This window comes from Nocardioides pyridinolyticus, assembly GCF_054653575.1.
Map to the genome: position 1 here is coordinate 276,137 of NZ_BAAIFY010000001.1, position 56,398 is coordinate 332,534.

55 protein-coding genes and 2 pseudogenes (1 of these 57 only partly in view) are annotated in these 56,398 nt (G+C 71.1%); 42 read left to right on the forward strand and 15 right to left on the reverse strand.

What is annotated here, in order from left to right; all coding sequences use genetic code 11:
* Positions 1-16 precede the first annotated feature (16 nt).
* The 3 genes from ACYQ0U_RS01425 to ACYQ0U_RS01435 all read right to left on the reverse strand — a co-directional run bounded on the left by ACYQ0U_RS01425 (position 17) and on the right by ACYQ0U_RS01435 (position 1,383).
* Positions 17-223: a hypothetical protein gene (locus tag ACYQ0U_RS01425; protein WP_459968601.1), complete on the reverse strand. Its 207-nt coding sequence runs from the start codon at positions 221-223 to the stop codon at positions 17-19.
* 124 nt (positions 224-347) lie between these two features.
* The gene (locus ACYQ0U_RS01430; protein WP_459968603.1) at positions 348-482 is read right to left on the reverse strand and encodes a hypothetical protein; all 135 of its coding nucleotides are present in this window, start codon (positions 480-482) and stop codon (positions 348-350) included.
* A 28-nt stretch (positions 483-510) separates the two neighbouring features.
* Entirely contained in the window at positions 511-1,383 is an 873-nt protein-coding gene (locus tag ACYQ0U_RS01435) for an EamA family transporter (protein WP_459968605.1), read from the reverse strand.
* Positions 1,384-1,426: 43 nt separating this feature from the next.
* On the opposite strand from ACYQ0U_RS01435, the gene ACYQ0U_RS01440 reads away from it, so the two are divergent.
* Positions 1,427-2,530 (forward strand): WD40/YVTN/BNR-like repeat-containing protein, encoded by a 1,104-nt coding sequence (locus ACYQ0U_RS01440; protein WP_459968607.1) that lies wholly within the window; start codon positions 1,427-1,429, stop codon positions 2,528-2,530.
* Between the two features lie 103 nt (positions 2,531-2,633).
* Here the strand turns inward: ACYQ0U_RS01440 and ACYQ0U_RS01445 are convergent, their stop codons facing one another.
* Genes ACYQ0U_RS01445 through ilvD (ACYQ0U_RS01455) form a run of 3 tightly spaced genes read right to left on the reverse strand, consistent with a single transcriptional unit; the run spans position 2,634 to position 7,798 of the window.
* The gene (locus tag ACYQ0U_RS01445; protein ID WP_459968858.1) at positions 2,634-5,177 is read right to left on the reverse strand and encodes a glycoside hydrolase family 65 protein; all 2,544 of its coding nucleotides are present in this window, start codon (positions 5,175-5,177) and stop codon (positions 2,634-2,636) included.
* Positions 5,178-5,203: 26 nt separating this feature from the next.
* On the reverse strand, positions 5,204-5,911 hold the full coding sequence (locus ACYQ0U_RS01450; RefSeq protein WP_459968860.1) for an HAD family hydrolase: 708 nt from the start codon (positions 5,909-5,911) through the stop codon (positions 5,204-5,206).
* Between the two features lie 39 nt (positions 5,912-5,950).
* Positions 5,951-7,798 (reverse strand): dihydroxy-acid dehydratase, encoded by a 1,848-nt coding sequence (gene ilvD, locus ACYQ0U_RS01455; protein WP_459968610.1) that lies wholly within the window; start codon positions 7,796-7,798, stop codon positions 5,951-5,953.
* A gap of 44 nt (positions 7,799-7,842) precedes the next feature.
* On the opposite strand from ilvD (ACYQ0U_RS01455), the gene ilvD (ACYQ0U_RS01460) reads away from it, so the two are divergent.
* Positions 7,843-9,543, forward strand: coding sequence for a dihydroxy-acid dehydratase (ilvD, locus tag ACYQ0U_RS01460; protein WP_459968612.1), 1,701 nt, complete (start codon positions 7,843-7,845; stop codon positions 9,541-9,543).
* A gap of 2 nt (positions 9,544-9,545) precedes the next feature.
* A complete protein-coding gene (locus tag ACYQ0U_RS01465) occupies positions 9,546-10,553 on the forward strand; it encodes a hypothetical protein (RefSeq protein ID WP_459968614.1) in 1,008 nt (335 codons plus the stop codon).
* On the opposite strand, the gene ACYQ0U_RS01470 is transcribed toward ACYQ0U_RS01465, so the two are convergent.
* Positions 10,540-11,478 (reverse strand): aldose 1-epimerase family protein, encoded by a 939-nt coding sequence (locus ACYQ0U_RS01470; RefSeq protein ID WP_459968616.1) that lies wholly within the window; start codon positions 11,476-11,478, stop codon positions 10,540-10,542. The genes ACYQ0U_RS01465 and ACYQ0U_RS01470 overlap by 14 nt on opposite strands.
* Before the next feature lie 25 nt (positions 11,479-11,503).
* Here ACYQ0U_RS01470 and xylB point away from each other — a divergent pair, with 25 nt between their 5' ends.
* Genes xylB through ACYQ0U_RS01485 form a run of 3 tightly spaced genes read left to right on the forward strand, consistent with a single transcriptional unit; the run spans position 11,504 to position 15,127 of the window.
* Positions 11,504-12,925, forward strand: a complete 1,422-nt coding sequence (xylB, locus tag ACYQ0U_RS01475) for a xylulokinase (protein WP_459968618.1) — start codon at positions 11,504-11,506, stop codon at positions 12,923-12,925.
* Positions 12,922-14,109, forward strand: a complete 1,188-nt coding sequence (locus tag ACYQ0U_RS01480) for a kynureninase (protein ID WP_459968620.1) — start codon at positions 12,922-12,924, stop codon at positions 14,107-14,109. Before xylB ends, ACYQ0U_RS01480 begins: the two co-directional genes overlap by 4 nt.
* A gap of 4 nt (positions 14,110-14,113) precedes the next feature.
* Positions 14,114-15,127, forward strand: a complete 1,014-nt coding sequence (locus ACYQ0U_RS01485) for a S66 family peptidase (RefSeq protein ID WP_459968622.1) — start codon at positions 14,114-14,116, stop codon at positions 15,125-15,127.
* A gap of 91 nt (positions 15,128-15,218) precedes the next feature.
* Here ACYQ0U_RS01485 and ACYQ0U_RS01490 read toward each other — a convergent pair whose 3' ends face one another.
* Complete coding sequence (locus ACYQ0U_RS01490) at positions 15,219-15,443, reverse strand: hypothetical protein (protein ID WP_459968624.1); 225 nt, start codon at positions 15,441-15,443, stop codon at positions 15,219-15,221.
* 10 nt (positions 15,444-15,453) lie between these two features.
* Between ACYQ0U_RS01490 and ACYQ0U_RS01495 the strand changes: the two genes are divergently transcribed.
* From ACYQ0U_RS01495 to ACYQ0U_RS01610, 24 genes are all read left to right on the forward strand, one after another.
* A complete protein-coding gene (locus ACYQ0U_RS01495; protein ID WP_459968626.1) occupies positions 15,454-15,870 on the forward strand; it encodes a VOC family protein in 417 nt (138 codons plus the stop codon).
* The gene (locus tag ACYQ0U_RS01500) at positions 15,867-16,541 is read left to right on the forward strand and encodes a 4a-hydroxytetrahydrobiopterin dehydratase (RefSeq protein WP_459968628.1); all 675 of its coding nucleotides are present in this window, start codon (positions 15,867-15,869) and stop codon (positions 16,539-16,541) included. Before ACYQ0U_RS01495 ends, ACYQ0U_RS01500 begins: the two co-directional genes overlap by 4 nt.
* Before the next feature lie 227 nt (positions 16,542-16,768).
* A complete protein-coding gene (locus ACYQ0U_RS01505) occupies positions 16,769-18,523 on the forward strand; it encodes an acetolactate synthase large subunit (RefSeq protein ID WP_459968631.1) in 1,755 nt (584 codons plus the stop codon).
* The gene (ilvN, locus tag ACYQ0U_RS01510) at positions 18,520-19,074 is read left to right on the forward strand and encodes an acetolactate synthase small subunit (RefSeq protein ID WP_459968633.1); all 555 of its coding nucleotides are present in this window, start codon (positions 18,520-18,522) and stop codon (positions 19,072-19,074) included. Before ACYQ0U_RS01505 ends, ilvN begins: the two co-directional genes overlap by 4 nt.
* A gap of 31 nt (positions 19,075-19,105) precedes the next feature.
* Positions 19,106-20,134 (forward strand): ketol-acid reductoisomerase, encoded by a 1,029-nt coding sequence (gene ilvC / locus ACYQ0U_RS01515; RefSeq protein ID WP_459968635.1) that lies wholly within the window; start codon positions 19,106-19,108, stop codon positions 20,132-20,134.
* 152 nt (positions 20,135-20,286) lie between these two features.
* Positions 20,287-20,697 (forward strand): YciI family protein, encoded by a 411-nt coding sequence (locus tag ACYQ0U_RS01520; RefSeq protein WP_459968862.1) that lies wholly within the window; start codon positions 20,287-20,289, stop codon positions 20,695-20,697.
* Positions 20,694-21,926 (forward strand): RNA polymerase sigma factor, encoded by a 1,233-nt coding sequence (locus ACYQ0U_RS01525; protein ID WP_459968637.1) that lies wholly within the window; start codon positions 20,694-20,696, stop codon positions 21,924-21,926. The genes ACYQ0U_RS01520 and ACYQ0U_RS01525 overlap by 4 nt, the downstream gene beginning before the upstream one ends.
* Before the next feature lie 70 nt (positions 21,927-21,996).
* Positions 21,997-23,178 (forward strand): type 2 periplasmic-binding domain-containing protein, encoded by a 1,182-nt coding sequence (locus ACYQ0U_RS01530; RefSeq protein ID WP_459968639.1) that lies wholly within the window; start codon positions 21,997-21,999, stop codon positions 23,176-23,178.
* Between the two features lie 333 nt (positions 23,179-23,511).
* Entirely contained in the window at positions 23,512-24,474 is a 963-nt protein-coding gene (locus ACYQ0U_RS01535) for an ABC transporter substrate-binding protein (protein ID WP_459968641.1), read from the forward strand.
* A gap of 58 nt (positions 24,475-24,532) precedes the next feature.
* Positions 24,533-26,029, forward strand: a complete 1,497-nt coding sequence (locus tag ACYQ0U_RS01540; RefSeq protein WP_459968643.1) for a tripartite tricarboxylate transporter permease — start codon at positions 24,533-24,535, stop codon at positions 26,027-26,029.
* Entirely contained in the window at positions 26,022-26,540 is a 519-nt protein-coding gene (locus ACYQ0U_RS01545) for a tripartite tricarboxylate transporter TctB family protein (protein ID WP_459968645.1), read from the forward strand. Before ACYQ0U_RS01540 ends, ACYQ0U_RS01545 begins: the two co-directional genes overlap by 8 nt.
* Positions 26,541-26,661: 121 nt before the next feature.
* Positions 26,662-27,426, forward strand: coding sequence for an IclR family transcriptional regulator domain-containing protein (locus tag ACYQ0U_RS01550; RefSeq protein ID WP_459968647.1), 765 nt, complete (start codon positions 26,662-26,664; stop codon positions 27,424-27,426).
* Between the two features lie 247 nt (positions 27,427-27,673).
* Positions 27,674-28,864, forward strand: a complete 1,191-nt coding sequence (locus ACYQ0U_RS01555; RefSeq protein ID WP_459968649.1) for an FAD-dependent monooxygenase — start codon at positions 27,674-27,676, stop codon at positions 28,862-28,864.
* Between the two features lies 1 nt (position 28,865).
* On the forward strand, positions 28,866-29,885 hold the full coding sequence (locus ACYQ0U_RS01560) for a dihydrodipicolinate synthase family protein (RefSeq protein ID WP_459968652.1): 1,020 nt from the start codon (positions 28,866-28,868) through the stop codon (positions 29,883-29,885).
* Complete coding sequence (locus ACYQ0U_RS01565; RefSeq protein ID WP_459968655.1) at positions 29,882-31,336, forward strand: aldehyde dehydrogenase family protein; 1,455 nt, start codon at positions 29,882-29,884, stop codon at positions 31,334-31,336. Before ACYQ0U_RS01560 ends, ACYQ0U_RS01565 begins: the two co-directional genes overlap by 4 nt.
* 13 nt (positions 31,337-31,349) lie before the next feature.
* The gene (locus ACYQ0U_RS01570; RefSeq protein ID WP_459968657.1) at positions 31,350-31,880 is read left to right on the forward strand and encodes a cupin domain-containing protein; all 531 of its coding nucleotides are present in this window, start codon (positions 31,350-31,352) and stop codon (positions 31,878-31,880) included.
* 11 nt (positions 31,881-31,891) lie between these two features.
* Complete coding sequence (locus ACYQ0U_RS01575) at positions 31,892-33,091, forward strand: MFS transporter (protein WP_459968659.1); 1,200 nt, start codon at positions 31,892-31,894, stop codon at positions 33,089-33,091.
* Positions 33,092-33,206: 115 nt separating this feature from the next.
* The gene (locus tag ACYQ0U_RS01580) at positions 33,207-34,055 is read left to right on the forward strand and encodes a DODA-type extradiol aromatic ring-opening family dioxygenase (RefSeq protein WP_459968864.1); all 849 of its coding nucleotides are present in this window, start codon (positions 33,207-33,209) and stop codon (positions 34,053-34,055) included.
* Between the two features lie 37 nt (positions 34,056-34,092).
* Positions 34,093-34,635, forward strand: coding sequence for a 3-phenylpropionate/cinnamic acid dioxygenase subunit beta (locus ACYQ0U_RS01585; RefSeq protein WP_459968661.1), 543 nt, complete (start codon positions 34,093-34,095; stop codon positions 34,633-34,635).
* 49 nt (positions 34,636-34,684) lie between these two features.
* On the forward strand, positions 34,685-36,088 hold the full coding sequence (locus tag ACYQ0U_RS01590; RefSeq protein ID WP_459968663.1) for an aromatic ring-hydroxylating oxygenase subunit alpha: 1,404 nt from the start codon (positions 34,685-34,687) through the stop codon (positions 36,086-36,088).
* Positions 36,081-36,794, forward strand: coding sequence for an SDR family NAD(P)-dependent oxidoreductase (locus tag ACYQ0U_RS01595; protein ID WP_459968665.1), 714 nt, complete (start codon positions 36,081-36,083; stop codon positions 36,792-36,794). The genes ACYQ0U_RS01590 and ACYQ0U_RS01595 overlap by 8 nt, the downstream gene beginning before the upstream one ends.
* A gap of 2 nt (positions 36,795-36,796) precedes the next feature.
* Entirely contained in the window at positions 36,797-38,023 is a 1,227-nt protein-coding gene (locus tag ACYQ0U_RS01600; RefSeq protein WP_459968667.1) for an NAD(P)/FAD-dependent oxidoreductase, read from the forward strand.
* A gap of 41 nt (positions 38,024-38,064) precedes the next feature.
* Positions 38,065-38,262, forward strand: a complete 198-nt coding sequence (locus ACYQ0U_RS01605) for a ferredoxin (protein ID WP_459968669.1) — start codon at positions 38,065-38,067, stop codon at positions 38,260-38,262.
* A 47-nt stretch (positions 38,263-38,309) separates the two neighbouring features.
* On the forward strand, positions 38,310-38,825 hold the full coding sequence (locus tag ACYQ0U_RS01610) for a histidine phosphatase family protein (protein ID WP_459968671.1): 516 nt from the start codon (positions 38,310-38,312) through the stop codon (positions 38,823-38,825).
* On the opposite strand, the gene ACYQ0U_RS01615 is transcribed toward ACYQ0U_RS01610, so the two are convergent.
* From ACYQ0U_RS01615 to ACYQ0U_RS01625, 3 genes are read right to left on the reverse strand one after another with little or no spacing between them, the layout of a single operon-like run.
* The gene (locus ACYQ0U_RS01615) at positions 38,822-39,373 is read right to left on the reverse strand and encodes an LOG family protein (protein ID WP_459968673.1); all 552 of its coding nucleotides are present in this window, start codon (positions 39,371-39,373) and stop codon (positions 38,822-38,824) included. The genes ACYQ0U_RS01610 and ACYQ0U_RS01615 overlap by 4 nt on opposite strands.
* Before the next feature lie 16 nt (positions 39,374-39,389).
* Positions 39,390-39,995 carry a hypothetical protein gene (locus ACYQ0U_RS01620; RefSeq protein WP_459968675.1) on the reverse strand — a complete coding sequence of 202 codons (606 nt, stop codon included), beginning with the start codon at positions 39,993-39,995 and terminating at the stop codon, positions 39,390-39,392.
* Positions 39,992-41,332, reverse strand: coding sequence for an MFS transporter (locus ACYQ0U_RS01625; protein ID WP_459968677.1), 1,341 nt, complete (start codon positions 41,330-41,332; stop codon positions 39,992-39,994). The genes ACYQ0U_RS01620 and ACYQ0U_RS01625 overlap by 4 nt, the downstream gene beginning before the upstream one ends.
* Positions 41,333-41,424: 92 nt before the next feature.
* Here ACYQ0U_RS01625 and ACYQ0U_RS01630 point away from each other — a divergent pair, with 92 nt between their 5' ends.
* Both ACYQ0U_RS01630 and ACYQ0U_RS01635 read left to right on the forward strand, forming a co-directional pair.
* Positions 41,425-43,173 carry a GAF domain-containing sensor histidine kinase gene (locus tag ACYQ0U_RS01630; RefSeq protein WP_459968679.1) on the forward strand — a complete coding sequence of 583 codons (1,749 nt, stop codon included), beginning with the start codon at positions 41,425-41,427 and terminating at the stop codon, positions 43,171-43,173.
* A 28-nt stretch (positions 43,174-43,201) separates the two neighbouring features.
* Positions 43,202-43,909, forward strand: a complete 708-nt coding sequence (locus ACYQ0U_RS01635; protein WP_459968681.1) for a DsbA family oxidoreductase — start codon at positions 43,202-43,204, stop codon at positions 43,907-43,909.
* Positions 43,910-43,922: 13 nt separating this feature from the next.
* On the opposite strand, the gene ACYQ0U_RS01640 is transcribed toward ACYQ0U_RS01635, so the two are convergent.
* Positions 43,923-45,398 carry an ATP-binding cassette domain-containing protein gene (locus tag ACYQ0U_RS01640; RefSeq protein WP_459968866.1) on the reverse strand — a complete coding sequence of 492 codons (1,476 nt, stop codon included), beginning with the start codon at positions 45,396-45,398 and terminating at the stop codon, positions 43,923-43,925.
* A 62-nt stretch (positions 45,399-45,460) separates the two neighbouring features.
* Here ACYQ0U_RS01640 and serA point away from each other — a divergent pair, with 62 nt between their 5' ends.
* The gene (gene serA, locus ACYQ0U_RS01645; protein WP_459968683.1) at positions 45,461-47,047 is read left to right on the forward strand and encodes a phosphoglycerate dehydrogenase; all 1,587 of its coding nucleotides are present in this window, start codon (positions 45,461-45,463) and stop codon (positions 47,045-47,047) included.
* A 64-nt stretch (positions 47,048-47,111) separates the two neighbouring features.
* A complete protein-coding gene (locus ACYQ0U_RS01650; protein WP_459968685.1) occupies positions 47,112-47,495 on the forward strand; it encodes a hypothetical protein in 384 nt (127 codons plus the stop codon).
* Here ACYQ0U_RS01650 and ACYQ0U_RS01655 read toward each other — a convergent pair.
* Complete coding sequence (locus ACYQ0U_RS01655; RefSeq protein WP_459968687.1) at positions 47,467-47,880, reverse strand: ANTAR domain-containing protein; 414 nt, start codon at positions 47,878-47,880, stop codon at positions 47,467-47,469. The genes ACYQ0U_RS01650 and ACYQ0U_RS01655 overlap by 29 nt on opposite strands.
* A gap of 457 nt (positions 47,881-48,337) precedes the next feature.
* Here ACYQ0U_RS01655 and ACYQ0U_RS01660 point away from each other — a divergent pair.
* The 4 genes and pseudogenes from ACYQ0U_RS01660 to ACYQ0U_RS01675 all read left to right on the forward strand — a co-directional run.
* Positions 48,338-48,547 (forward strand): annotated as a pseudogene (locus ACYQ0U_RS01660) (chemotaxis protein CheB); the annotation flags it as partial.
* Positions 48,548-48,621: 74 nt separating this feature from the next.
* Positions 48,622-49,302, forward strand: a pseudogene (locus ACYQ0U_RS01665) (chemotaxis protein CheB); the annotation flags it as partial.
* 17 nt (positions 49,303-49,319) lie between these two features.
* Entirely contained in the window at positions 49,320-50,933 is a 1,614-nt protein-coding gene (locus ACYQ0U_RS01670; protein ID WP_459968689.1) for a CheR family methyltransferase, read from the forward strand.
* Positions 50,934-50,983: 50 nt separating this feature from the next.
* Positions 50,984-51,454: a tRNA (cytidine(34)-2'-O)-methyltransferase gene (locus ACYQ0U_RS01675; protein WP_459968691.1), complete on the forward strand. Its 471-nt coding sequence runs from the start codon at positions 50,984-50,986 to the stop codon at positions 51,452-51,454.
* A gap of 15 nt (positions 51,455-51,469) precedes the next feature.
* Here ACYQ0U_RS01675 and yczR read toward each other — a convergent pair whose 3' ends face one another.
* On the reverse strand, positions 51,470-52,906 hold the full coding sequence (yczR, locus tag ACYQ0U_RS01680) for a MocR-like transcription factor YczR (protein WP_459968693.1): 1,437 nt from the start codon (positions 52,904-52,906) through the stop codon (positions 51,470-51,472).
* Positions 52,907-52,967: 61 nt separating this feature from the next.
* On the opposite strand from yczR, the gene yczE reads away from it, so the two are divergent.
* Complete coding sequence (yczE, locus tag ACYQ0U_RS01685; RefSeq protein WP_459968696.1) at positions 52,968-53,645, forward strand: membrane protein YczE; 678 nt, start codon at positions 52,968-52,970, stop codon at positions 53,643-53,645.
* Here the strand turns inward: yczE and ACYQ0U_RS01690 are convergent, their stop codons facing one another.
* Positions 53,646-54,212 (reverse strand): O-methyltransferase, encoded by a 567-nt coding sequence (locus tag ACYQ0U_RS01690; protein WP_459968698.1) that lies wholly within the window; start codon positions 54,210-54,212, stop codon positions 53,646-53,648.
* A 404-nt stretch (positions 54,213-54,616) separates the two neighbouring features.
* Here ACYQ0U_RS01690 and ACYQ0U_RS01695 point away from each other — a divergent pair, with 404 nt between their 5' ends.
* From ACYQ0U_RS01695 to ACYQ0U_RS01705, 3 genes are all read left to right on the forward strand, one after another.
* Positions 54,617-54,745 carry a hypothetical protein gene (locus ACYQ0U_RS01695; RefSeq protein ID WP_459968700.1) on the forward strand — a complete coding sequence of 43 codons (129 nt, stop codon included), beginning with the start codon at positions 54,617-54,619 and terminating at the stop codon, positions 54,743-54,745.
* A gap of 10 nt (positions 54,746-54,755) precedes the next feature.
* Complete coding sequence (locus tag ACYQ0U_RS01700; protein WP_459968702.1) at positions 54,756-55,847, forward strand: 3-isopropylmalate dehydrogenase; 1,092 nt, start codon at positions 54,756-54,758, stop codon at positions 55,845-55,847.
* Positions 55,848-55,942: 95 nt separating this feature from the next.
* A protein-coding gene (locus ACYQ0U_RS01705; RefSeq protein WP_459968703.1) for a branched-chain amino acid aminotransferase crosses the window boundary here: on the forward strand, positions 55,943-56,398 show its 5' end (the start). 618 nt of this gene lie beyond the right edge of the window; the window shows 456 of its 1,074 coding nt (coding positions 1-456); it begins with the start codon at positions 55,943-55,945; the stop codon falls past the right edge of the window.

The window sequence follows — 56,398 nt, forward strand, 5'->3', positions numbered from 1 at the left end:
GTCCTGCCCGGCGGGCTCAGCCGTTCGCGGCGCGAGCCGCGACCTCCGGCACCGGAGCCTCGCGCAGGGCAGCGAGGAACTCCTCCACCTCGTCGCGCTCCGCACGGCGTTGGGCGAGAGCGGTCGAGGCGATCAGGGCGTTGCGCCGGGCTCCCAGCTGGGAGTCGACCGGCCAACGGCGTACGGCGTCGACGGGACGGCGGAGAAGCAGCGGGACGTGCATGGGGGCTCCCGAGGGGGTTCGACGTGCGTCCCACCCTAGGGAGCCCTCACTTCGGGCCGGTCAACGTCGTGTGACGGTTCCGTGAACTCGGCCGCGGCTGCTGGTCTCGACGGCAAGCGCGCGGTCAGCGGCGGCGCTGGCGACGCTCCTTGACCGTCTCCACGGCCCGCCGGATCCGTGCCTGGTTCTCCGGCTTGCGCGTCTCGTCGTACAGCTTCTTGGCGACGCCCGCCAGCGCCACGCCTCGCATCAGCTTCATGGGGCTCCAGTGCCCGATCGGCCGCAGATCAGTCCGGGGCGGGCGCGACGGTCCGGGCGGAGCGGGTGGCGCCGACGGAGGCGATCACGACGCAGGCCATGGCCAGCCACTGGTCGACGGTGAGGAACTCGCGGAGCACCAGCATGCCGGCGAGGGCGGCCGCCGCGGGCTCGAGGCTCATCAGGATCGAGAACACCGACGGCTTCAGCGTGCGGAGGGCGACGAGCTCGAAGGAGTAGGGGATCAGCGACGACAGCAGGCCGACGAGGGCGCCGAACATCAGGATGCGCGGGTCGAGCAGGTCGGAGCCGCCCCGGCCGATCGCGCCGGGGAGGATGAGGAGCGCGGCGACCACGGAGGCGACGGCGAGGCCGTCGAAGCCGGGCCAGCGGCGCCCGGTCTGCGCGCTCAGGAGGATGTACGCCGCCCAGCAGGCTCCGGCGAGCAGCGCGAAGAGCACCCCGGGGAGGTTGAGGTCCCCGCCGCCGGACCAGCCGAGCACGGCGACGCCCGTGCCGGCGAGCGCCACCCAGAGCAGGTCGCGCGCGCGTCGCGAGCCGAGGACGGCGAGCGAGAGTGGCCCGAGGAACTCCAGCGTCACCGCGATGCCGAGCGGGATCCGCGCGAACGCCTGGTAGAACGACCAGTTCATCAGCCCCAGCGTGACGCCGAACGCGAGCACGACGTACCAGTCCTGCCGCGAGCGTCCCCGCAGCATCGGCCGCGCGATCAGCACGAGCACCAGCGCACCGGTCGCCAGCCGCAGGAACACCAGCGCCGTGGGAGAGACCTCGTCGAAGATCGACTTCGCGACGCTCGCGCCGAACTGGACCGACAAGATGCCGGCCAGCACCAGCCATACCGGGGAAATCAGCGAGAGCGATGACTTCCGGCCGGACACCCGGTCAGAGTAGAAGAGAGCCACGGAGCGTCAGGAGGCAGGCATGTCCGGCAAGACGATGTTGGGCAAGACGATGTTGATGGTGGGGACCCGCAAGGGTCTGTGGCTCGGCACCTCCGACGAGGCGCGCGAGGAGTGGGACTTCACCGGCCCGCACTTCGACATGGAGGAGGTCTACTCCTGCCTCGTCGACACGCGCGGGGGCACGCCGCGGCTGCTGGCCGGCACGTCGTCGCCGTGGCTCGGCCCCCAGGTGCGCCGCTCGGACGACCTGGGCGCGAGCTGGCAGGAGACGCCGAACGGCGCCGTGCGGTTCCCCGAGGACGTGGACGCGAACGTCGAACGGATCTGGCAGCTGGTGCCCGGCTGCGAGGACGGCGTCGTGTACGCCGGCACCGAGCCCGGAGCGGTCTGGCGCTCGACCGACCGGGGCGAGACCTTCGCGCTCGAGCGGACGCTGTGGGACCACCCCCACCACGCCGAGTGGGGTGCCGGCTTCGGAGGGCAGGCGTTCCACACGATCCTCCCGCACCCGACCGACCCCCGGTCGGTGACCGTCGCGATCAGCACCGGCGGCGTCTACCAGACCGCCGACGGCGGGCAGAGCTGGGAGCCGCGCAACGACGGCATCCGCGCGGAGTTCCTGCCGGAGGGTGAGCAGTACCCCGAGTTCGGGCAGTGCGTGCACAAGGTCACCCGGCACCCGGCCCGGCCCGAGCGGCTCTTCCTCCAGAACCACGGCGGCGTCTACCGCTCCGACGACCACGGCGGCCACTGGACCTACATCGCCGACGGGCTGCCCGCCGACTTCGGCTTCCCGATCGTCGTGCACCCGCACGAGCCGGACACGGTGTTCGTGTTCCCGATCGGTGGGGGCGACGGGCGCTACCCGCCGGAGGCCAAGGCGCGGGTCTGGCGCTCGCGGGACGCCGGGAACTCCTGGGAGGAGCTCGGCGACGGACTGCCCGACCGGTTCTACGTGGCCGTGATGCGCGACGCCATGTGGACCGACGACCACGACCGCGCGGGCCTCTACTTCGGCGCCCGCAACGGCACCGTGTGGGGCTCGTCCGACGAGGGCGCGACCTGGCGGCAGGTCGTCGCCGACCTGCCCGACGTGATGTGCGTGCGAGCGGCGGCGATCTGAGCGGAGCCGGCTCGGGCGCCCGCGTACCCACGGACGATCCTGTCGTCGCGGCCGTGGCGAAACGACAGGAACGTCCGTGGCTGCCTCGCCACGGTGGCCGCGCCTAGGTCTGCGGCAGGTGCGCCCCGAGCGGGGGCGGGTCGATGCCGATGATCGGCAGCTCGCCGGTCTCCATCTCGTCGGGGAAGTGGATCGGCTCGGGCACGCCGGCGGTGATGGTGCTGCCGTCCGCGCGCTGCCCGCCCACGATCGGGCGGTCGCCGAGGAGGCCGTCGATGCGGTCGCCCTGGTCGGGGAGGACCACCTCGACGGGAGCGCCGGGCTTCACGACGTACGACTCGCCGCGGACGGTGACGGGCACCTCGCCCTCGCCGGCGTCGACCGTCAGCACGAGGCGGTCCTGGCCGAGGTCGACCAGGAGCCGGGTGCCGCGCCAGGTCAGCCGGTAGCGCAGCCCCTCCCAGGTGGCGGGGAGCCGCGGGTCGAAGCTGAGCTCGCCGTCGTGGTCGCGCATGCCGCCGAAGCCGTAGACCAGCGCGCTCCACACGCCGCCGGTCGAGGCGACGTGGAGGCCGTCGACGGTGTTGCCGTGGAGGTTCATCAGGTCGACGTAGAGCGCCTGGTGGAAGTAGTCGAGCGCGACCTCGTGGTAGCCGACCTCGGCCGCGATCACCGACTGCACCACGGCCGACAGCGTCGAGTCGCCGGTGGTGATCGGGTCGTAGTACTCGAAGTCGGCTCGCTTCTCCTCGCGGGTGAACCGGTCGCCCTGGAGGAACAGCGCCAGCACGACGTCGGCCTGCTTGAGCACCTGGAAGCGGTAGATCACCAGCGGGTGGTAGTGCAGCAGCAGCGGCCGCAGCTCGTCGGGCGTGCGGGACAGGTCCCACACCTCGCGGTCGAGGAAGTAGTCGTCCTGCGGGTGGATGCCCAGGCCCTCGTCGTAGGGGATCGTCATGCCGTCGGCGCACCGGCGCCACTCGCCGACCTCGTCCTCGCCGAGGCCGAGCCGGGCCACCATCCGCCGGTGCTCGTCGGGGTAGGAGTCGCGCAGCAGCTCCACCGAGCGCGCCGCCTCCTCGAGGTTGAAGCGCGCCATGACGTTCGTGAACAGGTTGTTGTTGACCACCGTCGTGTACTCGTCGGGGCCGGTGACGCCGTGGATATGGAACGACGGGTCGCCGCCGTTGCTGCGCCAGAACCCGAGGTCCGCCCACATCCGCGCGGTCTCGACGAGGATGTCGATGCCCTCGCGGACGAGGAAGCCCTCGTCGCCGGTGGCGCGGACGTACTTCATCAGCGCGTAGGCGATGTCGGCGTCGATGTGCACCTGGGCCGAGCCCGCGGCGTAGTAGGCCGACGCCTCCTCGCCGTTGATCGTGCGCCACGGGTACATCGCCCCGCTCTGCGCCATCTCCAGCGCCCGCTGGCGCGCGGCCGGCAGCATCATCGAGCGGAAGTGGAGCGCGTTCCGTGCCACCTCGGGCTGGGTGTAGCTGAGGAACGGAATCACGTAGATCTCGGTGTCCCAGAAGTAGTGGCCCTCGTAGCCGGAGCCCGTCACGCCCTTCGCTGGTACGCCGAGGCCGTCGGTGCGGCCGGTGGCCTGGGCGAGGCTGAACAGGTTGTAGCGGACGGCCTGCTGCACGGCGAGGTGCTCGGGGGTGTCGCCGTCGATCTCGACGTCGGCGGCGGCCCAGAAGTCGGCGTACCAGGCCCGCTGCTCCTCGCGGTAGTGGTCGACGCCCTGGCGGCGCGCACGGTCCAGGGTGCGGTCGCAGCGGTCGGCCAGCTCGCGAGCCGGGACGTGGCGCGAGGTGTGGTACGAGACGGTCTTGGTCAGCCGCATCACGTTGCCCTGGGTCGCGTCGACCCGGAATACGGCCTTGGCGTGGTCGTCGTCGCCGCGGACGACCAGTTCGTGGACGTCGTCGGTCTCGAGATGGTGGTCGGCGGCGACCGCTAGCGTCATGCCCGAGTGCGCGCACTCGTAGCCGAGCAGCAGCCGGTCCTCGTGCGGGAAGCTGAGCCGCGGGAGCAGCACCCGGCCCTCGAACTGCGTCGTCTTGCGCGGGTCCATGCCGTGGGCCTGCTCGGGCATGCGGTACTCGTCCATGCCGTCCTGGCGGTTCAGGATCTGCGAGGACACGACGACGGGCGCCTGGCCGGTGAGCACCTCGATCTCCAGCGTCATGACCGCGAGGTGGCGCTGGGTCATCGAGACCATCCGGGTGGAGTCGATGCGCACCCGCTTGCCCGACGGCGTGCGCCAGACGAGGTTGCGGCGCAGCACGCCGTCGCGGAAGTCCAGTCTGCGCTCGTAGTGCTCGAGGTCGGACGTGCCGAAGGTCAGCGGCTCGTCGTCGACGTAGATCTTCATCAGCGTCGTGTCCGGGGCGTTGACGATCGTCTGGCCGGTGCGGGCGAAGCCGAACGCCGCCTCCGCGTGCCGGATCGGCCAGGTCTCGTGGAAGCCGTTGACGAACGTGCCGTGGGCGAACGCCGGCCGCCCCTCCTGCGGGGTGCCGCGCATGCCGAGGTAGCCGTTGGCCACCGCGAACAGCGTCTCGCTCACGCCCAGGTCGCCGGGCTGGTAGCCGACCTCCTCCAGCGCCCACGGGTTCACCGGGAACCGCCCCCGCGGCATCGGGTCCGGCCCGACCCGGCGCGCGCTCACGCGGCGTCCCCGGGCACGAGGTCGGCCAGGTCGTCGACCACGATGTCGGCGCCGGCCTCGCGGAGGGTCTGCGCGCCCGCGCCGCGGTCCACGCCGACGACGAGGCCGAAGTCCCCGGCCCTCCCGGCCCGTACGCCGGACACCGCGTCCTCGAGCACGACGGAGGTGGCCGCGGTGGCGCCGAGCTCCGCGGCGGCGTGCAGGAACGTGTCGGGCGCCGGCTTGCCGGCCAGCCCGAGCCGGTGGGCGACGTCGCCGCTGACCACGGCCTGGAACCGGTCGAGCAGCCCGGCCGCCTCGAGCACCGCCGGGGCGTTCGCCGACGACGACACGACGGCGAGCGGGGTGCCGAGGTCACGCAGGTGGTCGAGCAGCCGCACCGAGCCGGGGTAGGCCTCGACGCCGCCGCGCTCCAGGACCGCGTTGAACGCGTCGTTCTTGCGGTCGCCGAGCTCGACGACGAGCTCCTCGGTCGCGGGGATGCCGCGCGAGGCCAGGAAGTCGCGCACCCCGTCGTACCGCGGCTTGCCGTCGACGTGGGCGTAGTAGTCGGCGTCGGCGTAGGGCGCGGTGTCGCCGTCGCCCGACCAGGACGCGAGGAAGCCGTTGAACATCTCCGCCCACGCACGCATGTGCACGACCGCCGTCGGCGTGATCACGCCGTCGAGGTCGAAGAGGACAGCGTCGTAGTCGGTCCAGGTCACGGTCACGGCCACCAGGCTAGGCGCGAGCGGGTGCGGGGCCTACTCCGGGACGAGGCGGTAGGCGCCGTCGGAGGCAGCGGTGGCCATCGAGGCGTAGGCGCGCAGCGCCGCCGAGACGGGGCGGACCCGGTCGACCGGGGTGAACGGCCGCTCGCGCTTCTCCTGGGCCGCCCTGCGCTGGTCGAGGACCAGCTGGTCCACGTCGAGCGTGATCGAGCGGTTCGGGATGTCGATGGAGATCGTGTCGCCGTCCTCGACGAGCGCGATCAGGCCGCCGCCGGCGGCCTCGGGAGAGACGTGGCCGATCGACAGGCCCGAGGTGCCGCCCGAGAAGCGGCCGTCGGTGAGCAGCGCGCACTGCTGGCCCAGGCCCAGGCCCTTGAGGTACGACGTGGGGTACAGCATCTCCTGCATGCCGGGGCCGCCCCGCGGGCCCTCGTAGCGGATGACGACCACGTGGCCGGGCTCGACCTTCTTGGACAAGATGCCCTCCACCGCGTCGTCCTGGGACTCGAAGACGATCGCGGTGCCGGTGAACGACCAGATCTCCTCCGGCACGCCGGCGGTCTTCACGACGCAGCCGTCCTCGGCGAGGTTGCCCTTGAGGATCGCCAGCCCGCCGTCCCGGGTGTACGCGTGCTCGACGTCGCGGATGCACCCGTCGGCGGCGTCGGTGTCGAGGGACCCCCACCGGTTGTCGGTCGAGAAGGCCTCCGTGGTGCGCACGCCGCCGGGCGCGGCGTGGAAGAGGTCGAGCGCGGCCTCGCTCGCGGTGCCGCTGCGGATGTCCCACTCGGCGAGCCACTCCTGGAGCGAGCGGCTGTGCACGGAGTGGACGCCGGTGTTCAGCATCCCGCCCCGGTGGAGCTCGCCGAGGAGGGCGGGGATGCCGCCGGCCCGGTGGACGTCCTCCATGTGGTACTTCGGGGTGTTGGGGGCCACCTTCGCCAGGCACGGGACCCGTCGGGAGACCGCGTCGACGTCGTCGACGGAGAAGGTCATCCCGGCCTCGCGGGCCGCGGCCAGCAGGTGGAGGACGGTGTTGGTGGAGCCGCCCATCGCCACGTCGAGGGCGAACGCGTTCTCGAAGGCCTCGTGGGTGGCGATGTTGCGGGGGAGGACCGACTCGTCGTCCTCGTCGTAGTAGCGCTTCGCGAGCTCGACCACCAGCCGCCCGGCCTCCTCGAAGAGGCGGCGGCGCGAGCTGTGCGTCGCGAGCGTCGAGCCGTTGCCCGGGAGGGAGAGGCCGATCGCCTCGGTCAGGCAGTTCATCGAGTTCGCGGTGAACATGCCCGAGCAGGAGCCGCAGGTCGGGCAGGCCGAGCGCTCCACGATGTCGAGCTGCTCGTCGGTGACCGCGTCGTTGACCGCGAGCACCATGGCGTCCACCAGGTCGAGCTTGGAGTGGACGACGCCCTCGATGGCCTGGGTCTTGCCGGCCTCCATCGGACCGCCGGACACGAAGACGACCGGGATGTTGAGGCGCAGCGCGGCCATCAGCATGCCCGGGGTGATCTTGTCGCAGTTCGAGATGCAGACCAGCGCATCGGCGCAGTGCGCCTCGACCATGTACTCGACCGCGTCGGCGATCAGCTCGCGGCTGGGCAGGGAGTAGAGCATCCCGGCGTGGCCCATCGCGATGCCGTCGTCGACGGCGATCGTGTTGAACTCCTTCGCCACGCCGCCGGCCGCCGCGACCTGCTCGGCGACGATCTTGCCGAGGTCACGCAGGTGCACGTGGCCGGGGACGAACTCCGTGAAGGAGTTGGCGATCGCGACGATCGGCTTCCCGAAGTCGGAGTCGGTCATCCCGGTCGCGCGCCAGAGCGCCCGGGCGCCGGCCATGTTGCGTCCCGAGGTCGACGTAGCGGAGCGGAGGATCGGCATGCGTCAAGGGTATGGGAGTGGGCGCTCGGGCATAGTCTCGGTCCATGAGCGACACCGGGCCCCCCGACATCAAGCCCCGTTCCCGCGACGTCACCGACGGCCTCGAGCGCGCCGCCGCCCGGGGCATGCTCCGGGCCGTCGGCATGGGGGACGACGACTGGGAGAAGCCGCAGGTCGGCGTCGCGTCGAGCTGGAACGAGATCACGCCCTGCAACCTGTCGCTCCAGCGGCTCGCGCAGGCGGTCAAGCACGGCGTGCACGCGGCCGGCGGCTACCCGCTGGAGTTCGGCACCATCTCGGTCTCCGACGGCATCTCGATGGGCCACGAGGGCATGCACTTCTCGCTGGTCTCGCGCGAGGTGATCGCGGACTCGGTCGAGACCGTGATGATGGCCGAGCGCCTCGACGGCTCCGTGCTGCTCGCCGGCTGCGACAAGTCGCTGCCCGGCATGCTGATGGCCGCGGCGCGGCTCGACCTCGCGAGCGTCTTCCTCTACGCCGGCTCGATCATGCCCGGCCAGGTCGACGGCAACGACGTCACGATCATCGACGCCTTCGAGGCGGTCGGCGCCTGCCTGGCCGGGAAGATCAGCCGCGAGGAGGTCGACCGCATCGAGCGTGCCATCTGTCCGGGTGAGGGCGCCTGCGGCGGCATGTACACCGCCAACACCATGGCCGCCGTCGCCGAGGCGATCGGCATGTCGCTGCCGGGCTCGGCCGCGCCGCCGGCGGTCGATCGCCGCCGCGACGGGTTCGCACACCGCTCCGGCGAGGCCGTGGTCGGCCTGCTCCGCCAGGGCATCACCGCGCGCCAGATCATGACGAAGCCGGCGTTCGAGAACGCGATCGCGGTCGTGATGGCCCTGGGCGGCTCCACCAACGCCGTGCTGCACCTGCTCGCGATGGCCCGCGAGGCCGAGGTCGACCTGACCCTCGACGACTTCAACCGCATCGGCGACAAGGTGCCGCACCTCGGCGACCTCAAGCCGTTCGGGCGCTACGTGATGAACGACGTCGACAAGGTCGGCGGCATCCCCGTCGTGATGAAGGCCCTGCTCGACGCGGGCCTGATGAACGGCGACTGCCTCACCGTCACCGGGAGGACGATGGCCGAGAACCTCGCCGAGCTCAGCCCCCCGAGTCTCGACGACGACGTGCTCCGCAAGATCGACCGGCCGATCCACGCGACCGGCGGCCTCACCATCCTCAAGGGCTCGCTGGCCCCGGAGGGCGCGGTCGTGAAGAGCGCCGGCTTCGACGAGTCCGTCTTCACCGGCACCGCCCGCGTCTTCGACGGCGAGCGCGCCGCGATGGACGCCCTGGAGCGCGGCGAGATCCAGGCCCGCGACGTGGTCGTCATCCGCTACGAGGGTCCCAAGGGCGGTCCCGGCATGCGCGAGATGCTGGCGATCACGGGTGCGATCAAGGGTGCCGGGCTCGGCAAGGACGTCCTGCTGATCACCGACGGCCGCTTCTCCGGCGGCACGACGGGCCTGTGCGTCGGCCACATCGCCCCCGAGGCGGTCGACGCCGGCCCGATCGCGTTCCTGCGCGACGGCGACCGGATCACCCTCGACGTCGCGAACCGCACGCTGGAGGTGGAGATCCCCGGTCCCGATGCCGAGGAGGAGTGGGAGAAGCGCAAGGTCGGGTGGGAGCCGCATCCGCCGAAGTACACCCGCGGCGTCCTCGGCAAGTACGCCAAGGTCGTGCAGTCCGCGGCGCACGGCGCGATCACCAGCTGACCATGCGGGACGAGCGCGCCCCGGTCCTCCTCCTGGTGCTGCTCGGGATCGTCGGGCTGCTCGTCGTCGCGTGGGGCGCCGGTCAGCAGGGGTCCGTGGGCGACGCGGCCGCCCCCGTCGAGGTGATCGAGCTCGAGGACGGGCCGGCCCAGCCGGTCGAGGAGGCCGAGCCGGTCGAGGAGGCCGAGGAGGCGGAGGCCGTCGAGGAGCGCCCCGGGGAGCCGGTGGAGCTGCCCGGCGGCGGCACGGAGGTCTTCGCCGGCAACCGGTTCCTGGTCGCCTACTACGGCACCGGCCAGACGCCGACCATGGGCGTGCTGGGGGAGAGCCCGCCCGACACGATGGACCGCCGGCTGCACCGGGCCGCGGCGCCGTTCCGCCGGCCCGGCCAGCCGCTGCGGCACGTCTACGAGCTGATCGTGACGATCGCCGACGCGAGCCCCGGGCCGGACGGCGACTACAGCCACGACATCCCGCGCGAGGTCGTCGAGACCTATGTCCGGGCCGCGCACCGCAACGGGGCGCTGCTGCTGCTCGACCTCCAGCCCGGGCGCAGCACCTTCCCCGAGGTCGCGCGCCGGTGGGCGTGGGCGCTGCGCGACCCGTGGGTCGGGCTGGCGCTCGACCCGGAGTGGCGGATGGGCCCGCGGCAGGTGCCCGCCCACACCATCGGGCAGGTGCGCGCGGCCGAGGTCAACCGCACGTCGGCCTGGCTGTCGCGGCTCACCCGCGAGGAGGGCCTGCCCGAGAAGCTGTTCGTCCTGCACCAGTTCCGCACCGACATGGTCCAGGACATCGGCCGCGTGCGCGCCCGACCGGGGCTCGCGATGGTCCAGCACGTCGACGGGTTCGGCACGCCGCAGCAGAAGCGGGCGACGTACCACGCGGTGGCGAAGCCTCGTCAGTTCGCGATGGGCTTCAAGCTGTTCTACGACGAGGACGTCCGCCGGATGGGCCCGCGCGACGTGCACGGCCTGCGGCCGAAGGTCCGGTTCGTCAGCTTCCAGTGACCGTGGAGCCGACCGTGGAGCCGACCGTGGAGCCGACCGTGTAGCTCAACCGGTGGGACGCGCCGGGCTCGAGGACGACCAGGTCCGTGCCGCTGCGGAACGCGTCCGGCGGGCAGCTCATCGGCTCGACCGCGAGCGCCTGCCGCGCCGGGTCGTGGCTGTCGCAGCTGAAGACGTGCACCCACCGGCACCCCTCGCCGAGCGTGAGCGTGATCGCGCGGTCGCCGCCGGCCAGGCGGACGGTGTCGCCGGTGTCGCCGCCGAGGTCGCCGCCGAGATCGCCGAACGGGTGGTCGAGCACCAGGGCGCCGACCGCGCGTCCCGCGCGGAAGTCGTACGCCGTGCCGTCGACCGCCTGCGGCGGACCGGGCAGCCCGCGGTCGTCCATCGGGCACCAGGTCGCCGCGGGCAGCGTCAGCTCGACGTCGTCCGCCGGACGGCCGAGGGTGAAGTAGGGGTGGTGCCCCGCGCCGTACGGCGCCGGCCGGTCGCCGGCGTTGGTCGCGGACAGCGTGACCGCGAGCCCGGCGTCGGTGAGGTGGTAGTCGGCCTCGAGGTCCAGCGCGAACGGGTATCCCGCCTGGGGCACCAGCGCGTGGCGCAGCACCGCGCGGGTCGCGTCGGGGTGGTGCACCTCCCAGTGGATCCATCCGGCGAGGCCGTGCAGCGCGTTGCCGCGGGCGGCCTCGGTGAGCGCCAGCTGGTGGGTCGCCCCGTCGAAGTCGTACCGGCCGTCGCCGACCCGGTTGGGCCACGGCTGGAGGGTCCAGCCGCGGTAGTCCGGGCAGATCTCGCCGGCCGGCCAGCCGGCGACCAGGTGCTCGCCGTGGTGGGTGAGCGTCCGCAGGGCGGCGCCGACGGCGACCACCTCGGCGGCGTACGGGCCGTGCTCGAGGACGAGGGTGTGTCCGGACGGGTCGCGCACGGGGGCAGCCTGACACAATCCGCGCATGTCATCGCTGCGCCCGCTCGTGGCGGGGATCGACTCCTCGACCCAGTCCTGCAAGGTCGTCGTCTGCGACGCGGCCACCGGCGAGCTCGTGCGCGAGGGCTCCGCCGCGCACCCCGAGGGCACCGAGGTGCACCCCGACCACTGGTGGGAGGCGCTCCAGCAGGCGATCGCGGCGGCCGGCGGGCTCGACGACGTCGAGGCGATCGCGGTCGGCGGGCAGCAGCACGGCATGGTCTGCCTCGACGAGGCGGGCGAGGTCGTCCGGCCCGCGCTGCTCTGGAACGACACCCGCTCCGCGCAGGCCGCGCTGGACCTCATCGACGAGCTCGGCGGGCCGCAGGCGTGGGTCGACGCGGTCGGTCTCGTGCCGGTCGCCTCGTTCACGATCACCAAGCTGCGCTGGCTGCGCGACCACGAGCCCGAGAACGCCGCCCGCACCGCGGCCGTCTGCCTCCCGCACGACTGGCTGACCTGGAGGCTGTCCGGCGCCGGCCGGAACGGGCCGAGCCTCGACACCCTCGTCACCGACCGCGGCGACGCGAGCGGCACCGGCTACTGGTCCCCGGCGACGGGGGAGTACCGCCGCGACCTGCTCGAGCTCGCTCTCGGCCACGACGTTGTGCTGCCGCGCGTCGCCGGGCCCTCCGAGGTGGCCGCCCGCACCCCGGCCGGCCAGGCGCTCGGCGCGGGCACCGGCGACAACGCCGCGGCCGCGCTCGGCCTCGGCGCGGTCGCCGGCGACGTCGTCCTCTCGATCGGTACGTCGGGCGTCGCCTGCGCCGTCGCGGAGGAGCCCGTCGGCGACGTGACCGGCGCGGTCGCCGGCTTCGCGGACGCGACCGGCCGCTTCCTCCCGCTCGTCGCCACGCTCAACGCCGCCCGGGTCCTGGACGCCGCGGCCCGGATGCTGGCGGTCTCGCACGCCGAGCTCTCGGTCCTCGCGCTCGCCGCGCCCGCCGGCGCCGGCGGCCTCGTGCTGGTGCCCTACCTCGAGGGCGAGCGCACCCCGAACAAGCCCGACGCCACCGGCGCGCTGCACGGGCTCCGGCTGGAGACCGCCACTCCGGCGTACCTCGCGAGAGCGGCGGTCGAGGGCATGCTCTGCGGCCTCGCCGACGGCCTGGACGCGGTCCGCGCCCTCGGCACGCCGGTCGAGCGGGTGGTGATGGTCGGCGGCGCCGCCCGCTCGCAGGCGGTGCAGGAGATCGCGTCCGCCGTGCTCGGGCTCCCGGTCACCGTCCCGCAGCCGGGGGAGTACGTCGCCCGCGGCGCCGCCCGCCAGGCCGCCTGGGCCCTCGCCGGCACCCCGGAGCCGCCGGAGTGGCCGCTGGCCGGCGTCGTCGAGACGTCGGTCGAGCCGACGCCCCACGTGCGCGACCGGTACACGAGCGTGCGTGACCTGACCGCGGCCCGCCCGTGAACGATCCGCTGGCGGCGTACCGCGACCGCTTCGTCGGCGCGGAGTCGCCGCTGGTCTACTTCGACGGCAACTCGCTCGGCCGGCCGCTGAAGGCGACCGGGCCGCGGCTGGCCCGCTTCGTCGAGGAGGAGTGGGGCGGCCGGCTGATCCGCGGATGGGACGAGGCGTGGTTCGACCTCCCGCGCACGATCGGCGACGAGCTCGGCCGGGTCGTGCTCGGCGCCGGGCCGGGGCAGGCCGCGATCGGCGACTCGACCACGGTCCTGCTCTACAAGATGATGCGCGCGGCCGTCGCCGCGCGGCCCGGCCGCACCGAGATCGTCATCGACCGCGACAACTTCCCGACCGACCGGTACGTCGCCGACGGCGTCGCCCGGGAGTGCGGGCTCACCCTGCGCTGGATCGACGTCGACCCGGCGGCCGGCGTGACGGCCGGGCTGCTGGCGGCGGCGGTCGGCCCGGACACGGCGCTCGTGGTGCTCTCCCACGTCGCCTACCGCTCCGCGTGGCTCGCGGACCTGCCCGAGCTGACCCGCATCGCCCACGACGCCGGGGCGCTGGTGCTCTGGGACCTCTGCCACTCGGTGGGGTCGGTGCCGCTGGCGCTCGACGACTGGGGCGTCGACCTCGCGGTCGGCTGCACGTACAAGTACCTCAACGCCGGGCCCGGCGCGCCGGCCTTCTGCTACGTCGCGCGACGCCACCTGGACACGCTGACCCAGCCGATCCAGGGCTGGATGGGCGCGGTCGACCCGTTCCTCATGGGGCCGACCTACGCACCCGCCGCGGGCATCCGCCGCTTCCTGTCCGGGACCCCGCCGATCGTGGGCATGCTGGCGATCGAGGACATGGTGGCGCTCCTCGACGAGGTCGGCATGCCCGCGGTGCGCGAGAAGTCGGTCGCGCTCACGGCGTACGCCATCGAGGTCGCCGACGACCTGCTCGCCGACCGCGGTGTCGTGGTCGCGTCGCCCCGCGACCCGGCGTGGCGCGGCGGCCACGTGACGCTCAACCACCCGCTGATGCGCGAGGTGACCGCGGCGCTGTGGGAGCGGGACGTGATCCCGGACTACCGCGACCCCGGCGGCCTGCGCCTCGGGCTGTCGCCGCTGTCGACGTCCTTCGAGGAGGTCGGGCGCGGGCTCGAAATGGTTCGCGACACCCTCGACGGGATGACAGCCTGAGCCCATGCGGTTCCCCCGTCCCCTCCGGCCCGGCGACACCATCGGCGTCACCGCACCGTCGAGCGGGATCCGGCCGTCCTACCGGCCCCGGCTCGACGCTGCGGTCCGGTCGCTGGAGAAGCGCGGGTACGAGGTGGTGCTCGGTGACTGCCTCGGCGCCGACGGTGTTGTGTCGGCGCCGAGGGAGCAGCGCGCCGCGGAGCTGACCGCGATGCTCGCCGATCCGGCGATCCGCGCGGTGGTGCCGCCGTGGGGCGGGGAGCTGGCGATCGACCTGCTCGACCGGATCGGCTGGTCCGAGCTCGCGGACGCGGAGCCGACCTGGCTGGTCGGCTTCAGCGACCTCACCACCCTCATGCTGCCGCTGACGCTCGAGCTCGGCTGGGCGACGCTGCACGGGAGCAACCTGATGGACACGCCCTACTTCCCGCCCGAGGGCCTCCTGCACTGGACCGAGGTCGCGTCGGCGACGGCGCCGTTCACGCAGACCAGCCCGGACCGCTATCGGGCGACCGGCTGGGACGACTACGAGGCCGAGCCCGAGGTCTGCTGCTGGACGCTGGAGAGCACGGGGACTTGGCGGGTCCTCGATGGCTCGGCCGTCGACGTGACCGGCCGGCTGGTCGGCGGCTGCATCGAGACCGTCGGCCCGGTCGCCGCCACGCCGTGGGGCGACGTGCGGTCCTTCGGCCGCGCCCATGCCCCCGACGGGCTCATCGTCTACCTCGAGGCCTGCGAGGACGGCGCCTACTCGATCGCCCGCACGCTGCACTCGCTGCGGTACGCCGGGTGGTTCGAGCACGCGAACGCCGTCCTCATCGGGCGGACGCACGCCCCGGACATGCCCGACCTCACCCAGGACGCCGCCGTCGCCGACGCGCTCGGCGACCTCGGCATCCCGGTCGTGCTGGACGTCGAGTGCGGCCACGTGGCGCCGTACCTGCCGCTGGTCAACGGCGCGCTCGCCCGGGTCGTGGCCGACGGCGACACCCGGCAGATCACGCAGACGCTCGCCTGAGCGAGCGGTTCGCCGGGAGTGGCCGGGGGCCTGACGTGCCGCGAGGCACCGCCCCCGAAGGAACGGTGCCTCGCGAGACGTCGGCTGTGGCTCAGACGCCGCGGCCTCCGCGGACGCGGCCGAGGATGAACAGCACGAGCGCGATGATGGCCAGCACGATGAGGATGGTCCACAGCATGGTGTCACTCCGTTCGGTTGGATGGTGCCGCCCATTGGTGCCCGCTCGTGGCCGCGACCAAACTCGCCCTGCTCTCAAGGTCTTCATCACGGCGGGACCGGGCTCGGCGCCGCAACGGGTGCCGGCGAGTTGTGCCAAGGTGGAGAGCGTGGACCAGCGGATCAGCTTCGTGACCCTGGCGGTTCGCCACCTCGAGGCCAGCCGGGCGTTCTACGTCGATGGCCTCGGCTGGGAGGCCGCGCTGCACGTCGAGGACGACGTGCTCACGATCCGGGTGGGGGAGCACGTCGTGCTCTCGCTCTGGGTCGAGGAGCACTTCGAGGCCGAGGTCGGCGCCGTACGCCGCGGGCCCGGCGTCGCGCCGATCACGCTCTCCCACAACGTCGCGACCGCGGCGGAGGTCGACGCCGTCCTCGAGACGGCGCGGGCCGCCGGGGCGGACCCGGTCCACGCCGCGCAGGAGCGGGAGTGGGGCGGCTACTCCGGCTACTTCGGCGACCCCGACGGCTACCGCTGGGAGATCGCGACCAACCCCGGACCGATCGGACAGGTGGTGCTGCCATGAGTGATCCCCAGCAGGTGCTCCGTTTCCCGCAGGTGCAGGCCGAGGGGCTGGCCGACTGGCGGTTCTTCCTGATGAAGCTGCACGCCCGGTTCGAGACCGGCAGCTTCGTCAAGGGCCTCGAGCTCGTCACCCGGATCACCGAGGCGGCCGAGGAGGCCAACCACCACCCCGACGTGGTGCTGACCTACCCCCGGGTCGACGTCGACCTCCACAGCCACGACGCCCACGGCGTGACCTCGCGCGACATCGCGCTGGCCCGCCGGATCTCCGAGATCGCCGCCGAGCTCGGCATCGCGTCCGCGCCGCGGGAGGTGTCCACGCTGGAGCTGGCGCTCGACGTGCCCGACGCCGACGAGGTGCAGCCGTTCTGGCGGGCGGTGCTCGCCTACGAGGACCGCCCGGGCTGGTCGGAGATCGCCGATCCTGGCGGCCGCAACAACACGCTGTGGTTCCAGCAGGCGCCCGACGCCACCGGCGAGGTGCAGCAGCGCTTCCACCTCGACATCGTGGTGCCGCGCGAGGTCGCCGAGGAGCGCGTCGTGGCGGCCGTCGCCGCGGGCGGCACGCTCGTCACCGAGGAGTTCGCGCCGGCGTTCTGGGTGCTGGCCGACGCCCACGGCAACAAGGTCTGCGTCTGCACCGCCGACGGGCGGGACTCCGCCGAGGGATGAGACCGCTGTCCCGGATGTTGGGACGCGTGGCACACTCGGATGCGGGCAGGAGGCCCGTGCGGCTACGGTGACGTCATGCGCAAGGACATTCTTGTACGCACGCGACGTGTGAGCTGACCGGACACCGAGCTCAGCGCGCACGTCACCCCTCGCCGCCCACCGCCGGGCCGAGGGGTTTTTTGTTGGGCAGCGCCCGACATCCAGTACGGGACGAACAGGAAGAGACGATGAGCGAGCAGATGACAGGCGCGCAGAGCCTGATCAGGTCGCTGGAGGCAGCCGGGACAACCGACATCTTCGGCATCCCGGGCGGCGCCATCCTCCCGGCGTACGACCCCCTCATGGACTCCTCGATCCGGCACATCCTGGTCCGGCACGAGCAGGGCGCCGGCCACGCCGCGCAGGGGTACGCCGCCGCGACCGGCCGCGTGGGCGTCTGCATGGCCACCAGCGGCCCGGGCGCGACCAACCTGGTGACGCCGATCGCCGACGCGCACATGGACTCGGTCCCGATCGTCGCCGTGACCGGCCAGGTCGGCGCCGCCTCCATCGGCACCGACGCCTTCCAGGAGGCGGACATCCGCGGCATCACCATGCCGATCACCAAGCACAACTTCCTCGTCACCGACCCGGCCGAGATCCCGCGCACCGTCGCCGAGGCGTTCTACATCGCCTCGACCGGCCGCCCCGGCCCGGTGCTCGTCGATGTGGCGAAGTCGGCGCTCCAGGCCACCACGACCTTCGACTGGCCGACCGAGCTCAACCTGCCCGGCTACCGCCCGGTCACCCGCCCGCACGCCAAGCAGATCCGCGAGGCCGCGAAGCTCATCCTCGAGTCGCGCCGCCCGGTGCTCTACGTCGGCGGCGGCTGCATCCGCGCCGGTGCCCACCGCGAGCTCAAGGTGCTCGCCGAGCTCACCGGCATGCCGGTCGTGACGACGCTGATGGCGCGCGGCGCGTTCCCCGACAGCCACCCGCAGCACCTCGGCATGCCGGGCATGCACGGCACCGTCGCCGCGGTCGCCGGCCTCCAGCGCAGCGACCTGATCATCAGCCTCGGTGCCCGCTTCGACGACCGGGTCACCGGCAACCTCGACTCGTTCGCCCCGCACGCGCGGGTCATCCACGCCGACATCGACCCGGCCGAGATCGGCAAGAACCGCGCGGTCGACGTCCCGATCGTGGGCGACTGCCGCGAGGTGATCAGCGACCTCGTCGTGGCGCTCAAGGCCGAGGCGGACGCCGGGCACACCGGCGACTTCGAGCACTGGGTCGAGTTCCTGGCCGGGGTGAAGAAGAAGTACCCGCTCGGCTACGACGTCCCGGACGGTGAGCTCGCCCCGCAGTACGTCATCGAGCGGCTCGGCCGGATCGCCGGCCCCGATGCCGTCTACGCCTCCGGCGTGGGCCAGCACCAGATGTGGGCCGCCCAGTTCGTCGGCTACGAGCAGCCGAACACCTGGATCAACTCCGGTGGCCTCGGCACCATGGGGTACGCCGTCCCGGCGGCCATGGGCGCGAAGGTCGGCCGGCCCGACACCACGGTGTGGGCGATCGACGGCGACGGCTGCTTCCAGATGACCAACCAGGAGCTCGCCACCTGCGCGATCAACGACATCCCGATCAAGGTCGCGGTCATCAACAACGAGTCGCTCGGCATGGTCCGGCAGTGGCAGTCGCTGTTCTACAACGAGCGCTACTCCAACACCGACCTGCACTCCAAGCGGATCCCGGACTTCGTGAAGCTCGCCGACGCCTACGGCTGCGTGGGCCTGGCCTGCGAGAGCCCGGACGACGTCGACGCCACGATCAACAAGGCGATGGAGATCGACGACGTCCCGGTGGTCGTGGACTTCCGCGTGCACCGCGACGCGATGGTGTGGCCGATGGTCGCCGCCGGCACCAGCAACGACGACATCAAGTACGCGCGCGACATGGCGCCGAAGTTCGACGACGACGCAGATGTGGAGCTCCGCCCATGACGACCGCTGTCAACACCCGGCACACGCTGTCCGTCCTGGTCGAGAACAAGCCCGGCGTGCTGGCCCGCATCGCGGGCCTGTTCAGCCGCCGCGGCTTCAACATCGACTCGCTCGCCGTGGGCCCGACCGAGCACCCCGAGGTCTCCCGGATGACCATCGTGGTCAACGTCGAGGAGTCGCCCCTCGAGCAGGTCACCAAGCAGCTGAACAAGCTGGTCGAGGTGATCAAGATCGTCGAGCTCGACGGCTCGGCCTCGGTCAACCGCGAGCTGCTGCTGGTCAAGGTCAAGGCCGACAGCGACACCCGCGGCCAGGTCCTCGACGCCGTGCAGCTGTTCCGCGCCAAGGTCGTCGACGTCGCCCCGGACGCCGTGACGATCCAGGCGGTCGGCAACGCCGACAAGTTGGCCGACCTGCTCCGCGTGCTCGAACCCTTCGGCGTCCGCGAGCTCGTGCAGTCCGGCATGGTCGCGATCGGCCGCGGCTCCCGTTCCATCTCCGAGCGCAACCTGCGCCCGGTGACAATTCCGGCTCCGCCCGCAGCGGGCTGACGTAGCACCCCAACAAGAAGGAGAAGCCCCCGTGGCTGAGATGTTCTACGACGACGACGCCGACCTGTCCCTGATCCAGGGCAAGAACGTGGCGGTCATCGGTTACGGCAGCCAGGGCCACGCCCACGCGCTGTCGCTGCGCGACTCGGGCGTCGACGTCCGCATCGGCCTGCAGCCGGGCTCGAAGAGCCGGGCGAAGGCCGAGGCCGAGGGCCTGCGGGTCGTCACCCCCGCCGAGGCCGCGGAGGAGGCCGACGTCATCGTCATCCTCGCGCCCGACCAGCACCAGCGAAAGCTGTACGCCGAGGAGATCGAGCCGCAGCTCGCCCCGGGCGACACCCTGGTCTTCGGCCACGGCTTCAACATCCGCTTCGGCTTCATCACCCCGCCCGAGGGCGTCGACGTGTTCATGGTCGCGCCGAAGGGCCCCGGCCACCTGGTCCGCCGCGAGTTCGTCGACGGCCGGGGCGTCCCGGTGCTCGTCGCCGTCGAGAAGGACGAGTCCGGCAACGCCTGGCCGCTCGCCCTGTCGTACGCCAAGGGCATCGGCGGCCTGCGCGCCGGCGGCATCAAGACCACCTTCACCGAGGAGACCGAGACCGACCTGTTCGGCGAGCAGGCCGTGCTGTGCGGCGGCGCCTCGCAGCTGGTCATGTACGGCTTCGAGGTCCTCACCGAGGCCGGCTACCAGCCCGAGGTCGCCTACTTCGAGTGCCTCCACGAGCTGAAGCTGATCGTCGACCTCATGTACGAGGGCGGCATCGCCAAGCAGCGCTGGTCGGTCTCCGACACGGCCGAGTACGGCGACTACGTCTCCGGCCCGCGCGTCATCACCCCCGAGGTGAAGAAGAACATGGAGGCCGTCCTGGCCGACATCAAGAACGGCTCCTTCGCCAAGCGCTTCATCGACGACATGGACGCCGGCTCGCCGGAGTTCAACGAGCTGCGCAAGAAGGGCGAGCAGCACCCGATCGAGCAGACCGGTCGCGAGCTGCGCAAGCTGATGTCGTGGGTCAAGAGCCACGACTCGGACTACACCGAGGGCACCGCCACCCGCTGATCGAACGCCGAGTCGGCGCTGTCTCAGCTGAGACAGCGCCGACTCGGCGTTATTTCGGCGGCGTTTGTCGATCCGCCGGTACCGCCGTTCGACTCCGGGGTGAGAGGGTCCAGGCGAGGACCCGGGCAACCCAGGAGAAGACCGTGAAGTACATGGTGATCATGCGCGCGACCGACGAGTCGTTCGCGGCGATGAGCGAGATCGACTTCGACGAGATCATCGCGACGATGGGCGCGTTCAACGAAGAGCTGATGAACGCCGGCGTGCTGGTCGCGGCCGAGGGCCTCGACGACGCGTCGACCGGCGTCGTCGTCGACTACTCGCAGACGCCGCCGGTCGTGACCGACGGGCCGTACGGCGAGACCAAGGAGCTGTTCAACGGCTTCTGGATCCTCGACGTCGCCTCGCAGGAGGAGGCCGTGGAGTGGGCCAAGCGCGCGCCGCTGGGTGGCCCGGGCATGAAGGCCGAGATCCGCCGGGTGCCCAGCATCGACGAGTTCCCGCAGGACAACCCCTGGATCCAGCGCGAGCGGGCCTGGCGCGAGGCCAACGGCCAGCTGTGACGACGGCCCGCGCGGCCGTCGAGGCGGTGTGGCGGATCGAGTCCGCCCGCATCGTCGCCACCCTGGCGCGGTACACCGGTGACTTCGCGCTCGCCGAGGACCTGGCCCAGGAGGCGCTGGCCCAGGCGCTGGTCACCTGGACGCGGGAGGGCGTGCCGCCCAACCCCGCGGCCTGGCTGCTCACCGTGGGGCGGCGGCGCGCGATCGACGCGTTCCGCCGCCGCGCGGCCCTCGACGAGCGGTACGCCGCCATCGCCCGTGAGCACTCCGAATCGGTCGGGGACGACGTGCTGTGGGACCCCGACGTCATCGAGGACGACGTGCTGTCCCTGATCTTCATCTCGTGCCACCCGGTGCTGTCGCGGGAGGCCCAGGTCGCGCTCGCCCTGCGGGTGCTCGGCGGCCTCACGAGCGACGAGATCGCCCGCGGCTTCCTGGTGCCGACCGCGACCGTCCAGGCGCGGATCACCCGCGCCAAGAAGACGCTCGCCGCGGCGCAGGTGCCGTTCGTGCTGCCCTCGCCCGAGGAGCGCCGCGAGCGGCTCGGTCCGGTGCTGAGCGTGCTCTACCTGATCTTCACCGAGGGCTCCACGGCGTCGTCCGGCACCGCTCTGATCCGGGTGGATCTCGCCCGTGAGGCGATCCGCCAGGCCCGCGTGCTCGCGCGGCTGATGCCCGACCAGGCCGAGGTCCACGGCCTGCTGGCGCTGCTCGAGCTGACCGCGGCGCGGTTCCCGGCGCGCACCGACGCGTCCGGCGATCCCGTCCTCCTCGAGGACCAGGACCGGGGTCGCTGGGACCGGGCCGCGATCCGCCGCGGCCGTGCGGCCCTGGCGCTGGCCTCGTCCGGGCGCGGTCTCGGGTACTACGGGGTCCAGGCCGCGATCGCCGAGTGCCACGCGGTCGCACCGACGGTCGCCGAGACCGACTGGGACCGGATCGTCCTGCTCTACGAGGCGCTCTCCCGCATCGCTCCCTCGCCGGTCGTCGACCTCAACCGCGCCGTCGCGGTCTCGATGGCCTCCGGCCCGGAGGCCGGGCTGTCCCTCCTCGACGAACTGGACGAAGGTGCCTTCCGCGGGTCGCACCTGCTCCCGAGCGTCCGCGGTGAGCTGCTCAGCCGGCTGGGGCGGGTCGAGGAGGCCCGGGAGGAGCTCGCGACCGCCGTACGACGGTGCGAGAACGAGCGCGAGCGAGGGGTGCTGGAGCGGAAGCTGGCCGCGCTGTGAGCCCCAAGCGCGGCCAGCTCAACGTCTTCGGCCAGTGATTGTTGACGAACGTCACAGTTCCCACTAGTCTGTGAAAACAATTCGCTTAGCGAAAACTTTTCTTCCTCGGGGATACCACTCGTTGCGCGCTCTAACCGGCGTGTTGCCTGAAGGGACAGCCGTCATGATGAAATCGCCCACCAGTTCTCGAAGCCGTCGGGCCGCCCTCGTGGCGGCCCCGGCCGCTCTGCTTGTACTGGCGGCCTGTGGGTCCGACAGCAGTTCGGACCAGACCGCTGAGGAGTTCTACTCTGGGCGGCAGATCAGCCTGATCGTCACCCAGCCGCCCGGCGGTGGTTTCGACACCTACGCCCGCCTCTACGCGCAGTGCATGCCGGAACACCTGCCGGGCAAGCCCACGATCGTGGTGGAGAACATGCCTGGCGCCGGCAACATCGTCGGCATGAACTACCTGTCCACGGCCGCCGACAACGACGGCTCGGTGTTCGGGACCGGAGAGGGCAGCGCGGCGATGGCACAGCTGCTCGGTGCCGAGGGCGTTCTGTACGACATGAGCGAGTTCGGCTACCTCGGCATGCCGGACAAGCCGGTCAACATGATCCTCGTTGCGCGGGCCGAGGCTGGCATCACGTCCATCGACGAGGTGATGGACGGCAGCAAGACCCTCAAGATCGGTATCGCTGCACCGGGTTCTTTGCTTGCCGACCCCGCGATCCTCCTGAAGGAGGTCGTCGGCGCCAACGTGCAGCTGGTCCCCGGCTACGAGGGTACGGGGCCCCTGGGCTTGGCCGTCGAACAGGGTGAGATCGACGCATTCTTGGTGGGCGACGCCTCACTCCGCGCGGAGTACGCCGACAAGATGAACAGTGGGGAATGGGTCTCGCTGCTTCAGAGTGCCGAGGAGGGCGAGCCGGCGTACGGAGGCGAGTTCGTCGAGGACATCCCGAACTTCGAGTCGCTCGCTGACAACGAGGACGACGCTCTGCTCCTCAAGGTCGGTGTCCGCGACCGCGCGTACCACCGGCCGTACTTCACGCCGGCCGGCGTGCCGGAGGACCGCGTCGAGGCCCTGAAGGCGGCGTGGGAGGCCTGCACGGAGGATCCCGAGTTCATCGCGCAGGCAGAAGAGGCCGGTCGCCCCATCGAGCCGGTCGACGCGGAGACGCTCCAGGAGACCTACACCGGCTTCATCAAGGACACTCCGGACGCCACGACCGAGACGCTCAAGGCCATGCTCACGCCGGAGGAATGACCTGTGACCCGCACCCCTGGACCCGGAGGCGTGACGAGATCGGTGCGCGCCTGACGGGTCCAGGGGGCGGTGGTGGAGGGGAGTGCCAGAAAGGGTGCCGCTGGCGTGAGCGCTGTGGAACGTGATTCACCAACTGGCCCGGGTCGGGATGCTGGGTTCGGCGTCTGAGGGGACACCGCGAGCCAGGTCTTTCAACTCCTGCCTGCCACCGAGACCTCGGATGAAGCCGGGGCAACGATCCGAATCTACGAACAAATCGACTATCGAAAAACGAAGGACGGCATCCTCGTGGGCTCCTCAACGGTACGCATGCTGTGCAGCGACATCTCGCACATGGCGCTCGGCTACGTCTGGCGCGACAGCGGCATCACCCAGAAGCACGGGTTCGACCTGGTGACGCACATTGCCAACGCCGACGTGCCCGGGCAGCCGCGGATCGAGATGGGGCAGCGCGGCCCCAAGGTGCTGGCGGGGGAGTACCAGTTCATGAGCGGATTGCACCACGACACCTACGCGTATCGCGCTCGAGGTGACAAACGCTTCGTCTACCTCGCGCAGGCGCAGAACGACTGGGATGACCGGCTGGTCGCGGCGTCCTCGGTGGGATCGCTGCACGACCTCGCCGGCAAGAAGATCGTGGTGAGCACCTCGGCGCCGTGCGTCTTCGGCAACTTCCGAAGCGCGCTTGCCCACGCCGGTGTCGACGTGGAGCAGGTCCAGTTCGAGGTCTGGCGAGAGCAGGGGACCCTCGTGGCCCGCCGCGCCGTGGACGCGGTCCTGGCGGGTGAGGCGGCAGCGGCAGCCGTCGATGTGCCCTTCGACCGGTATGGCGTGACGCGGGGGCTGCGAGTGTTGGACCTGCCGCAGATGCCGGTGATCCACAACACCACGATCTGCGCGAATCGCGAGTGGGTGCTCGAGAACGAGGAGCTGACTCGATCGTTCTTGCGCTCGATGATCGAGACGATCCACTTCTTCAAGACTGAGCCTGACGCTGTTCGCGACATCCTCGGGTCGACGCTGGCCCCGTTGATCGGTATCGAGGACCCCCGTGACGTCGCTCACCTGCAGGACTTCTGGGCCCAGGCCCTGAGCCCCAAGCCGTACCCGCACCCGCTAGCGATCTGGAACGTCTACCAGCTCGACACGCTCAAGGACGAGCGGTCGAACTTCATCGGGCCGATGGAGATCTGGGACACCAGCTATCTGAGGGACATCGACGACACCGACTTCATCGACGACCTCTACGGCGGCGCGCGCAACGCGGCCGCCCCGCCGGTCAACGCCCTGATCTGACGGAGACGGACACGCCTTGGCAGCGCAGCCGATCCGACGAAAGTAGAAGGAATACACAATGGTGGAAGCGCTAGGCGAGGGCCTCGCGATGATCCTCACGCCGTCGGCGATGGCCTACCTCGTACTCGGCGTGTTGATCGGTCTCCTGGTGGGCGTTCTTCCGGGTCTCGGTGGCCCGGCCGCGCTGTCGCTTGTCCTGCCTTTCACGTTCGGCATGGAACCCGCGGAGGCCTTCGCCCTGATGTTCGGGCTGGCCGCCGTCATCACCCTGGCGGGGGACCTGACGTCGATCCTCATCGGCGTCCCAGGCGAGGCAACCTCAGCGGCGATGGTGCTGGACGGCTATCCCATGGCCAGGAAGGGGGAGGCGGGACGCGCGATCGGCGCGACCCTGACCGCCTGCCTCTTCGGCGCAGTCTTCGGCCTCATCATCATCCTGCTGATCATTCCGGTCGTCAGACCCCTGGTCTTGAGGTTGCAGTCGCCGGAGCTGTTCATGTTCACCATCCTCGGGCTGAGTTTCATCGCTGTCCTCAGTCGGGGCAGCCGGCTCAAGGGACTCATCGCCGCGACGCTGGGCCTGCTCATCGCGACGGTGGGCCTGGATCCCCAGACGGGAATCACGCGGTTCACATTCGGTGAGATCGGCCTGTGGGACGGGGTCGGAATCGTGAGCGTGGCGATGGGGCTCTTCGCCGTCCCGGAGCTGCTGCAGCTACTGCTGTCGAAGGATGAACAGCAGTCGCGCAAGGTCGACGTAGGCGGCGCGCGACGCGGCTTCGGGGACGTCATCCGGGGTTGGGGGCTGACCCTGCGCTGCAGTGCACTCGGCGCTGTGGTGGGGATCGTTCCCGGCCTGGGTGGGGCTGTCGGCCAGTGGGTCGCGTACGGCCATGCCGTCCAAAGCTCGAAGGACAAGGACCGGTTCGGGAAGGGAGCAGTGGAGGGCGTCATCGGCCCCGCCGCCGCCAACCAGTCCAAGGAGGGTGGAAGCCTCATCCCGACGCTCGCCTTCGGTGTCCCCGGAGGCACCATGATGGCCATCCTCATGGGAGGGCTGTTGATCCAGGGCGTCATCCCTGGCCCCAAGATGCTGTCAGAGGACCTCTCCCTGACGATGTCCTTCATCTGGATCATCCTGTTCGCCAACATCGTCGCGGTGGCGATATGTCTTCCCTTGGCGGGCCGCATCGGATGGCTGGCCACGGCTCGGGCGTCCGTGCTGGTGCCCGTGGTCACGGTCTTCGTCTACGTGGGTGCATTCGCCCAGCACCGCCAGCTCATCGACATCTGGCTCATGCTCATCTTCGGGGCGATCGGCGTGGTCATGGTCGCCTGCAACTGGCCGCGACCGCCACTCATTCTGGGGCTGGTGCTCGGGGACCTCTCTGAGCGCTATCTGTTCAGGTCCGTGGCAGGTGACGGCTGGGACTGGCTCACCCGACCGACCGTGATCGCTATCGCGGTCGTGACCGTGCTGGTCATCATGAGTGGCACCGTAAGCCGTGGTGGTCGCAAGGCCGCCGCGCCGGAGATGGAGGATAGCCGTGGCTGAATTCGAGGTAGTGCCCACGCGCAGGACCAGCTCGTCGCTGGCAGTCCTCCGCGAGATCCTTCCGGACCTCGCCGTGCTCCTATGCGCCGCGTACGCCTTGACGACTGCGCTCGGATGGCCTGATCGCGCCGCCTTGTTCCCGAAGTACATCAGCATCGTGCTGATCGTCCTGGTGCTGCTCCGGATCGGCGCAGTGGTGATGAAGCAAGTCCGTTCCAGGGGCGGCGCGGCAGCGGACGAAGGATCGACCGTCGCCATGGACGTGGCGCTGGAACTGCGGGGCAACGGTCGTGTGGTGCTTGCGCTCGCTGGAATCCTCGTCGGATTCGGGATCGCCGTGATCGGACTGGGCTTCACCGTCGGCACCGCCGTGGCTAGCACCATCTACGTACGGTTCGTCGCCCGGGACTCCTGGCTCGTCGCACTGCTGACAGGACTCCTGCTGGCAGGTCTCATCTGGAGCCTGATCTCCTTCTTCAACCTCGAGTTCCGGGTGGGTCTGTTCTTCTGATCCCGGCTGCAGAAACGCCGCGGTCGGTGTCGCGGCCGATCCACGTCGGCTTGACAACGGGTCACAGTTTTCGTATAACGAAGATTGTCCCGTTTGGGCCGAGCTGCGAAGGAGTCGCACGGTGACGAATGGCCAGACTCGGCAAGAGGCGATGGGCGGATTAGCCAAGGGCCTGGCGATCCTTGAGAGCTTCTCGGCCGAGGTTCCGCGCATGACGGTGACCGATGCGTCTCAGGCGTCCGGCACCACGCCTGCCGCCGCCCGTCGGTGCCTCCTGACGCTCGTAGACCTCGGCTACCTGACGCACGACGGCAAGTACTACCGGCCGACGCCGCGCGTCGCCCGGCTCACTCGCGCCTACTCCGCGACGGCCTCGCTGCCAACGCTCGGACAACCCTGTCTGTTGGCCGTGCGAGATGAGCTGGAGCAGTCTGCGTCACTGGCGGTCCTTGAGGGAGGCGAGTCGCTGTTCGTCGCGCGTGCCGAGGCCGCGAGGATCGCGTCTGCGGGGGTGAGGGTCGGAACAACCCTCCCGCTGTGGGCGTCGTCGACAGGTCGGGTGCTGGCGACCACGCTTACCGAGGACGCCCTCAGTGCGGTCTTGGAGGGCAGTCAGCTCGAGCGCAGGACGCCCAAGACCGTTGTCTCTCGCTCGGCCGTGCGCAAGCTCATCGAGAGCGCCCGAGAGGACGGTGTCGCGTACACCGACGAAGAACTCGAGTTGGGCGTGCGGACGATGGCGGTTCCAGTCGTGGACTCCGCCGGGGTCACCCAGGCGGCCATGAGTGTCAGCGCCTTCGCGGCCCAGGTCTCCATGAGCCGCATGAGGGACGAGTTCCTGCCGGTCCTGCGCCGCGAGGCGCAGCGACTGGGCCGCATGCTTTGACCTGTTCCGCGGTCTGACCCCCAGAACACCTCCGCGACCGGGGTAGGCCCCGGGATGCCTCCGCGCATGCCCCGGGGCGTTGTCGCACGTCCTCGGCGGGCGTGTGTCGTGCCGCCGGCCCATCCCCTCGGCCGGCCTCAAAAGGCTGAGAGCACGACGGATGGCGTTGACACTCGCGCTTTCGTGTCACTAGGATACCGAATAGATTTCGGATAGCGAAAGAATGAGGATGTGGGGTGGTCGGCAGATGAGAGCGGCAGTGGTGGGTGGAGGGATCGGCGGCCTTGCGGCAGCCAACAGCCTGCTCGAGCGCGGCGTCGACGTACATGTCTATGAGCAGGCGCCCGAACTCGGAGAGGTCGGGGCCGGCGTTTTGATCACCCCGAACAGCTTGCGTGGGTTGGAACGCATGGGGCTCGCGGAGGCGCTGGCCGAGGTCGGCGCTCCGGTCGGCCACGGGTCCACCTACTACCGCGCGGACGGGACGGTCGTTGCGCCGATCCTGACTACGGACAGCTCGGGCTGGAACGGCATGTACGGCATGCACCGTGCAGACCTGCTGAACGTTCTGGCGGAGCACCTGCCACCGGACAGGGTTCACACCGGTCACCGGTGCACGGGCATGGTCCAAGACGACAGAGGGTGCCTACTGGCGTTCGAGCATGGGGCGGAGGTGCAGGCCGACGTGGTGATCGCAGCGGATGGCATCAACTCGACCCTTCAGCGCTACGTCGTCGCGCCCGCCCGGCCGGTCAACTCCGGTTCGGTCGCATATCGCGGCCTCATCCCAGCGAGCCTGCTCCCTGACTGGCCCGTCGGGGTGTCGCAGCTGTGGATGGGCGAGCGCAAGCACTTCCTCGTCTACCCCGTCCGCGGAGGCACGCTCATCAACTATGTGGGCTTCGTGCCGTCCGATGCCGAAGCGGAGGAATCATGGTCCGCGCCGGGTGACGTTGACATGCTCAGGAAAGCATTCGAGGGCTGGGATCCGCGGGTGACCAACTTGCTCGAGCAGGTGGAGACCACGCACTGGTGGGGGCTCTACGACCGCGAGCCTCTCGCCACCTGGACCCAGGGTCGGTTGACACTGCTGGGCGACGCCGCGCATCCCATGCTGCCTCATCTCGGGCAGGGAGCCAACCAGTCGATCGAGGATGGTCTGGCGCTTGCCATCCATCTCGCGGCCTCCGACGCCGAGAGTGCACCTGCGGCGCTGCGGGCCTACGAGCAGCAGCGGCGCCCCAGGACCACGGAGGTGCAGCGAGGTGCACGCATGAACGGGCGTCGCTACGACTCGCACTTCGACGATCTCAGCGTGCGGGACTCCGAGATCGCAGAGTCGACCCTCTTCCGCTCGTGGCTGTATGACCACGATGTCGAACGCGAGGCTGCGACCTTGGTCCAGTCGTCGCTGGCAACGAGCCGAAGGGACGTATGACATGCAGCGTATCGAGACTGAGCAGATCAGCGGGGTACTCGCGATCATGCCGACCCCGGCGACGGCACACGCTGCCGATCCGCGGGTGCAGGACACCGTTGACCACGAGGAGACGAGGCGCGCTGTAGGCGCACTGGTCGACGACGGGGTCGACGCGGTGCTGACCAACGGCACCTTCGGCGAGGGCGCCACCTTGACGTGGGATGAACACAGGGCGTTTGCGAGCACAGTCGTGGACGAGGTGTCCGGCCGCGTTCCGGTGTTCGTCGGGGCGACGACCCTCAACACGAGGGACACCATCGCGCGCGCCGCCGCACTTCGGGACCTCGGCGTCAGCGGACTGCTCTTGGGTCGGCCGATGTGGTCTCCGTGCGACGAGACGGCGACGGTGGACTTCTACCGGCACGTGGCACAGGCGGTCCCCGAGCTGGCCATCATCGTCTACGACAACCCGGTGTCCTTCCGCGGAAAACTGAGCCCGCGGGTCTATTCCCGGCTCGCGGACATCCCACAGGTCGTCGCCGCGAAGTATCCCGTGCTCGGCCCGTCCTTCCTGGCCGACCTGGAGGCCAGTCGAGGTCAGCTCAAGCTACTTCCGGTCGAGAGGGACTGGTACTACGTGTGGCGGTGGGCACCGGACCAGATCACGGCCTGCTGGAGCGGCAGCGCCTCGTGTGGACCGGCGCCGGCCATCGCCTTGCGGGATGCCTTGAGGGCCGGACGCGCCACCGAGGCCGAGGCCATCGCCAACTCCTACCGGGCTGCCTCGCGTACGTTCTTTCCGCAGGGCAGCTTCGAACTCTTCTCGACCTACAACGTGCAGCTCGAGAAGATCCGCATCAACGAGGCCGGCTACATCAAGGCGGGCCCTAGCCGGCCCCCGTACGTCCACTGTCCTGACGAGTACGCCGAGGGGGCTCGCGAGTCCGGACGCCGCTTGGCACAGCTCCACGCCGACCATCTGGCGGCCCGGCGAACCGGGGAGTCGGTCGCGGCCGCACCTCCCGGAGCGACCTCGTGATCTCCACCGTGCCGCAGGTCCATCACCTGATCGGAGGTGAGGCTGTCCCGGGGCGGCACACCTTCGAGGTCAAGGATCCTGGGCGACCCGCGGACGTGGTGGCTGTGGTCGCCGAAGGCGACGCCGAGCATGTCGACAGGGCCGTGGTGGCGGCCGGAGCTGCATCCGGCGTGTGGGCGGGCATGGCCCTGGGGGACCGGCTGAAGCTGCTGACGGATGGTCTCGCCGCGGTCGAGTCCATCGCGGACGAACTCGCCGCCACGCTGGTGCACGAGAACGGTGCCTTGCTGCGGGAGGCTCAGATGGACGTGAACCGCGCCGTCGCGCTTTCCCGGTCGATGTTCGCCATCGCGGAGGACCACCTGGCCGACCATGTCCTCGACGGCCCAGCCGACGTGATCACGGTGTTGAAGCAGCCCGTGGGCATCGTGGGCATGGTGGTGCCCTGGAACTCGCCCATGGTCCTGGCGGCTTCCAAGGTGGCTCCGGCGCTGGCCGCGGGAAACACGGTGATCCTCAAACCGTCGCCGGAAGCTCCCGTGGCGCTGACTCGCGCCATGGCGACCTTGGCCGCCTTCCTTCCTCCCGGCGTGCTCAATGTCGTGAACTCCGCGGGAGGAGCCGGCCCCACGCTGAGTGCGCACCCCGACGTCCGCAAGATGTCGTTCACGGGTAGCACGCAGGTCGGGCGAGCCGTGATGTCGGCGGCCGCCGGCAACCTCAAGCGCGTCAGTCTCGAGCTGGGAGGCAACGACGCCGCAGTCATCCTCGACGATGTCGATCTGGAGGCCTCGGTCGACGCCCTGGCCAGCGGCGTCTTCACTCGTGCCGGGCAGATCTGCTTCGCCATCAAGCGCATCTATGTGGCACGGTCCCGCCACGACGAGCTCGTAGACGCCCTGTGCGCTCGCGTCGATCGGTACGTCGTGGGGCACGGCATGTCAGAGGGGGTCGACTTCGGTCCGCTCATCAACGCCAGGCAGGCAGAGCGGGTCATCGACCTGGTGGATCGGGCGCTAGTCGGTGGCGCGAAGGTCCATGAGCTGGGCCGGTTGAGCGATGAGGCGGCAGAGTCGGGCGGTCATTACCTCCGCCCTGTCGTGGTGACGGGCGTCGACCAGAGCGCCGAACTGGTCTCCACCGAACAGTTCGGTCCGGCGATCCCGGTCATTCCTTTCGGCAATGTCGATGAGGCGGTCACGCTCGCCAACGACTCTGAGTTCGGCCTCGCCTCGTCGGTGTGGTCCAGCGACCCGGAGAAGGCGTTCGCGGTCGCCGCGCGTCTGCAAGCAGGCAGCACGTTCGTCAACAGCCACAATGTTTGGTCACTCTCGTTCGACATGCCGTTCGGCGGCGTCAAACAGAGTGGCATCGGGCGCGAGCGGACAGCGCTCGGCTTCGATGAGTACATCGAGCACCACGCCATCAGAGTTCCGAAACACACCACCTGACCGGAGAACTGTCATGTCACAACCACAGAACCTCGCCGGATTCCGGGCAGAGATCTCAGAACAGCGCACGCCCCTCCCTCGCGGCGTCGAACAGGACCGGGATCTCGTCATCCGGGGTGCCGACCTCGAGTGGTACACGCCTGCCGGTACCAACCCATCGAACCTCGCGCCAGTGCTGGGATCCCCGATGCGGACATTTGAGCTGTTCCTCCAGGAGTTGCCTCCTGGAGTCGCCTCGGACATGCAGCAGCACCACCACGAAGCCGTGCACTGCGTCCTGGCGGGTCACGGGTACAGCGAGATCGGGGACCGAACCTTCACGTGGCAGGCAGGCGACTTCGTCTGTGTCCCACCCATGGAGTGGCACCGCCACTACAACGGGAGTGAGACCGAGCCTGTGCGCATGCTCCTGGTCGAGAACACGCGCCTCCTCCAGGCCCTGGGGCTGAACTACCGGGCATCCGCCGGATTCATCACCTACGCCGAACTGCAGGAGCGGATGACCGGGAGGGGGGAGCAGCAGACCGGTACGACCTCCGGCTGACTCGTCCGCCGATGCCCAACCCGCCGTCCAAGGGGCCGCCCTCAGGCGCATCGCCCCGTCGCGAGGAACTCCTCGGCTGTGCGGCCGCCGGTGTGTTCACGTTTAGCGTCGGCATGTCCGGGATCGCTGTGCCTCTCATCGCTCTGTCCGCCGGGCTCGGCGCAACTCAGGTCGGCGTCCTCGCCACCCTGACTGCTGCCGCTCAGCTGCTCGCCCGTCTCGGGCTGGGGCCTGCCGCGGCACGGTTTCCGGACCGCTCACTCGTCGCCGTCGCCGGCATCCTGCTGGCCGTGTCGAACCTCATCGTGCTCGTGGACGCGATCTGGGTGACACTCGCCGCGTGCCAGGTACTCCAGGGAGTGGCACGTGCGGTGTTCTGGACGGGAAGTCAGGCTCACGCGGTCCGTGCCTCACGCTCGGCCGTCCAGGGGTTGGCCTCCCTCAACTTCGTTGCGGGCGTCGGTGGGGCGTTGGGACCCTTGGTCGCCGGCGTGCTGCTCGCGTTCTCCGAGCGCGCGACGATGGCGTCCGCGGCAGTTGTCGGACTCGGCACCGTCGTGCCCGCGATGGCGCTGGTTGTCTTGCCACCCCTCCTCGTCCGAGACCGCCGTCCCCGCGTCGAGCGGAGGCAGCTGCGACGGCGAAGGCGCCGTGGCTCGGGCGAGCCGCGAGCGTGGTCGGGTGTGGCCTGGACGACCGTCACCCCAGGCGGGTGGCGCGCGCTCCTGACGTCGTACGTCCCGGTGATCCTCGATGCTTCCCGGCACTCCTCGTCGGTCATCGGAGCCCTCGTCGCCGCAGCCAACGGGGCGTCGATCGTCGGCAGCATGGTGGCTGGCCGCGTTCGGGGACCCTTCGTCGAACGGGCGCTGACCTGCGGCATCGTGGCAACAGGGTTCGGCCTCGCAGTGGCGGCTACGGCCTCGTCCTGGCTCTGGGCGGCCGCGGCCGCCCTGGTGGTGTCGGGAGTCGGTTCGGGCCTGGTGCAGACCCTGGGGCCCGGGTTCGCCAGCCAGCTCGCGGGCACAGAGGATCAGGGGCAGGTGATCATGGCCACCGGCACCTATCGGTCCGCCTCGCTGCTGTTGGCCCCCCTGGGCGCGGCCGGGCTGGGCGCGCTGGTCGGGCTCGCGCCCGCCGTGACGGTCCTGGGCATCGCGATCGCGACCCCGGGGTGGTTCCTGCGCCGGTCCTTCCGACGTCGCTGTTGACGCTCCGGCTCCTGGCTACATAGAATGATAAAATCTTCGGAAAGCGAAAAAAGGACGTCGAGTGACCACCACATCCACCGATCCATCCACACAGGTCGGGGCGAGCCGCGCCTTCGTGTGCTTGTCCCACAGTCCCTTCATGACCCTGCCGGACGCGCAGGATGTCGGCCTGGGGTATCGCGGGGCGGTGGATCAGGTGCGTGCCTTCATCGACGACTTCGCCGCAGATGTGGTGGTGCTGTTCGCCCCCGATCACATGAACCTCCTCAACGAGGTGCGGCCCCCCTTCACCGGAGTGCTGTCGGGCCGCACCCTGCCCGAGTTCGGCATCCCCGAGATCCCGCTGACCGTGCACCCGATTGCCACGGAGCTTTACCGCGCGATGGTGCAGACCGACGTCGACCTCGCCGTTGCCGAGAACGTGAGCGTCGACCACGGGATGGGGCTGACGCTCACGCAGTTGTTCGACGAGCCCTCGGTCGTGCCGCTGGTGCCGATCATCGTCAACGCCATCGGGTTCCCGCTGTTCCCGGTCGCGCGGGCCGCGCGGGTCGGAGCGATCCTCGGTCGGGCGCTCTCCGGAGCCTCCGAACGCATCCTGTTCGTCGGTACCGGGGGCCTGAGTCACCACCCGCCGTTCCCCGAGCCGAAGCCGGGTGCGGTGCGACTGACCGACGAGGAGAGGGCCGCTTCGCTGGCCACGGCCCTCGACTACGTAGATCCGGAATGGGATCAGGCGCTGCTCGCGGGCATGGCCAGGGGCGAGCGCGACGTCTTCTCACGCATCGTTCAGGACGAGATCGATCCCCGCGGAGGAGGGGCCAACGAAATCCGCACATGGGCTGCTGCCTGGGCGGCGGCGGGTTCGTGCACCCCGACCTTCACATCGTACGAGCTCGTCGAGAAGTGGATCACCGGAATGGGCGTCTCCTTCGGCCTCGGCGCGCGTGTCGAGGCGCCGTGAAGGCGCAAACCGGTCTTGAGAGAGAGAAGGCGTAATCGTGCTCGACGAGGTTCTTGACGGTATGGCTGACCGCGACTACAAGCTGCACTGGAGCGTGGAGCAGTTCATGTTCCGCGAGGCCGATCTGCTCGACGAACGACGGTTCCGCGAGTGGTTGGACCTGCTTCACGAGGATCTCGAGTACCAGGTCCCGCTGCGGCGTAACGTCCACTCGCGGCAGATGGACCGTGAGAACACGAACGCAGGCGTCGACGTCATGTGGTTCGACGAGGACAAGAAGACGCTGCGGAAGCGGGTCATCCAACTCGAGACCGGTGAGCATTGGGCAGAGGAGCCGATCTCCCGTGTCTCCCACCTGGTGAGCAATGTGCGAGTGGTCCACGTGGATGACGATTCGGTGCAAGTCACGTCGCGCTTCCTTGTCTACCGGAACCGCGTTGACACGGAGACCGACACGTTGGTCGGTCGTCGCTTCGACACTCTGGTGCGGGGAGCCGCCGGGTCCTGGCTGCTACGCAAGCGTGTCGCCTTGATCGACCAGAGCGTCCTCATGGCCAAGAACCTCACGGTGTTCCTCTAGTCAACCGCCCCCACGATCGCATTCGAGTACAGGAAAGAGAACACGACAGATGAGCTTGGGAGACCCCACCCCGGCGGTGGACTTGGCCGCGCTGGTCGACGTGACCAACGGCGTGATCGACCGCCGCGTCTTCGGCGAGGAAGAAATCTTCCGGATGGAGCTGAAGAACCTGTTCGCCCGGGCTTGGCTCTTCGTCGGACACGAGTCTCAGATCCCCGAACCAGGGGACTTCTTCTCCTCCCGCATGGGCACCGACGCTGTCTTGATGACCAGAGACTCGGAGGGTGAGGTCCACGTCCTGCTGAACTCCTGCCGTCACCGTGGGATGAAGGTCTGCCGCTACGACTCCGGCAACACGCTCGAGTTCACCTGCCCGTACCACGGTTGGTCCTACTCGATCGACGGTGAGCTCGTGGACACCCCAGGCGAGCTGTTCGGCGTCCCGCACTACGGCAATGCCTACGGCGGCAAGCTGAAGCGGGAGGACTGGGGACTCGTCCGAACCGGGCGCACAGTCAACTACCGTGGCCTGATCTTCGCGACGTGGGACGCGGATGCGCCGTCCTTCGAGGAGTATGTCGGCAACTTCAAGTACTGGCTCAACAACCTGGCGGACAGTCTGTCGGGAGTGGTCGCCGGTGCAGAAGTCATCGCCGGCGTCCAGAAGTGGCGGGTTCCCACCAACTGGAAGCTGGTGGCCGAGAACTTCCTCGGTGACTCCTACCATGCCGACACGACGCACTCGAGCGTCGAGACGGTGGGGATCGGGCCCGCGGGCGCCACTGGGACACGGCATGGAACCGGTCCCGACGCCCTTGCCGCGCGCCGAGCGAAGTTCCAGCGGTCGGTCTCGTTTCCTGACCTCGGCCATGGTGCCAACGACTCGCCCGACGAGGACCGGCAGTCCCCCCAGTTCGCGGACAATGAGGAGCTGACCGAGTACTTCGCAGCCCTGTCGGCGCAGAAGAAGAAGGTGCGGCTTGCCGAGGGGCATCCCCTCGGCGCCAATGGCCCCGCCACGATGTTCCCGTCGATGTCTCTCCACGCGCTCGGTTTCCCCAAGACCATCCTGGTCGCCCATCCGGTCACGCCCTGGGAGACGGAGATCTGGCGCTGGTACATCGTCGACAAGGACGCCCGGGACGACGCCCGCCAGTGGCTTCGCCACTACTACCTGCGCTACTCGGGTCCGGGTGGGCTGACCGAGCAGGACGACATGGAGAACTGGGACTACGCGACGAGTGCCAGCCGCGGGGCGGTGGCCGGCACGTTGCCGTACAACTACGCGCAGGGGTTGGGCATGACCCGGCCGAGCTCGCTGGAGGGCGCAGTCGAATCCACGCACTGGTCGACCGAGGAGAACGCGAGGAACTTCTACCGGCGGTGGGCCAGGATGGCCCAGGGCGAAGCCTGGCCGTCCCTGATGACCCCGGGCGCGTTGCCCGATGCCTGAGGGCGCCGGGCGGGGAACCGCGGTCGTCACCGGAGGCGGCAGCGGCATCGGCCAGGCGGTTGCGCGACGCCTTGTCTCCCGCGGCCACACCGTCGTCGCCTTCGACCGCTCCTTCGCCGATGACGGCCCGCCCGGCCCTGGACTTCGGCAGATGGTCGCCGACATCAGCGACCCCGGCACCTGGGGTGCTGCTCTCGCCACGATCGAGGAGCCGGTCGACGTGGTCGTGAACGCTGCCGCCGTTCGTCCGACCGGTCCAGTCGACGAAGTCACGGAGCAGGAGTGGCGACAGTGTCTCGACGTCAACATCGTAGGCGCCTCCCTGTTGATCGCGGATGCGGTACCTCGGATGGTCAACGGGGGGCACATCATCAACATCGCCTCGGGTGCTGCTTTCGGGAAGCGCTCGCTGGGGGTGTACGGCGCCTCCAAGGCAGCCTTGGTCAGCCTGACCCGCACTGCCGCCCTCGAACTGGCCCCGCGGGGCATCCGGGTCAACGTGGTGGTGCCGGGGACGACGGATACGCGGATGCTGCACGAGGCGCGCGGGTCGGGGACGGCCACGACCGACTCGTCATCACCGCGCAACCTCGGCGGGCACACCTTGAGCCCCGACGACGTGGCTCGCGATGTCGTGGCCTGCCTCGACCTTGCCCTGGTCACGGGTGCGCTTCTTCCCGTCGGCCTTCTCCCGTGGGAGTGGTGAGCATGCGCGAGACGATCGCCATCGTCGGGGCCTCCCTGGCGGGGGCGCGCGCTGCTGAGGCTCTCCGGGACTCGGGCTTCACGGGACGAGTCGTGCTCATCGGTGACGAGCCGGACCAGCCGTACGACCGCCCGCCCCTGTCCAAGCAGGTCTTGACCGGCGAGTGGGATGAGGACGACATCGCATTGGTGTCGCCTCAGGACTGGGACGATCTGGATGTCACCGTGCGCCTCTCCACGCGTGCCATCGGCGTTGACGTGAGCCGCCGAGGGTTGCAACTCGACGACGGGAGCAGCCTGTCATACGACGGCTTGATCATTGCGACGGGAGCGCGTGCGCGCACGTTCGCAACGGGGACCGGACCCGGCGTCCACGTCCTGCGGACCCTCGCTGACGCGCACAGGCTGGGATCGGCCCTCGCGGAATCCGGGCAGTCCATCGGCATTGTCGGTGGCGGCTTCATCGGTTCCGAGGTGGCGTACGCCGCCAAGGCATTGGGGAACTCGGTGACCGTCCTCGAGCGCGGACCCGGGCCCATGGCCCAGGTGCTCGGGGAACGGGTCGCCGTGGAGTTGGCTGCCCTTCAGGCAGCACACGACGTCGATTTGAGGACCGATGTCGCGGTGTCCGACGTACGCCCGGCGGCTGGGGACGGTCGATCTCGAGCAGAGGTAGTCCTGGGCGGAGGTGAGGTGATGCGCTTCGACGAGGTCCTCGTCAGCATCGGTGCGGTGCCCAACGTCGAGTGGCTCGCGAGCTCGGCCCTGCGCGTGGAGGGCGGACTGGTCTGCGACGAGTCGCTCTTCGCGGCGGACGGCGTCGTGGGCGCTGGAGACGTCGTGCGCATCGTCGACGGCGACGGTCGGTTGCGCCACCGGATCGAGCACTGGACCGACTCGGCGCGCCAGGCAGAAGTGGCTGCGGCGAACCTGTTGTCGGGGCGCGAGAACGCCACGAAGTTCGGAGGCCTTGGATACGTGTGGTCCGACCAGTTCAAAGTTCGGATCGAGGTCATCGGGGACCCCACGGCTGGCACGGTCGTAGAGGATGTGCCGGGCAACGCTGAGCCCGCAGGAACCAGCTGGTTGTTCCGGTACGCACGGGGCGACGAGACGGTCGCCTTCGTGACCATCGCGCAACCGAAGGTCGCGCTCGGTATCCGGCGCCTGGCGACGGATCCCGCGGCGTTGTCCCGACTACGCGCGAAGGATGTGTCGCTCCCGGCCTGACCGGGAGCGACGAAGAGAAGAAGTCGTGGAGGCATGAATTCATGAAGATCGAGGCAGACCTGGCGGCATGCCTGGCCTATGGGAACTGTGTCGCGGCGGCGCCCGACGTGTATGACCTGCCCGACCAGAAGGTCGAGGTGCTGCTTCCGGAGCCACCGCCCGAGCTCCAGGCAGCCGCCCGCAAGGGTGTCCGTCGCTGTCCGGCGAAGGCGCTACGCATCGTCGAGGAGCAGGCGTAGCCGGGCGCGCGCGTCCTCGGTCGTGACGGTCGAGGGAGCCGCGTACGGTGGCCGCGGGCATCGCCACCGGCTGGCTACCCGGGCGACTGTCCGCGCTCGGACGCAGCCAGGCCGCCGAGCTCGGCGCACGACGCCGCAACGACGGCTTGGATGCCGTGTTCAGCTCGGACCTTGCGCGCGCGGTGGAGTCCGTCGACATCGCGTTCGCCGGCGTCGACCTCCCCGTCCTGCTCGACTGGCGGTTGCGTGAGTGCGACTACGGCGAGCTCAACGGCATGCCGCGCGAGCGGGTCCACGCTGATCGCCTGGCCCAGTTGACGACACCCTTCCCCGGCGGCGAGAGCTGGGAGCAGGCGGTCGCACGTGTCGGGCGGTTCCTCTCCGACCTGCTCCCTCGCTGGGATGGCGCCCGGGTGCTGGTCGTCGGCCATGTCGCCACTCGAGTCGGCCTCGAGCACCACCTGCGACGGGTTCCCCTGCCCGAGGCAGTCGCCGCCGACGTCCCGTGGCAGCCCGGGTGGGAGTACCTCCTCGAGGCGGCTCAGCCCGAGCTGACGGACTAGCGCGCCGCCAGCCCGGCGAGCGCCTCGTCGAGGGTCGTCGCGACGACGACGTCGTCGAGGACCTCGCGGCGCACGAAGCCTGCGTCGACGAGGCCGTCGAGGGCGGTGAGCAGGGGCGTCCAGAAGCCGCCGGTGTCCAGGAAGCCGACCGGGTCCTCGTTGAAGCCGATGTGGCGCCAGCTCCAGACCTCGATGATCTCCTCGAGCGTGCCGAGCCCGCCGGGCAGGCACAGGAAGGCGTCGGCGAGCTCGGCCATCATCGCCTTGCGCTCGTGCATGGTGCGGACGACGTGCACCTCGGTGAGGTCGTGCCGGCCCCACTCGCGGTCGACCATCGACTGTGGGATCACCCCGAGCACCTCGCCGCCGCCGTCGAGGGCACCCTGCGACACCTCGCGCATCAGGCCGCTGCCGCCCCCGCCGTAGACGAGGCCGATGCCGCGCTCGGCCAGGCCGCGGCCGACGTCGTACGCCGCCCGCGCCCATGCGGGGTCCCGCCCGTCGCTGGACCCGCAGAACACGGCGACCCGCCGGATGTCTCGACTCACGGGGCGAGTCTAGGAATCAGAACCCCGGCACGAGATCACGGGCCCGGTCGGCGAGGGAGTCCTTCACCGCCCGGGTGATCGCGGTCTCGAGCTGCTGGTCGAGTGCGTCGGGGTCGTCGAGGTTCTCCAGCACCATCCGCAGGTCGAGGTCGTCGATCGCCCGGGTGAGCACCTCGTCGGTCTTCAGGGCCGCGTCGACCACGGAGTCGGGGAAGGCGCGGATCGCGGCCTCGAGGAAGGCGTTCAGGTCGGCGTTCTCCAGTGCCTCGTCGAGCAGGTCCGAGGCCGGCGGCAGGGTGCCGGCGGCGTCCATCCGGGTCACCGCGGACAGCAGGCCGTCGTGCAGCGCGTCGACCTGGGCGTCCGTCGGCTCGGGGGTCTGGGCGAGCTCGAGCGTGAGCGTCTCGCGGCTGACGCCGAGGGTGCAGGCGGCGTCGTCGAGGGCGAGCAGCACGAGGGTCTCGGTGAGGCCGTCGATGCCCGCGGACGCCGACGAGACCTCGTGCTGCGCGCACGGGTCGGCCGGCTGGAGCGGCGCGAAGTCGCCGCCGCCGGCGGCGACCTGGACGCCGAGCACGCCGACCACCAGGGCCAGGGCGAGGGACGGGAGGGCGAGGTTCACGGTCGCCTCCGGTGCGGCGCGGCCACCCCGAGCAGCGCCAGCAGGGCGAGGGCGGCGCCGATGAGGAACGAGTCGCGGAACGCCCAGGTGGCAGCGCGCTCGATCTGCTCGCTGAGGTCGGCCTCGAGCCGGTCGAGCGCCGCCTGGTCCTCCGGTGCGACCTCCAGCGAGGCGAAGGCGTCGTGGAGGTCGGGCACCTGGTCCTCCTGGCCGGCCAGCTCCTCGCCGAGCGCCTCGGCGAGGGCGACCTTGTCCTGGGTGGGCAGCGGGGCGTCGAGCACCACCGACGTGATGGCCTCCTGGGCCGGCACCTGGGCGTCCCTCAGGTCGGCGGTGAAGACCGGCGTCAGGATGGCCAGGCCCACGACCACGCCCAGGTGGCGGGCGCTGATCGTCCAGCCGGCGTGCCGCACCCGCGGCAGGCGCATCTCCATCGCCTGCGAGGTCAGCCGGTCGATGGTCAGCCCCAGGCCGAGCCCGACGAGGACCTGGGGCGCGACGGTCCAGAGGAGGTGCGCCGACGGCGGGATCGCCAGACCGACCAGCCCGCCGGCGACGAGGAAGCAGCCGACGGCGACCTCGACCTCGTGGGTCGCTCGCAGGGTCCGGGCGAGCGGCGCCGCGGCCAGCGCAGCGATCGGGACGACCGACACGGTCAGCGCCGCGGTGGCGGGGGACCGGCCCCAGCCCTGGACGAGCAGCAGCACCAGCAGGAACAGGGCCGCGGTCAGCGCGGCGGACAGGAGGGCGAGCGTGAGGTTCGGGCGGATCGCCGGGCGGTGCCGGTCGGGCGGCACGGTCGCGACCCCGCGGACGGCCAGCGCCGCCGGCACCGCGAGCACGGCGAACGGCACCTGCACCACGAAGATCGCCTGCCACGAGATCGCCTCGGTCAGCAGGCCGCCGAGCACGGGCCCGGTGGCCGTGCCGACGACGCCGGCGGTCACCCATGCCGCGACGCCGCGGTGCTCGCTCCGCTCCGCGACGAGGAGCTCGAGGCAGCCCACCAGGGCCAGCGCGCCGCCGACCGCCTGGAGGCACCGCGCGGCGATGAGCACGTCGATCGAGCCGGCGACCGCGCACCACGCCGACGCGCCGGCGAAGACCGCGATCCCGGCGGCGGTGAAGAGCCGGGGGTCCGCGCGCCCGTAGAGCATGGCGGCCGGGACGGCGACCAGCCCGAGCACCAGGTTGAACGAGATCAGGACCCAGGCCACCTCGCTGACCGTCGCGTCCAGGTGCACGAGGATGTCGGGCAGGGCGAGCGTGACCACCGCGGAGTCCGCGAGCACGAGGGCCACGGTGACCGCGAGCAGGGGAGCCACCGCGCGACGCACCGCGCCATCCTGTCAGGCCCGCCAGGGGCGTCCGCCGATCGGCCGCAGCCTCCTCCTGACGCCCGCCCTCACCGCGCGCTAGGTTCGCTCGTATGGCTGAGGAGAGCTGGTCCGACTCCTCCGCGCGCGCTGTCCTGCAGCTGATGGTGGAGTCGGTCGCCGAGATGGTGGGCTTCGAGGTGGCCGTGCTGTCGGTCGTCGTCGACGAGCAGCTCGTCACGGTGGCGTACACCGGACCCGAGGAGTTCCGCGACTACCTCGAGGAGCCCGACCCCGTCTCGGTGCTCGGGTCGGTGCTGGCGTCCGCGGTGGAGTGGGGTCCGCGACTGCGGTTCATCCCCGCCGGCGCCACCGAGGGCCTCGAGGGCCACTGGGTGATCCTCGAGCAGGAGACCCCGGCGACCCCCGACGCCTGGCACCCCGAGGACGCGCTGCTCGCGCTCCTCACCGACGACTCCGGCGTACCCGTCGGCGTGCTGTCGGTCGACAAGCCGCTCACCGGGCGGCGACCCGACGCACGGCAGTGCCGCCTCCTGGAGCGGTACGCCGCCCAGGCCGAGCGCGCCGTGCTGACCGCGATCGAGCGCGAGGCGCTGGTGCAGCAGGTCGGCCACGCCGAGGCCGCGCGCCGCCTGATCCGGACGGCGTCGGTGCCCGCGCACGCCTCGCTGGACGCCGTGCTCGAGCACACGCACCGCCCGCTGGTCGAGGGCTTCCGCGCCAGCGGCTCGTGGATCCAGCTGCTCGACGCCAACGGCCCTGGCCCCGGCTACGCGCGCTCGCACGACGGCGAGATGGTCTACCTCGACGACCACGTGGTCGCCGCCGCGTGCGCGATCGCGCCGGAGCTGTGGGCCGAGCAGCGGGCGCTCGTCGTCAGCGCGGGGGAGTCCACCGAGGTGCCCGCCGACGTCCACCGGGCGCTCGCCGACCTCGAGCTCTCCTCGGTCCTCGGCGTGCCCCTCGGCGTCGGCGAGGAGTGCCTGGGCTTCCTCACGCTCACCCGGCGCGCCCAGGACCCGCCGTGGACCCAGGTCGAGATCGACTCCGCGATCCAGATCGGCCACGACCTCGGCGCCGCGGTGGTCACCGCCCGGGCGCTCGAGCGGGAGCGGACCCTGGTGCGCGAGCTCCAGCAGCTGGACGACTACCGCAGCCAGCTGATCGCCACGCTCTCCCACGAGCTGCGGACCCCGCTCACCGTCATCTCCGGCAACCTCGAGCTCCTCGGCGGCGTCGACCTCGACCCCGTCGCGCAGCGCTACCACGACGCGATGGGCCGCGGCACCAAGCGGATGGAGCGGGTGGTCGAGGACCTGCTGCTGCTCGCCCGGGTCAGCAACCCCCAGCACCCGCTGGTCCGCGACCGCGTCAACCTCGCCGGCATCGCCCGCGAGGTCGTCGACCTGGTCCGCACCACCGCCGCCGCGAAGTCCGTCTCGCTGACGCTGACGGCACCGCGGGGTCTCTTCGTCGCCGGTGACCCCCTCGAGCTCGACCGGCTCGTCGGCAACCTGGTCAGCAACGCGGTGAAGTACACGCCCGCCGGCGGCGCCGTCACCGTCACCCTCGCCCCGCACGGCGACGACGTCGCCGTCCTCGAGGTCGCCGACGACGGCATCGGCATCTCCGAGCAGGACCAGCTCGGCCTGTTCGGCGCCTTCTTCCGCACCACGAACCCCGACGCCCTCCGCGAGCCCGGCACCGGCCTCGGCCTGGCCATCGTCGCCACCATCGTCGAGCGCCACCACGGTGCCGTCTCCGTCCGCTCCAGTCTCGGCGAGGGCGCGACGTTCACGGTGTCCCTGCCCTGGGTGCAGTCCCCGAGTGAGCGGGAGTAAATCGACCTCCCGGGGCGTTGGCCCGGACATGCGCATCGAGATCTGGAGCGACGTCGTCTGCCCGTGGTGCTTCGTGGGCAAGCGACGCCTGGAGACCGCCCTGGCCGGGTTCGACCACGCCGACGAGGTGGAGGTCGTCTACCGCTCCTTCGAGCTCGACCCGACGGCTCCGCGCCACGGCACGGAGCTGAGCACCGGCGTGCTCGCCCGCAAGTACGGCCGCTCCGAGGACCAGATGCGCCAGATGCAGCAGCAGCTGGTCGACGTGGCCGCCGAGGACGGCCTGGCCTTCCGCCTCTTCGACACCGTGCACACCAACACGGTCGACGCCCACCGCCTGCTCCACCTCGCGCTCGCGACCGGGGGACCGGCGCTCCAGCGCGACCTCAAGGAGGCGCTGCTCTCGGCGTACTTCGAGCAGGCCCGCAACGTCGGCGACCACGACGTCCTCACGGAGGTCGCGGTCGGAGCCGGCCTCGACGAGACGCGCGTCCGCGCCGTCCTCGCGGGGCAGGAGTACGCCGACGAGGTGTCGGCCGACGTCCGGCAGGCGCGCGCGTACGGCGCCACGGGCGTGCCGTTCTTCGTCGTCGACGGCAGGTACGGCATCTCCGGCGCCCAGCCGACCGAGGTCTTCAGCCAGGTGCTCGACCAGGCGTGGACCGAGTCGCACCCGGTGCTCCAGACCGTCGGCGGCGACGCCGAGGCCTGCGGCCCGGACGGCTGCGCCCTCTGACCTATGACCTGACTCACGACCTGCGCTCCGGGCCGAGGTCGACCACCCGCTCCACGCCGACGTCCTCGAGGAACGCGGGGTCGTGGCTCGCCACCACCAGCGCGCCCCGGTAGGACGCGAGCGCCGAGACCAGCGCGTCGTACGACGCGAAGTCGAGGTTGTTGGTCGGCTCGTCGAGCAGCAGCAGCTGGGGGGCCGGGTCGGCCAGCAGCAGCGCCGCCAGCGTCGCCCGGAACCGCTCGCCGCCCGACAGGTCGCCGACCCGCCGGTCCTCGGCGCCGCCGCGGAACAGGAAGCGGGCCAGCCGCGCGCGGACGGCGTTCGCGTCGGCACCCGGCGCCCTGCGGGCGACGTTGCCGAAGACGGTGTCGCCGGGGTCGAGCAGGTCGAGCCGCTGGGGCAGGAACGCGACCGGCACCCGGGCCTCGCCGACCAGCCGGCGCAGCATGGTGGTCTTGCCGGAGCCGTTCGGCCCGACGATGCCGATCCGGTCGGGACCGCTGACCGGCAGCTCGCCCGCCATCACGACCCGGCCGCGCGGCACCTCGGTGCCGGGGAGGTCGATCCGGATCTCGCGGTCCTCGCGCAGCCGTGCCGCGGCCTCCTCGAGCCGGTCCTGCGCACCCGCGACCCGGTCGTCGTGCACGCGGCGCAGCCCGGCCGCCGACTGCTCGGCACGGTTCTTCTTGAAGTTGATCTGCGCCTTGCCGAGCCCCGTCGACACCTCGGCCTTCCGCGCGACCCGGCGTCGCTGGGCGAGCTGCCGCTCCGCGTCGAGCCGGTCGTGGCGCTGGCGGCGCAGGTCCGACCGGGCGCTGGCGACGGCCTGGCGGGCCGCGTCCTGCTCGGCCCGGACCTGGGCGGCGTACGACGAGTAGCCACCGCCGTACCAGCGGACCGCGCCGTCGCGCAGGTCGCCGATCCGGTCCATCCGCTCGAGCAGCTCGCGATCGTGGCTCACCACGAGCAGGGAGCGGGTCCAGCCGTCGACGACGTCGTAGAGGCGGGCGCGGGCGTCGGCGTCGAGGTTGTTGGTCGGCTCGTCGAGCAGCAGCAGGTCGGGCCGCCGCAGCAGCAGCCGGGCCAGCCCGAGCTGGGTGACCTCGCCTCCGGAGAGCTGGCCGAGGCGCCGGTCGAGCACGTCGGCGGGCAGGCCGATCCGGCCGAGCTCGACCTCGGCGCGGTCCTCGACGTCCCAGGCGTCGCCGATGACGTCGAGGTGGTCCCAGAGGCGCTCCGGGTCGGCGTCACCGGCCGCGACGGCCCGGACCGCGCGGCGTACCGCCGCGATCCCGAGGAACTCGTCGACCGGCTGGTCGACGTCGAGCGTGAGGTCCTGCGGCAGGTAGCCGACGTCGCCGGCGACGCCGAGGTGGCCGGCGGTCGGCTGGAGGACGCCGGCGACCAGCCGGAGCAGGGTGGACTTGCCGGACCCGTGGACGCCACCGGTTTTCCGGAAGGGGTCGGGGTACAGTCGTGCGGAGCACAGCGTCGTGCACGTTCCATCCGCACCACCCGCACCACCCGCACCAGGTCGTCGAGGACTCCGCTGTGACCCACCCCGTCGTACTCATCGCCGAAGAGCTCAGCCCGGCCACGGTCGCGGCCCTCGGACCCGAGTTCGAGATCCGCCACTGCGACGGCGCCGACCGCGAGGAGCTGCTGCGTGCGATCGGGGACGCCGACGCGGTGCTGGTGCGCTCGGCGACGCGGATCGACGCCGAGGCGCTCGCGGCGGCCAGGCGCCTCAAGGTCATCGCCCGCGCCGGAGTCGGCCTCGACAACGTCGACGTGCGCGCGGCCACCCAGGCCGGCGTCATGGTCGTCAACGCCCCGACCTCCAACATCGTCTCCGCCGCCGAGCTCGCCGTGGCGCTGATGCTCGCGGCCGCCCGGCACGTCTCGCCGGCGCACGCCGCGCTCAAGAACGGCGAGTGGAAGCGGTCGCGCTACACCGGCATCGAGCTCTACGAGAAGACCGTCGGCATCGTCGGCCTCGGCCGCATCGGCGTCCTCGTCGCCCAACGGCTGAGCGCGTTCGGCATGAACGTGATCGCCTACGACCCCTACGTCCAGGCCGGCCGCGCCGCGCAGATGGGCGTGCGCCTCGTCGACCTCGACACGCTGCTGGCCGAGGCCGACTTCATGTCGGTGCACCTGCCCAAGACGCCCGAGACCGTCGGCCTGATCGGCACCGAGCAGCTGGCCCGCGTGAAGCCGTCGTTGGTGCTCGTGAACGCCGCGCGCGGCGGGATCGTCGACGAGTCCGCGCTGTACGCCGCGCTCAAGGAGGGCCGGATCGCGGCCGCGGGGCTCGACGTCTTCGCGCAGGAGCCGTGCACCGACAGCGCGTTGTTCGAGCTGGAGAACGTCGTCGCCACCCCGCACCTCGGGGCCTCCACCGAGGAGGCCCAGGAGAAGGCCGGCATCGCCGTCGCGAAGTCCGTCCACCTGGCGCTGTCGGGGGAGCTCGTGCCCGACGCGGTCAACGTCCAGGGCGGCGTGATCGCCGAGGACGTGCGCCCCGGCCTCCCGCTCACCGAGAAGCTCGGCCGGGTCTTCACCGGCCTGGCCGGCGAGGTCGCCCAGCAGGTCGACGTCGAGGTCCGCGGCGAGATCACCGAGTACGACGTGAAGGTGCTCGAGCTCGCTGCGCTCAAGGGGCTCTTCACCGACGTCGTCGAGGATCAGGTCTCCTACGTGAACGCGCCGCTGCTCGCGGCCGAGCGCGGCTGCGCCGTCCGTCTGGTGACGGACCCCGAGAGCCCCGACCACCGCAACCTGATCACGGTCCGTGGCACCCTGGCCGACGGCTCGCAGGTGTCGGTCAGCGGCACGCTGGTCGGGATCAACCAGAAGGAGCGGCTGGTCGAGGTCAACGGCTTCGACCTCGACATCGAGCCGACCGAGCACCTCGCGTTCTTCACCTACGGCGACCGTCCCGGCATGGTGGGCACCGTCGGCAACATCCTCGGCGACGCCGGCATCAACATCGGTGGCATGCAGGTCTCCCGCCGGGCCAAGGGCGGCCTCGCCCTCGTCGCGCTCTCGGTCGACTCCGCGATCCCGCACGACGCGCTCACGGACATCCAGCACGCGATCGACGCCGCGTCGGTGCGCGCCATCGACCTGGCCTGAACGCTGGTCTGAACCGGTCCACACGCGGATGCGTGCGCCGCGGCATCGGGGGTACCGCCCGGTCATGGCCGACCGGACCGCCCACGCCGAGATCCTGCAGAGGAACAAGGCCCTGCGCGAGTGGGCCGCGGGCCTGCGGGCCTGGAGTCGGCTCGTCCGCGAGGGCAGCGGCACCGGACAGGCGGCCTGCCGCCGACCGAGCCGACCGATGTCCTCGCGTGCGCCCTCCCTGCCGGTGCGGTCGGACGAGAGCGGCCTGCCGTCGCTCGGCGAGGTGACGGTCCACGAGCTCTTCAGCACGCTCGTGGACATCCACGGGCTGCCCACCCGGACGGCGGTGCAGCGCCTGGCGACCGGAATGGCGATCGCGGGCTACCCGCCCGAGGTCGACCGGATCAGCGCCGCGGACGCGTTCGACGTCATCGAGCGGGCGGTCGGCGAGCGGTAGCCGCCCCACGACCCGCGGCGCCGTCGACGATCTCGGCCGCGATGTCCCGGACCTTGCGGTTGCTGGTGCTGCTCAGCTCGACGAGGTGCTGCCAGGCAGCCTCGGCGTCCAGCGCGCGGTCGGCCATCACGATGCCCTTCGCCTGGTCGATCGTCGCGCGCGAGGCGAGCGCCCGCTCCATGTCCCGCTCGAGCGGTGCGAGCTCCTCGAGCAGCTCGAGCTCGTACAGTGCCCCGGCCAGGGCGAGGGCCAGGAGACCGAGCGTCTCCTCGGGGACCGGCCGCCCCGGCGCGCCGTACGCCGTGAGCGTCCCCGTGACGGTGTCACCGGACTCGATGGGCGTCGCCACGGCCGAGCCGGCCTCGGGCGGGAGGTGACGCCGCATCCGTGGCCAGCGGTCGTCGGCGAGCAGGGCCGGGGAGACGACGGTCGTGCCGGCCGATGCCAGCAGCGTCGGTCCCTCGCCGCCGGCCAGCTGGGCGCCGTCGCAGGCCTGCGCGAACTGCGAGGACCAGGCGACCGCGGTGGGAGCTCCTCGGCACGGGGGTGCGACCCTGTCCGGGCGTGCTCCACCTGGCGTGCGAGCAGGTCGACCTGCGCGCTGAGCAGGTCCGGGTCCGGGGACGGCGAGGTCGTCGACGACAAGTCAGACTCCCGAGAGTGCGGCGTGCGACGGGCGTGGGTTCCACCCGGTGGGTCAGGACATTGTGCACCCAGCGCGTGACTTCGGCGACGGCGAGGAGGACGCTGGAGGGGTGACCTCCGACGCCGTGTCAGCAGCGACGCCCCCGGTGGTCGTGGTCGGTGCCTCGGCCGGTGGTGTCGAGGCGCTGCGCGACCTGGTGGCGCTGCTGCCCCGCGATCTCCGGGCAGCCGTGCTCGTGGTGCTCCACCTCCCGCCGGACGGGCTGAGTGCCCTCCCCGTGATCCTGCGCCGTGCCGGCGAGCTGCCGGTCCGCCAGGCGGTCGACGGCGCGCAGCTCCGGGCCGGGGAGGTCCTGGTCGCTCCGCCGAACCACCACCTGGTCGTCATCGACGGGTCGGTCAGCCTCACCCGCGGCCCCCAGGAGAACGGTCACCGTCCGGCGGTCGACGTCCTGTTCCGGTCCGCGCCCGCGCCCGCGGTGAGGGGGTGCTGGGGATCGTGCTGTCCGGCGCGCTCGACGACGGCGCGGCGGGAGCCGTCGCGATCGCGGGGCGGGGTGGACGCGTCGCCGTGCAGGACTTCGATGAGGCCCTGTACAGCAGCATGTCCCGCGCGGCTGCGAGCGCGGTCAGCGGTGCCGAGCAGCTGAGCCTGGCGGCGCTTGCCGAGCTCGCCCACGCCTGGGCGGAGGGGAAGGCACTCCCGGCGGCTGCCGCAGGTCAGCACCTGGAGGACATGGACAAGGAGGTCGGGATGTCCGAGCTGGATCCTGACGCGATGCACGACCACGACCGTCCCGGGGACCCGTCGGGCTTCGGCTGTCCCGACTGCGGCGGCGCTCTGTTCAAGATCGAGGAGGGTGGCCTGGTCCGCTACCGGTGCCGCGTCGGCCACGCCTGGTCCACGGACAGCCTGCTCGCCCGCCAGGCCGTCGACCTCGAGGGGGCGTTCTGGATGGCGCTGCGCAGCCTGGAGGAGAAGGCCTCGCTCAACGCCGAGCTCGCGTCCCGCTCCGCGGATCTGGGGCACGACCGGACGGCGGCGCGCTTCACCGAGAGCGCGCGCGAGGCCACGCATGCGGCAGAGTTGGTCCGACGGCTGATCGCCAACGTCGGTGAGACTGTCGGTGCGTCGGGCCGGGAGGCGCATCTCGAGAGCTGACGGGGGGACCAGGAACGATGACCGACGACGACTTCGAGGATCTGCTGCGCCACATCAAGGAGCAGCGCGGCTTCGACTTCACCGGATACAAGCGGGCGAGCCTCGCCCGCCGGGTGCAGCGCCGGATGGAGACGGTCGGGCTCCAGGGGTACGAGGAGTACCTCGACCACCTGCTGCTGCACCCGGACGAGTTCACCCAGCTCTTCAACACCATCCTCATCAACGTCACGAGCTTCTACCGCGACCCGGATGCCTGGCAGTACCTGCAGGAGGAGCTGTTGCCGGATCTGCTCCGGCGCCGCGAAGGTCGGCCGATCCGCGTCTGGAGCGCCGGCTGCGCGTCGGGCCAGGAGGCGTACTCGCTGGCCATGGTGCTCGCCGAGCTGCTCGGGCTCGACGAGTTCCGCGAGCGGGTCAAGATCTACGCCACCGACGTCGACGAGGAGGCGCTGGCCCAGGCCCGCCAGGCGACGTACACGGAAGCCGAGCTCGAGGGCCTGCCCGACGGGCTCCGGGACAAGTACTTAGAGCCGTCCGGCAACCGGTTCGTGTTCCGCAAGGAGCTGCGCCGCTCGGTCATCTTCGGGCGCAACGACCTCGTCCAGGACGCGCCGATCTCCCACGTCGACGTGATGACCTGTCGCAACACGCTGATGTACTTCAACGCGGAGACGCAGAACCAGATCCTCAACCGGATGCACTTCGCCCTGCGCCCCGACGGCATCCTCTTCCTCGGCAAGGCCGAGATGCTGCTCAGCCACTCGGCGTACTTCCGCCCGGTCGAGCTCAGGCGCCGCTTCTTCACCAAGGTCCCCACCGAGCCGCGCGACCGGCGAGCGATGCACCAGTTCGGCCTCACGCCGCGCGACATCGGCCGGCCGATCCAGGACCTCGAGGTGTCGTACCGGCCGGTCGAGCTGCGCGCCCACATCGAGGAGGCGCGGCACGAGCGGCGCGCGGTCTGGGTGCGTGACGTCGAGCAGGTGCGCGGCGGCGGCGAGACGCTGTCGCTGGACATCCAGCTGGTGCCGCTCGCGGACGACACCGGCGCCGAGGTGGGCCTGACGGTCATCTTCACCGACGTCACCCAGTACCGCCAGCTCCAGAACGAGCTCACCTACGCCAACCGGCAGCTCGAGATCGCCTACGAGGAGCTCCAGAGCACCAACGAGGAGCTCGAGACGATGAACGAGGAGCTCCAGTCGATGAACGACGAGCTCCAGTTCAGCAACGAGGCCCTGCGCGACCGGCAGGACGTGGTCGAGCGGCTCAACCGGTTCATGACCGCGGTGCTCGGCAGCATGAACGCCGGCGTCGCGGTCGTCGACGCCGATATGCAGATCCTCGCCTGGAACACCCGCGCCGAGGACCTGTGGGGCGTGCGGACCGACGAGGCCGTCGGGGCGCACCTGATGAACCTCGACATCGGCCTGCCCGTCGAGCAGCTGCGCCAGCCGATCCGGTCCCGCCTGTCGAGCGACGACGGCACCCCGGCGGTGCTGACCGTCGACGCCGTCAACCGCAGGGGCCGGGCGCTCCAGGTGCAGGTGACGCTCACCCACATCCGGGACCACGGCGAGGCCGCTCCCGCCGCGATGCTCGTGATGGACGTCGTCGAGAGCGGAGACTAGCGCTCGGGAGGCCAGTGCTGCCAGGCATCCGGCCCGGGATAGCGTGAGGCGTGTTCCACGTGATGTTCCTCGAGCCGCGCATCCCGCCCAACACGGGCAACGCGATCCGGATGGTGGCGGGGACGGGTGCCACCCTGCATCTGGTCGAGCCCCTCGGCTTCGACCTGAGCGAGCCGCAGCTGAAGCGGGCGGGTCTGGACTACCACGACCTCGCCAGGGTCGTCGTGCACCGCGACCTCGACACCGCCCTGGCCTCCGAGGCGCTGGCGTCCGCCCGTGTCTTCGCCTTCACCGCCCACGCGAGCCGCTGGTTCACCGACGTCGTGTTCGGGCCCGGGGACGTGCTGCTCTTCGGCCCTGAGCCGACCGGTCTGTCCGACGAGGTGCTGGCCCACCCCCGGGTCTCCGACCGCCTGCGGATTCCGATGGTGCCGGGCCGCCGGTCCCTGAACCTCTCGAACTCCGCGGCCGTGGTGACCTACGAGGCCTGGCGGCAGCAGGGGTTCCCGGGCGCGGGCTGACGGCCGGACGTGCGCCTACGCCACCATCACGCGACCGGTCGGGGTGCCCCGGCCGGCGGGGGTGTCGCGGACCTCGGCCCAGGCTGAGCCGATCCGGCGGACGGCCTCGCGTAGCTCCTCGGGCGGGCGGGTCCAGGGGATGCGGACGAAGGAGTCGAGGCCGCCCTCCGCCGCGAACACGGGGCCGGGGGCGATGATCGCGCCGCGGCGCTCGGCCTCGGCGGTGAGGGCGGTGCCGAAGGCGCCGGGCAGCCGGCACCAGAGGGCGAGGCCCCCGGTCGGCAGGTGGAAGCGCCAGTCGGGCAGCTCCTCGCGCACGGCGGCGACGAGGGCGTCGCGCTGGGCGCGCAGCCGCGTGCGGTTGCCGTCGAGGATCTCGCCCGAGTCGGCGAGCAGCCGCGCCAGCACGAGCTGCTCGAGCACCGGCGCGCCGAGGTCGAGGCTCACCCGCGCCTGGGTGAGCCGCTCCATCAGGCCCTGGGGTGCGCGGATCCAGCCGAGCCGCAGGCCGCCCCAGGAGGACTTGCTCGCGCTGCCGATCGTGATCGTGTCGTGCGCGAAGGCCGCGAACGGCCGCGGCATCTCCTGCCCGTCGAGCGCCAGCGCCTGGTGTGCCTCGTCGACGATCGGGGTCGTGCGCGTGGAGCGCAGGTGTGCGGCGTACTCCTCGCGCTGGGCGTCGGACATCAGGTGCCCGGTCGGGTTCTGGAAGTCGGGGATCAGGTACGCCGCCCGCGGCGCCGCCTGCCGGAGCGCGGCCGCGACCGCGTCGAGGTCCCAGCCCTCCGGGTCGACGGGGGCGGGCACCAGCCGGGCGCCGGCGTGGCGGAGCGCGTCGGTGGCGTTGGGGTAGGCCGGCGACTCGACCAGCACCCGGTCGCCGGCGCGGGTCAGCGCCTGCGACACGATCGACGCCGCGGACAGCGCGCCCGGCGTCACCATCACCTGGTCGGGATCGGTGGGCAGGCCGCGGGCGTCGTAGGTGGCGGCGATCGCGCGCTGGAGCTCGGGCAGCCCGGCCGGGAAGTAGCCGTGCCCGCCGAGGTACGCCGGCAGGTCGGCGACCGCGGCGGCGTACGCCTGCGCGAGCCCGGGCGGCGCCGACGGAGCCGCGCAGTTCAGGTCGATGGCGTCGGAGTCGCCGGGGCGGGGGAGCAGTGCGCGGTCGTGGGCGCGGTGACGGCCCCCCGGCACGCGGGTGAACGTGCCCGACCCGCGGCGCGCCTCGGCGTAGCCGGCGTCGCGCAGCTCGGCGTAGGCCCGGGTCACCGTGGTCCGTGAGACGCCGAGGGCCTCGGTGAGCTCGCGCTCGCTCGGCAGCCGGGTGCCGAGCGGGATCCGGCCGTCGCCGACGAGCAGGACCAGCGCGTCGGCCAGTCCGGCGTACGCGGGGGAGCGGTCGAAGTCGCCGACCAGGGTGGCCACCCGAGACGCGCTGATGGTGCGGGTCATGCAGGCCACTTTGTCACGATTGGCTATTCAGGAGAAGGCCAATTTCGGCCAGAATGCTCCCGTGAGCACGATCGTCACCGCACCCCGCACCCTTGCCGACCTCGGTCCCGTGGCCCAGCTCCGCGCGGGCCGGCTCGGCCGCCGGCTGCCCCAGCTCTACGCCGGCCTGGTCGCCTACGGTGTCTCGCTCGCCCTGATGTACCGCGGCGACCTCGGGCTCGCTCCCTGGGACGTCCTGCACTCCGGCCTCATCAAGCACCTGCCGATGACGCTCGGCCAGGCGGTGATCCTGATGAGCTTCGTGGTGCTCCTCCTCTGGATCCCCCTGCGCGAGAAGCCCGGCCTCGGCACGATCTCCAACGCGCTCGTGGTGGGCCTGTCCGCCGACGCGACCCTGGCGCTGCTCGACCGGCCGGACCACCTGGTCCTCCGGGTCGCGCTCATGGTCGGCGGCGTCGTGCTCTGCGGCCTGGCCACCGCCATGTACATCGGCGCCCAGTTCGGCCGCGGCCCCCGCGACGGCCTGATGACCGGTCTCGCCCGGCGCACCGGCCGGTCGATCCGCCTGGTCCGCACCGGCCTCGAGGTGACCGTCGTGGTCATCGGCCTGCTGCTCGGCGGCACGCTCGGCCTCGGCACCATCCTCTATGCGCTGGCCATCGGGCCGCTCACCCAACTCTGGCTCCCGGCCTGGATCGTGCCGCTCGAGGATCGACCCGAGGATCGACTCGACGGTTGATCAGCGCTTGGTCGCGATCAGCGCCGAGGCGTCCGGCGCCACCATCACCTCGACGGCGGTGAACCGCTCGTCGGTGAGCCACTGCTCGCGCAGCGTGTCCACGCGGCCGTAGGCGATCGGCGGCCAGAGCTCGCACGGGGTGAAGTCGTCGAGGACCACGATGCCGCCCTTCTCGACCAGGTCGGCGACCGAGTCGACGCCCACCTCGGTGGGCTCGCCGGAGTCGAGGAACAGCAGCGAGAACGGCCCCTTGTCGAGCAGGGTGGACCAGTCGGCGGAGAGCACCTCGACCTGCGGGTCGTCCTCGAAGATCACGGCGGCCGCGTCGGCGAGCTTGGCGTTCAGCTCGGCGGTCAGGATCTTGGCGTCGCCGCGGACGCCCGAGCGTAGCCACGCCGTACCGACCCCGCAGCCGGTGCCGAACTCGGCCATCGTGCCCTCGCGCGTGGCGGCCAGCGCCGCCAGCAGCCGACCGGTCTCGTTGCGGCAGAACGAGACGTACCCCGCCTTGCGGGAGACGGCGAACGCACGCGCGACGACGTCGGGCACTTCGGGAGGGGCGCTCATGACCGGGAGTCTTCCATTTCGGACCGACCGTCTCGCATGTCGAACACTCTGTGGAATCCCGTGGCCGCGGGCGGCGGCCCGCCGTACCGTGGTCACACCATGCGGAGCGTCTTCGTACTTATCGAGCGCCGCGGCGAGGCTTCTTAGCGAGAGGCCACCTCGCCGCGGAGTTCGGCGTTGACCTGGCCTCTCGGTACATCTGAGTCGAAGATGTCTCCGCGCGAAGCCGCCCCAGCAGCACGGCGCGACCCGCATCCTGATGGTTCTCCCGCTCTCGTGTGATCCACGAGCAGACCGCGTCTCCCGCGCGTCAGCCATCTTCGTCTCAGGTGTACCGGGGCCGCACGGACACCACTGCAGAGAACGAACCACGAGATCACGGGAGAGAGATTCCGATGTACGACATGTACCCCGACTGGGGTCCGGCGCAGCACCACCCGGACAACCCGCGCAGCCACGAGAACGTCCAGGCGGCCCTGCAGGCCACGCTCGACCTGCGGGACAACGGCGGCCAGCGGCCCGACGACAACTAGTCTCCGGCCCATGACTTCTCCGAACTCCACGACCACGGCCGGCACCGTCCAGCTCGCCGTCATCCCCGGCGACGGCATCGGCCAGGAGGTGACGGCCGAGGCCCTCAAGGTGCTCGAGGCCGCCTCCCCGGAGGGCGTGAAGTTCGAGCAGACCCGCTACGACCTCGGCGCCGAGCGCTACCTCGCCACCGGCGAGGTGCTGCCCGACTCCGTGCTCGACGAGATCCGTGGGCACGACGCCATCCTCCTCGGCGCGGTCGGCGGCAAGCCCAACGACCCGAACCTGCCCCCGGGCATCCTCGAGCGCGGCCTCCTGCTGCGGCTCCGCTTCGAGCTCGACCACTACGTGAACCTGCGGCCGTCCCGGATCCTCCCGGGCGCCACGTCCCCCCTCGCGAACCCGGGCGAGGTCGACTTCGTGGTCGTCCGCGAGGGCACGGAGGGTCCCTACACCGGCAACGGCGGCGTCCTGCGCGCCGGCACCCCCGCCGAGGTCGCCACCGAGGTCTCGGTCAACACCGCCTTCGGCGTGGAGCGCGTCGTCCGCGACGCGTTCGCCCGCGCCCAGCGGCGCCCGCGGAAGAAGCTGACGCTGGTCCACAAGACCAACGTGCTGACCAACGCCGGCTCGCTGTGGTGGCGGCTGTTCCAGACGGTCGCGGCGGAGCACCCCGACGTCACGACCGACTACATGCACATCGACGCGGCGATGATCTTCATGACGACCGACCCCGCGCGCTTCGACGTGATCGTCACCGACAACCTCTTCGGCGACATCATCACCGACCTCGCCGCCGCCATCACCGGCGGCATCGGCCTGGCGGCCTCCGGCAACGTCAACCCCGACCGGACGGCCCCTTCCATGTTCGAGCCGGTCCACGGCTCGGCGCCCGACATCGCGGGCCAGCAGAAGGCCGACCCCACCGCCGCGATCCTCTCCGCGTCGCTGCTGATGGACCACCTCGGGTACGCCGAGGCGGCCGCGACCATCGAGACCGCGGTCGTCGACGACCTCGCCGGCCGGACCGCCGGCACCACCCGGCGTACCTCCGAGATCGGCGACGCGATCGCCGGCCTCGTCGCCGCGCGAGTAGCGCGCTGAGACGCCCCGTCGTCAGAACGTCTGCGATGGCCGGGCACACGTCGGTGTGCCCGGCCGTCTCCATATTCGTAGGAAGGCCTACTAAGTTGTCCTCCATGGAGATCAGCACCACCCCGTCGAGTGCCCCGGTCGCAGACGATCGCCTCGCGGAGATCCTCGCGAACCCCGGCTTCGGACTGCACTTCACCGACCACATGCTCACGGTCGAGTGGACGCCCGACGACGGCTGGCACGCCGCGCGCATCGAGCCGTACGGCCCGCTGACGCTCGACCCCGCGACCGCCGTCCTGCACTACGCGCAGGAGACATTCGAGGGCATGAAGGCCTACCGCCACGACGACGGCTCCATCTGGTCGTTCCGCCCCGAGGAGAACGCCGCCCGGATGGTGCGCTCGAGCCACCGGCTCGCGCTGCCGGTGCTGCCGGTCGAGGACTTCGTCCAGGCCGTCGACGCGCTGGTGGAGATCGACCAGCGCTGGGTCCCCGACAACGAGGGGGAGAAGAGCCTCTACCTGCGGCCGTTCATGTTCGCGTCCGAGGCGTTCCTCGGC

Coding starts and splice junctions, on each gene's coding strand:
- ACYQ0U_RS01425 (WP_459968601.1), bottom strand. CDS start 223: ATGCACGTCCCGCTGCTTCTCCGCCGTCCCGTCGACGCCGTACGCCGT.
- ACYQ0U_RS01430 (WP_459968603.1), bottom strand. CDS start 482: ATGAAGCTGATGCGAGGCGTGGCGCTGGCGGGCGTCGCCAAGAAGCTG.
- ACYQ0U_RS01440 (WP_459968607.1), top strand. CDS start 1,427: ATGTCCGGCAAGACGATGTTGGGCAAGACGATGTTGATGGTGGGGACC.
- ACYQ0U_RS01445 (WP_459968858.1), bottom strand. CDS start 5,177: ATGCCGCGGGGGCGGTTCCCGGTGAACCCGTGGGCGCTGGAGGAGGTC.
- ilvD (WP_459968610.1), bottom strand. CDS start 7,798: ATGCCGATCCTCCGCTCCGCTACGTCGACCTCGGGACGCAACATGGCC.
- ilvD (WP_459968612.1), top strand. CDS start 7,843: ATGAGCGACACCGGGCCCCCCGACATCAAGCCCCGTTCCCGCGACGTC.
- ACYQ0U_RS01465 (WP_459968614.1), top strand. CDS start 9,546: ATGCGGGACGAGCGCGCCCCGGTCCTCCTCCTGGTGCTGCTCGGGATC.
- xylB (WP_459968618.1), top strand. CDS start 11,504: ATGTCATCGCTGCGCCCGCTCGTGGCGGGGATCGACTCCTCGACCCAG.
- ACYQ0U_RS01485 (WP_459968622.1), top strand. CDS start 14,114: ATGCGGTTCCCCCGTCCCCTCCGGCCCGGCGACACCATCGGCGTCACC.
- ACYQ0U_RS01500 (WP_459968628.1), top strand. CDS start 15,867: ATGAGTGATCCCCAGCAGGTGCTCCGTTTCCCGCAGGTGCAGGCCGAG.
- ACYQ0U_RS01505 (WP_459968631.1), top strand. CDS start 16,769: ATGAGCGAGCAGATGACAGGCGCGCAGAGCCTGATCAGGTCGCTGGAG.
- ilvN (WP_459968633.1), top strand. CDS start 18,520: ATGACGACCGCTGTCAACACCCGGCACACGCTGTCCGTCCTGGTCGAG.
- ACYQ0U_RS01520 (WP_459968862.1), top strand. CDS start 20,287: ATGGTGATCATGCGCGCGACCGACGAGTCGTTCGCGGCGATGAGCGAG.
- ACYQ0U_RS01535 (WP_459968641.1), top strand. CDS start 23,512: ATGGCGCTCGGCTACGTCTGGCGCGACAGCGGCATCACCCAGAAGCAC.
- ACYQ0U_RS01540 (WP_459968643.1), top strand. CDS start 24,533: ATGGTGGAAGCGCTAGGCGAGGGCCTCGCGATGATCCTCACGCCGTCG.
- ACYQ0U_RS01555 (WP_459968649.1), top strand. CDS start 27,674: ATGAGAGCGGCAGTGGTGGGTGGAGGGATCGGCGGCCTTGCGGCAGCC.
- ACYQ0U_RS01560 (WP_459968652.1), top strand. CDS start 28,866: ATGCAGCGTATCGAGACTGAGCAGATCAGCGGGGTACTCGCGATCATG.
- ACYQ0U_RS01570 (WP_459968657.1), top strand. CDS start 31,350: ATGTCACAACCACAGAACCTCGCCGGATTCCGGGCAGAGATCTCAGAA.
- ACYQ0U_RS01575 (WP_459968659.1), top strand. CDS start 31,892: ATGCCCAACCCGCCGTCCAAGGGGCCGCCCTCAGGCGCATCGCCCCGT.
- ACYQ0U_RS01590 (WP_459968663.1), top strand. CDS start 34,685: ATGAGCTTGGGAGACCCCACCCCGGCGGTGGACTTGGCCGCGCTGGTC.
- ACYQ0U_RS01595 (WP_459968665.1), top strand. CDS start 36,081: ATGCCTGAGGGCGCCGGGCGGGGAACCGCGGTCGTCACCGGAGGCGGC.
- ACYQ0U_RS01600 (WP_459968667.1), top strand. CDS start 36,797: ATGCGCGAGACGATCGCCATCGTCGGGGCCTCCCTGGCGGGGGCGCGC.
- ACYQ0U_RS01605 (WP_459968669.1), top strand. CDS start 38,065: ATGAAGATCGAGGCAGACCTGGCGGCATGCCTGGCCTATGGGAACTGT.
- ACYQ0U_RS01630 (WP_459968679.1), top strand. CDS start 41,425: ATGGCTGAGGAGAGCTGGTCCGACTCCTCCGCGCGCGCTGTCCTGCAG.
- ACYQ0U_RS01635 (WP_459968681.1), top strand. CDS start 43,202: ATGCGCATCGAGATCTGGAGCGACGTCGTCTGCCCGTGGTGCTTCGTG.
- ACYQ0U_RS01650 (WP_459968685.1), top strand. CDS start 47,112: ATGGCCGACCGGACCGCCCACGCCGAGATCCTGCAGAGGAACAAGGCC.
- ACYQ0U_RS01655 (WP_459968687.1), bottom strand. CDS start 47,880: ATGCGGCGTCACCTCCCGCCCGAGGCCGGCTCGGCCGTGGCGACGCCC.
- ACYQ0U_RS01670 (WP_459968689.1), top strand. CDS start 49,320: ATGACCGACGACGACTTCGAGGATCTGCTGCGCCACATCAAGGAGCAG.
- yczR (WP_459968693.1), bottom strand. CDS start 52,906: ATGACCCGCACCATCAGCGCGTCTCGGGTGGCCACCCTGGTCGGCGAC.
- ACYQ0U_RS01690 (WP_459968698.1), bottom strand. CDS start 54,212: ATGAGCGCCCCTCCCGAAGTGCCCGACGTCGTCGCGCGTGCGTTCGCC.
- ACYQ0U_RS01695 (WP_459968700.1), top strand. CDS start 54,617: ATGTACCCCGACTGGGGTCCGGCGCAGCACCACCCGGACAACCCGCGC.
- ACYQ0U_RS01700 (WP_459968702.1), top strand. CDS start 54,756: ATGACTTCTCCGAACTCCACGACCACGGCCGGCACCGTCCAGCTCGCC.